General features: G+C 68.5%; 48 protein-coding genes (1 of these 48 only partly in view). 16 read left to right on the plus strand and 32 right to left on the minus strand.

Annotation, left to right across the window (positions count from 1 at the left end; all coding sequences use genetic code 11):
• From SLNSH_RS15260 to SLNSH_RS15305, 10 genes are all read right to left on the minus strand, one after another.
• On the minus strand, nucleotides 1-571 hold the 5' portion of the coding sequence (locus tag SLNSH_RS15260; protein ID WP_106337864.1) for an NAD(P)/FAD-dependent oxidoreductase. Its footprint begins 551 nt before the window's first position; the window shows 571 of its 1122 coding nt (coding positions 1-571); it begins with the start codon at nucleotides 569-571; its stop codon lies beyond the left edge, outside the window.
• On the minus strand, nucleotides 568-1545 hold the full coding sequence (locus SLNSH_RS15265) for an ABC transporter ATP-binding protein (protein WP_106337865.1): 978 nt from the start codon (nucleotides 1543-1545) through the stop codon (nucleotides 568-570). The genes SLNSH_RS15260 and SLNSH_RS15265 overlap by 4 nt, the downstream gene beginning before the upstream one ends.
• Complete coding sequence (locus tag SLNSH_RS15270) at nucleotides 1542-2537, minus strand: ABC transporter ATP-binding protein (protein ID WP_106337866.1); 996 nt, start codon at nucleotides 2535-2537, stop codon at nucleotides 1542-1544. The genes SLNSH_RS15265 and SLNSH_RS15270 overlap by 4 nt, the downstream gene beginning before the upstream one ends.
• On the minus strand, nucleotides 2534-3415 hold the full coding sequence (locus SLNSH_RS15275) for an ABC transporter permease (RefSeq protein WP_106337867.1): 882 nt from the start codon (nucleotides 3413-3415) through the stop codon (nucleotides 2534-2536). Before SLNSH_RS15275 ends, SLNSH_RS15270 begins: the two co-directional genes overlap by 4 nt.
• A complete protein-coding gene (locus tag SLNSH_RS15280; RefSeq protein ID WP_106337868.1) occupies nucleotides 3412-4353 on the minus strand; it encodes an ABC transporter permease in 942 nt (313 codons plus the stop codon). The genes SLNSH_RS15275 and SLNSH_RS15280 overlap by 4 nt, the downstream gene beginning before the upstream one ends.
• A gap of 4 nt (nucleotides 4354-4357) precedes the next feature.
• The gene (locus tag SLNSH_RS15285) at nucleotides 4358-5896 is read right to left on the minus strand and encodes an ABC transporter substrate-binding protein (protein WP_106337869.1); all 1539 of its coding nucleotides are present in this window, start codon (nucleotides 5894-5896) and stop codon (nucleotides 4358-4360) included.
• Nucleotides 5897-5995: 99 nt separating this feature from the next.
• Nucleotides 5996-7153: an NAD(P)/FAD-dependent oxidoreductase gene (locus SLNSH_RS15290; RefSeq protein ID WP_106337870.1), complete on the minus strand. Its 1158-nt coding sequence runs from the start codon at nucleotides 7151-7153 to the stop codon at nucleotides 5996-5998.
• A complete protein-coding gene (locus tag SLNSH_RS15295; RefSeq protein ID WP_245422365.1) occupies nucleotides 7150-8514 on the minus strand; it encodes an FAD/NAD(P)-dependent oxidoreductase in 1365 nt (454 codons plus the stop codon). The genes SLNSH_RS15290 and SLNSH_RS15295 overlap by 4 nt, the downstream gene beginning before the upstream one ends.
• Nucleotides 8507-8815 carry a (2Fe-2S)-binding protein gene (locus SLNSH_RS15300; RefSeq protein WP_106337872.1) on the minus strand — a complete coding sequence of 103 codons (309 nt, stop codon included), beginning with the start codon at nucleotides 8813-8815 and terminating at the stop codon, nucleotides 8507-8509. Before SLNSH_RS15300 ends, SLNSH_RS15295 begins: the two co-directional genes overlap by 8 nt.
• Nucleotides 8815-9501: an SDR family NAD(P)-dependent oxidoreductase gene (locus tag SLNSH_RS15305; RefSeq protein WP_245422366.1), complete on the minus strand. Its 687-nt coding sequence runs from the start codon at nucleotides 9499-9501 to the stop codon at nucleotides 8815-8817. Before SLNSH_RS15305 ends, SLNSH_RS15300 begins: the two co-directional genes overlap by 1 nt.
• Nucleotides 9502-9610: 109 nt before the next feature.
• Here SLNSH_RS15305 and SLNSH_RS15310 point away from each other — a divergent pair, with 109 nt between their 5' ends.
• Nucleotides 9611-10354 carry an IclR family transcriptional regulator gene (locus SLNSH_RS15310; protein ID WP_106337874.1) on the plus strand — a complete coding sequence of 248 codons (744 nt, stop codon included), beginning with the start codon at nucleotides 9611-9613 and terminating at the stop codon, nucleotides 10352-10354.
• On the opposite strand, the gene SLNSH_RS15315 is transcribed toward SLNSH_RS15310, so the two are convergent.
• Nucleotides 10351-11325, minus strand: a complete 975-nt coding sequence (locus tag SLNSH_RS15315; protein ID WP_106337875.1) for a GlxA family transcriptional regulator — start codon at nucleotides 11323-11325, stop codon at nucleotides 10351-10353. The genes SLNSH_RS15310 and SLNSH_RS15315 overlap by 4 nt on opposite strands.
• A gap of 93 nt (nucleotides 11326-11418) precedes the next feature.
• Here SLNSH_RS15315 and SLNSH_RS15320 point away from each other — a divergent pair, with 93 nt between their 5' ends.
• From SLNSH_RS15320 to SLNSH_RS15335, 4 genes are read left to right on the plus strand one after another with little or no spacing between them, the layout of a single operon-like run.
• A complete protein-coding gene (locus tag SLNSH_RS15320; RefSeq protein ID WP_106337876.1) occupies nucleotides 11419-12669 on the plus strand; it encodes a sarcosine oxidase subunit beta family protein in 1251 nt (416 codons plus the stop codon).
• A gap of 42 nt (nucleotides 12670-12711) precedes the next feature.
• Nucleotides 12712-12984 carry a sarcosine oxidase subunit delta gene (locus tag SLNSH_RS15325; RefSeq protein ID WP_106337877.1) on the plus strand — a complete coding sequence of 91 codons (273 nt, stop codon included), beginning with the start codon at nucleotides 12712-12714 and terminating at the stop codon, nucleotides 12982-12984.
• Nucleotides 12981-15938, plus strand: a complete 2958-nt coding sequence (locus SLNSH_RS15330) for a sarcosine oxidase subunit alpha family protein (RefSeq protein ID WP_106337878.1) — start codon at nucleotides 12981-12983, stop codon at nucleotides 15936-15938. Before SLNSH_RS15325 ends, SLNSH_RS15330 begins: the two co-directional genes overlap by 4 nt.
• A complete protein-coding gene (locus tag SLNSH_RS15335; protein ID WP_106337879.1) occupies nucleotides 15931-16458 on the plus strand; it encodes a sarcosine oxidase subunit gamma in 528 nt (175 codons plus the stop codon). Before SLNSH_RS15330 ends, SLNSH_RS15335 begins: the two co-directional genes overlap by 8 nt.
• Nucleotides 16459-16509: 51 nt before the next feature.
• On the opposite strand, the gene rpiB is transcribed toward SLNSH_RS15335, so the two are convergent.
• From rpiB to SLNSH_RS15430, 19 genes are all read right to left on the minus strand, one after another.
• Nucleotides 16510-16953, minus strand: a complete 444-nt coding sequence (gene rpiB / locus SLNSH_RS15340; protein WP_106337880.1) for a ribose 5-phosphate isomerase B — start codon at nucleotides 16951-16953, stop codon at nucleotides 16510-16512.
• A 72-nt stretch (nucleotides 16954-17025) separates the two neighbouring features.
• Nucleotides 17026-17811, minus strand: a complete 786-nt coding sequence (locus SLNSH_RS15345) for a transporter substrate-binding domain-containing protein (protein WP_106337881.1) — start codon at nucleotides 17809-17811, stop codon at nucleotides 17026-17028.
• Between the two features lie 38 nt (nucleotides 17812-17849).
• The gene (locus SLNSH_RS15350; RefSeq protein WP_106337882.1) at nucleotides 17850-18605 is read right to left on the minus strand and encodes an amino acid ABC transporter ATP-binding protein; all 756 of its coding nucleotides are present in this window, start codon (nucleotides 18603-18605) and stop codon (nucleotides 17850-17852) included.
• A complete protein-coding gene (locus SLNSH_RS15355; RefSeq protein ID WP_106337883.1) occupies nucleotides 18605-19279 on the minus strand; it encodes an amino acid ABC transporter permease in 675 nt (224 codons plus the stop codon). Before SLNSH_RS15355 ends, SLNSH_RS15350 begins: the two co-directional genes overlap by 1 nt.
• 10 nt (nucleotides 19280-19289) lie before the next feature.
• A complete protein-coding gene (locus SLNSH_RS15360) occupies nucleotides 19290-19973 on the minus strand; it encodes an amino acid ABC transporter permease (RefSeq protein WP_106337884.1) in 684 nt (227 codons plus the stop codon).
• 5 nt (nucleotides 19974-19978) lie between these two features.
• On the minus strand, nucleotides 19979-20875 hold the full coding sequence (locus SLNSH_RS15365) for an NAD(P)-dependent oxidoreductase (RefSeq protein ID WP_106337885.1): 897 nt from the start codon (nucleotides 20873-20875) through the stop codon (nucleotides 19979-19981).
• The gene (locus SLNSH_RS15370) at nucleotides 20872-21660 is read right to left on the minus strand and encodes a FadR/GntR family transcriptional regulator (RefSeq protein ID WP_106337886.1); all 789 of its coding nucleotides are present in this window, start codon (nucleotides 21658-21660) and stop codon (nucleotides 20872-20874) included. Before SLNSH_RS15370 ends, SLNSH_RS15365 begins: the two co-directional genes overlap by 4 nt.
• A gap of 102 nt (nucleotides 21661-21762) precedes the next feature.
• Complete coding sequence (locus SLNSH_RS15375) at nucleotides 21763-22548, minus strand: ABC transporter ATP-binding protein (protein WP_342587862.1); 786 nt, start codon at nucleotides 22546-22548, stop codon at nucleotides 21763-21765.
• A complete protein-coding gene (locus SLNSH_RS15380; RefSeq protein ID WP_106337888.1) occupies nucleotides 22545-23303 on the minus strand; it encodes an ABC transporter ATP-binding protein in 759 nt (252 codons plus the stop codon). Before SLNSH_RS15380 ends, SLNSH_RS15375 begins: the two co-directional genes overlap by 4 nt.
• Entirely contained in the window at nucleotides 23300-24184 is an 885-nt protein-coding gene (locus SLNSH_RS15385; protein WP_106337889.1) for a branched-chain amino acid ABC transporter permease, read from the minus strand. The genes SLNSH_RS15380 and SLNSH_RS15385 overlap by 4 nt, the downstream gene beginning before the upstream one ends.
• Nucleotides 24184-25047, minus strand: coding sequence for a branched-chain amino acid ABC transporter permease (locus tag SLNSH_RS15390; protein ID WP_106337890.1), 864 nt, complete (start codon nucleotides 25045-25047; stop codon nucleotides 24184-24186). The genes SLNSH_RS15385 and SLNSH_RS15390 overlap by 1 nt, the downstream gene beginning before the upstream one ends.
• A 77-nt stretch (nucleotides 25048-25124) precedes the next feature.
• On the minus strand, nucleotides 25125-26345 hold the full coding sequence (locus tag SLNSH_RS15395; RefSeq protein WP_106337891.1) for an ABC transporter substrate-binding protein: 1221 nt from the start codon (nucleotides 26343-26345) through the stop codon (nucleotides 25125-25127).
• A gap of 25 nt (nucleotides 26346-26370) precedes the next feature.
• On the minus strand, nucleotides 26371-27612 hold the full coding sequence (locus SLNSH_RS15400; protein WP_106337921.1) for a metal-dependent hydrolase family protein: 1242 nt from the start codon (nucleotides 27610-27612) through the stop codon (nucleotides 26371-26373).
• A 5-nt stretch (nucleotides 27613-27617) separates the two neighbouring features.
• Complete coding sequence (locus tag SLNSH_RS15405) at nucleotides 27618-28277, minus strand: TetR/AcrR family transcriptional regulator (protein WP_245422367.1); 660 nt, start codon at nucleotides 28275-28277, stop codon at nucleotides 27618-27620.
• 102 nt (nucleotides 28278-28379) lie between these two features.
• Nucleotides 28380-29054 carry an RraA family protein gene (locus SLNSH_RS15410; protein ID WP_106337893.1) on the minus strand — a complete coding sequence of 225 codons (675 nt, stop codon included), beginning with the start codon at nucleotides 29052-29054 and terminating at the stop codon, nucleotides 28380-28382.
• An 18-nt stretch (nucleotides 29055-29072) separates the two neighbouring features.
• Nucleotides 29073-30203: an amino acid ABC transporter permease gene (locus SLNSH_RS15415; RefSeq protein ID WP_106337894.1), complete on the minus strand. Its 1131-nt coding sequence runs from the start codon at nucleotides 30201-30203 to the stop codon at nucleotides 29073-29075.
• The gene (locus SLNSH_RS15420; RefSeq protein ID WP_106337895.1) at nucleotides 30203-31318 is read right to left on the minus strand and encodes an amino acid ABC transporter permease; all 1116 of its coding nucleotides are present in this window, start codon (nucleotides 31316-31318) and stop codon (nucleotides 30203-30205) included. The genes SLNSH_RS15415 and SLNSH_RS15420 overlap by 1 nt, the downstream gene beginning before the upstream one ends.
• 6 nt (nucleotides 31319-31324) lie before the next feature.
• Nucleotides 31325-32347 (minus strand): amino acid ABC transporter substrate-binding protein, encoded by a 1023-nt coding sequence (locus SLNSH_RS15425; RefSeq protein WP_210202519.1) that lies wholly within the window; start codon nucleotides 32345-32347, stop codon nucleotides 31325-31327.
• A 69-nt stretch (nucleotides 32348-32416) separates the two neighbouring features.
• Entirely contained in the window at nucleotides 32417-33364 is a 948-nt protein-coding gene (locus SLNSH_RS15430) for an aminotransferase class IV (RefSeq protein ID WP_106337897.1), read from the minus strand.
• A 415-nt stretch (nucleotides 33365-33779) separates the two neighbouring features.
• Between SLNSH_RS15430 and SLNSH_RS15435 the strand changes: the two genes are divergently transcribed.
• The 6 genes from SLNSH_RS15435 to uxuA all read left to right on the plus strand — a co-directional run bounded on the left by SLNSH_RS15435 (nucleotide 33780) and on the right by uxuA (nucleotide 41274).
• Nucleotides 33780-34796 (plus strand): TRAP transporter substrate-binding protein, encoded by a 1017-nt coding sequence (locus tag SLNSH_RS15435; RefSeq protein ID WP_106337898.1) that lies wholly within the window; start codon nucleotides 33780-33782, stop codon nucleotides 34794-34796.
• A gap of 68 nt (nucleotides 34797-34864) precedes the next feature.
• A complete protein-coding gene (locus tag SLNSH_RS15440) occupies nucleotides 34865-36754 on the plus strand; it encodes a TRAP transporter large permease (RefSeq protein WP_106337899.1) in 1890 nt (629 codons plus the stop codon).
• A 10-nt stretch (nucleotides 36755-36764) separates the two neighbouring features.
• The gene (locus SLNSH_RS15445; protein WP_106337900.1) at nucleotides 36765-37460 is read left to right on the plus strand and encodes a GntR family transcriptional regulator; all 696 of its coding nucleotides are present in this window, start codon (nucleotides 36765-36767) and stop codon (nucleotides 37458-37460) included.
• Between the two features lie 62 nt (nucleotides 37461-37522).
• Nucleotides 37523-38545, plus strand: a complete 1023-nt coding sequence (locus SLNSH_RS15450) for a Zn-dependent oxidoreductase (protein ID WP_106337901.1) — start codon at nucleotides 37523-37525, stop codon at nucleotides 38543-38545.
• A gap of 12 nt (nucleotides 38546-38557) precedes the next feature.
• A complete protein-coding gene (locus SLNSH_RS15455; protein WP_106337902.1) occupies nucleotides 38558-40048 on the plus strand; it encodes a mannitol dehydrogenase family protein in 1491 nt (496 codons plus the stop codon).
• 29 nt (nucleotides 40049-40077) lie between these two features.
• Nucleotides 40078-41274, plus strand: coding sequence for a mannonate dehydratase (gene uxuA / locus SLNSH_RS15460; RefSeq protein WP_106337903.1), 1197 nt, complete (start codon nucleotides 40078-40080; stop codon nucleotides 41272-41274).
• A gap of 138 nt (nucleotides 41275-41412) precedes the next feature.
• On the opposite strand, the gene SLNSH_RS15465 is transcribed toward uxuA, so the two are convergent.
• Together SLNSH_RS15465 and SLNSH_RS15470 are read right to left on the minus strand one after the other, a co-directional pair.
• Nucleotides 41413-43293, minus strand: a complete 1881-nt coding sequence (locus tag SLNSH_RS15465) for a TRAP transporter large permease (protein WP_106337904.1) — start codon at nucleotides 43291-43293, stop codon at nucleotides 41413-41415.
• Nucleotides 43290-44330 carry a TRAP transporter substrate-binding protein gene (locus tag SLNSH_RS15470; RefSeq protein ID WP_106337905.1) on the minus strand — a complete coding sequence of 347 codons (1041 nt, stop codon included), beginning with the start codon at nucleotides 44328-44330 and terminating at the stop codon, nucleotides 43290-43292. Before SLNSH_RS15470 ends, SLNSH_RS15465 begins: the two co-directional genes overlap by 4 nt.
• A 228-nt stretch (nucleotides 44331-44558) precedes the next feature.
• On the opposite strand from SLNSH_RS15470, the gene SLNSH_RS15475 reads away from it, so the two are divergent.
• From SLNSH_RS15475 to SLNSH_RS15495, 5 genes are all read left to right on the plus strand, one after another.
• Complete coding sequence (locus SLNSH_RS15475) at nucleotides 44559-45458, plus strand: LysR substrate-binding domain-containing protein (RefSeq protein ID WP_106337906.1); 900 nt, start codon at nucleotides 44559-44561, stop codon at nucleotides 45456-45458.
• A gap of 212 nt (nucleotides 45459-45670) precedes the next feature.
• Nucleotides 45671-47020: an NAD(P)H-dependent oxidoreductase gene (locus tag SLNSH_RS15480; RefSeq protein ID WP_106337907.1), complete on the plus strand. Its 1350-nt coding sequence runs from the start codon at nucleotides 45671-45673 to the stop codon at nucleotides 47018-47020.
• 231 nt (nucleotides 47021-47251) lie between these two features.
• Nucleotides 47252-48001: an SDR family NAD(P)-dependent oxidoreductase gene (locus SLNSH_RS15485; RefSeq protein ID WP_106337908.1), complete on the plus strand. Its 750-nt coding sequence runs from the start codon at nucleotides 47252-47254 to the stop codon at nucleotides 47999-48001.
• Between the two features lie 23 nt (nucleotides 48002-48024).
• Nucleotides 48025-48876 (plus strand): transketolase, encoded by an 852-nt coding sequence (locus tag SLNSH_RS15490; RefSeq protein WP_106337909.1) that lies wholly within the window; start codon nucleotides 48025-48027, stop codon nucleotides 48874-48876.
• Entirely contained in the window at nucleotides 48873-49880 is a 1008-nt protein-coding gene (locus tag SLNSH_RS15495) for a transketolase family protein (protein WP_245422368.1), read from the plus strand. The genes SLNSH_RS15490 and SLNSH_RS15495 overlap by 4 nt, the downstream gene beginning before the upstream one ends.
• Nucleotides 49881-50731 lie beyond the last annotated feature (851 nt).

The following is a 50731-nucleotide window of genomic DNA, read 5'->3' on the forward strand; positions in this document are numbered from 1 at the left end:
GTTGCGTTTTCATCAAAAACCCGTCCCCGTCCCGCTCGATCGCGGTCACGCGGGTGAAGTCCCGCATGTCCGCCCCGAGCCGGCGCGCTGCCGCGGCAAAGGCGGGCGCGACCAGCCGCGGGTTGGCGTGGCCGTCATCGACGCAGAGCGAGGCTCCGACCACCTCCTCCCCGAGCCAGGGATGCAGCTCCCGAACGCGGTTGCGACCAATCAGCTCCAACTCGAGCCCATGCTCTCGGGCGCGCTCGGCATAACCCTCGAGGAAGACCATGTCGGCGTCGGAATAGGCGAGCTTGAGGTGTCCGGAGACCGTGAACTCGGCGTCTGTGCCGATCAGTTCAGGCAACCGGCTCCACAGCTCGCGCGAGCGGCGCGACAGCGGCATCTCGGCCAGGTCCCGCCCCTGGCTGCGCACGCCCCCGAAATTGACGCCGCTCGCCCCGACCCCGAACGCGCCCTTCTCGAACACGACCACCGGGACGCCCCGCGCGGCCAGGTGAAACGCCGCGCAACACCCCGCGATTCCGCCGCCGATCACCGCGACTTCCGTTGCGGTCGCGCCGACGCTCATTCCGGATACAGGTGGCAGGCGACCACCCGGCCGTCCCCGGCCTTGCGCAAGGACGGATAGACGCTGCGGCAGACGTCCATGGCGTGCGGGCAGCGCGGGTGGAAGTGGCAGCCTTTGGGCGGGTTCACCGGCGACGGCGGCTCGCCTTCCTGGAAGGCCATGTGCACGGCCGTATCCGGGTCGGGGTTCGGCGAAGAGACCTTGAGCAACTGCGTGTAGGGATGCAGCGGCGTGTCGAAGATGTCCGGCACAGGGCCCTGCTCGACGACGCGGCCGAGATAAAGAACCACCACCTTGCGGCAGAAGTGCCGGACCACGCCGAGGTCATGCGAGATGAACACGAAGGCGAGGTTCCGCTCCGCCTTCAAGCGCTCCAGCAGCACCAGGATCTGCGCCTGGACGCTGACGTCAAGGGCCGAGACCGGCTCGTCCGCAAACACGAGGTCCGGACCAAGCGCGAGCGCCCGGGCGATGCCGATGCGCTGGCGCTGGCCGCCCGAGAACTCGTGCGGAAAGCGATCCGCCGCGACCTTCGGCAGGCCCACCTCGTCCAGTAGGCGCTCCACCACCGTGCGCACGTCGCGCCGGTTGGCGAGGCCATGCACGCGCAGCGCCTCGCCGAGCGCTTCCCCGACCCGCTGACGCGGGTCCAGCGCGGAGGCCGGGTCCTGGAAGACGATCTGCATGCGCCGGCGCAGGCGGCGCAGGTCGGCCTTGGAAGCGCCCAGCACCTCCGTGTCGCCGAAGCGCACCGAGCCGCCGTCCGCCTCTATCAGGCGCAAGGCCAGCCGCGCCACCGTGGACTTGCCGCAGCCGGACTCGCCGACCACGCCCAGCGCCTCGCCCTGCCCGACCTCGAAGGACACCCCGTCCACGGCGCGCACCGCGACGGTCTTCGGGACGGGCCAGCCCTTGCGGGAGAGGAAGGTCTTCGACAGGTCGCGGACCTGGAGCAGCGTCTTGTTCTCGCTCATGCCCCGGCCCTCACCCAGCAGCGCACGCCGTGTTCCGGATCGCCGCCAAGCGGCGTCAGGGGCGGCCTCTCGGCGCATTTGGCGATGCGCAGCGGGCAGCGCGACTGGTAGCGGCAGCCGGCCGGCATGTCCGGCAGCGTCGGCACCTGCCCGGGGATCGGCGCGAGCTTGGAGGCGCGGTCCACCCGTGGCATCGCCGCCAGCAGCGCCTCGCTGTAGGGGTGGGTGGGCGCCTGAAAGAACGCCCGCATGGGCGCGCTCTCCACGACGTCGCCGCCGTACATCACCATGACCCGGTCCGCCACCGAGGCGACCACGCCGAGATTGTGGGTGATCAACAGGACGGCCAGGCCCTCCTGCTTCTGCAGGTCGGCCAGTAGCGCCAGCACCTGGGCCTGGATGGTGACGTCGAGGGCCGTCGTCGGCTCATCCGCGATCAGCACCCGTGGCGAACAGGCCAGCGCCATGGCGATCATGACGCGCTGGCGCATGCCGCCGGAGAACTGATGCGGGTAGGCGTCAAGCCGATCCGCCGCGGACGGGATCCGCACCAGCTCCATGAGCTGGACCGCGCGTTTGCGCGCCGCGTCCTTGCTCATGCCGCGGTGCTGCATCAGGCCTTCCGCGATCTGGAAGCCGATGGGCAGCACCGGGTTCAGCGACGTCATCGGTTCCTGGAAGATCATGCCGATGCGGTCGCCGCGCATGGCCTCCCGCTTGGCCTCGGTGGCGGCCGTCATGTCGACGCCGTCCACCACGATGCGGCCCTTGGAGACGCGGCCCACCGCCCCGGGCAGCAGGCCCATGATCGACAGGGCCGTCAGGCTCTTGCCGCAGCCGGACTCGCCGACCAGCGCCAGCGTCTCGCGCTGCCGCACCGTGAAGGACACGTCCCGCACCGCGTCGAACCAGTGGCCCGCGATGCGGATGGAGGTGGTCAGGCCCTCGACCTGCAGGGCTTCGGAGGCGGCGGTGATTGGGGCGGCGCTCATTGCGGCGCCCTCGGGTCCGTGGCGTCGCGCAGGCCGTCACCGATGAGGTTGAGGGCGATCATCACGAGCAGGATCGCCAGACTGGGAAACACGGAAAGCCACCATCCGTCGAGCAGGTTGTCGAAGCCTTCGCGGACGATGCCGCCCCAGGTCGCCGTGGGCGGCGGAACGCCGAGGCCGATGAAGGACAGCGTGGCTTCGGTGCGGATGGCGGTCGCCAGCCACAGCGAGGCCATCACCACCACCTCGTCCATGATGTTGGGCAGCACGTGGAGGAACATGATGCGCAGGTCGCCGTAGCCCAGCGCCCGGCAGGCGTCGACGAAGTCGCGCTCCTTCATGGCGAGCGTGGAGCCGCGCGCCACGCGCACGAAGGCCGGCACGGCCGTGATCGCGATGGCGAGGATGAGGTTCTGCAGGTTGGGTCCCAGCACCGCGACGAGCATCAGGCCCATGATGAGCTGCGGGAAGCTGAGCAGCACATCGGTGGCCGCCGTGATCGCCTTGTCGACCTTGCCGCCGTAGTAGCCGGAGATGACGCCCACCACCGTGCCGAAGACGACGCCCGCCATGGTGGCGACGAACCCAACGAACAGCGAGATCCGCGCGCCCCAGATGACGCGGGACAGCACGTCGCGTCCGAAGGCGTCCGTGCCGAACCAGTGGTCCGCCGTCGGCCCGACCAGGTTGAGCAGGACATCCTGCGCGTCCGGGTCGTAGGGCGCGACCTGCGGGGCGAAGGCCGCCACAAGGATCATGCCGATGACGAGCAGCAGGCCAACGACGAGCCCGCCGGAACGGGTCGCCCGCCGCCAGGCGGAGGGAGCGGCCAGGGAAACCTTGGCGGGCGCGGGGGCGGGTGCGGCGGCGTCGCTCATTGCGTCTTCACCCGCGGGTCGACGAGGCCATAAGTGAGGTCGGTCAGGATGTTGGCCACCACGATGGCGAAGGCGGACACCACCATGAGCCCCTGCAGCAGCGCGTAGTCGCGCTGGTTCAGGGCCGTCACGATGAGCTTGCCCAGCCCTGGCCGGTTGAACACGATTTCCGTCACCACAGCGTTGCCGATCAGCACGCCGAGATAGAGGCCGATCACGGTGACGATGGGGATGAGCACGTTGCGCAGCGCGTGGCGCCACACGATGAGCCGCTGCGGCAGGCCCTTGGCCCGGGCCGTGCGGATGTAGTCTTCGCCCAGCGCCTTCAGCATGCCCGAGCGCGTCACGCGCGTCACATAGGCGACCATGATCAGCCCGAGGTTGAACGCCGGCAGCACCAGCGCCCTCAGGCGCTCCACTGGGTCGGTGGCGTTCGCCGTGGAGATCACCGGGAACCAGCGCAGCTGCACCGCAAAGGCGATCAGCAGCAGGATGCCGGACACGAAAGCCGGGAAAGAGAGGCCCGCCAGGGAGAACAGTCGAGCGAACCAGTCGGCGAAGCCGTCGCGCTTCCGCGCGGCTAGGACGCCGAGCGGCACCCCCATGGCGACGCCGATGATGAGCGCCGCCACCGTGAGTTCGATGGTGAAGGGCAACACGGCCCAGACGTCGTCGACGATGGGCCGGTTGGTCACGAGGGAGCGGCCCAGGTCCCCATGGAGGATCTGGACCATGAAGTCCCAGTACTGGGACCAGAGCGGCTGGTCGAGGCCCAGCCGTTGCCGGAGCGCCTCGCGCGCCGCCGGGGTCGCTTGGTCGCCAAGGATCACGATGGTGGGATCGCCAGGGACGATCCGCACCAGGACGAAGACCAGGGTCAGCACCGCCCAGAGCGTGGGAATAGCCAGGGCGAGCCGCTTGGCGACGAAGCGCAGCATGGAGTTACTTCTTGGTGGTGTTCTCGGTGATCACCGGGCCCAGGTGGATCGCGTCCTTCAGGTCATAGCCGAAGTCCACGTTGGTCTTGTGGGCCCAGACCTGCAGCTGCTCGAACAGCGGAACCGCGCAGACCTCCTCCACGATCTTCTTCTGCGCCGTCGCCCACAGCTCCTTCTGCTTGGCGAGGTCGGGCTCGCTGCGGGCCGCGGCGATCTCCTTGTCGGCCACGGCGCAGTGCGAGAAGTTCGTCACCGCCGTGGGCGTGCCCACGGTCGACTTCGAGTCGAAGAACTGCGTCAGGTAGACGTCCGCCACCGGGAAGCGCGCGGCCGAGTAGTAGGTGACGCCGCTGAGGTCCTTGCGGATGTTCGCGTGGTAGGTCTGGTGGTCCACCACCTCCAGCTGCAGGTCGATGCCGACCTGCTTCAGCTGGCTCTGCACGATCTGCATGGAGTTCAGCATGGTCGGCAGGCTGGTCTGGACGGACTTCAGCTGTAGGCCCTTCTCGAAGCCGGCCTCCTTCAGGAGCGCCTTGGCCTTCGCGACGTCGTGCGGGTAGAGCGGCGCGTTGCTGGTGCCCAGATAGCCGTTCGGCACCACCGAGACCGGCGGCTCCGCGACGTTCTCGCCCTTGAACTGCACCATCTGCGGCCGGTTGATCGCGTAGGCGATCGCCTGCCGGACGCGCTTGTCGTCCAGCGGCTTCATGGCCATGTTCAGGTGGATGAGCGACAGCTCCGCCGGGCGCAGAACGTCGACCACGACGTCCTTCTCCTTCTTGAAGCGCTCGGCCCACTTCTGGTCCTGCCGGCCATACACGACGTCGAGCTCGCCGGACGTGAAGGCCAGGTCGCGCGCGGAATCAGCCGGGATGAAGCGGTAGACGATCTTCTCGAGCTTGGGCGCGCCGCGGAAATAGCTCTTGTTGGCGACCAGGGTCAGGCTCTCATTGGGCTTGTACTCCTGGAAGGCGAACGGCCCGGTGCCAACCGGCTTGAGGCGGAAGTCGGCCCCGAGCGCCTCCACCGCCTTCTTCGAGACTATGTTGCCGCCATGGTAGTTGGTCACGAGCCCCAGCAGCGACGGGATCGCCTGCTTCAGCTTGATGCGGACTGTGTACGGATCGACGGCCTCGATGCTGTCGATCGCCGCGTAGTCGGCCGCGAAGGACGAGCTCTTCGAGTCCGCGGCGCGCTTGAGGGAGAAGACGACGTCGTCGGCTGTCATCTCGCCGTAGTCGCCGTGGAACTTCACGCCCTTGCGCAGGTGGAAGGTCCAGGTGAGCTTGTCGGGCGAAGATTCCCAGCTCTCGGCCAGGTCCGGCTCAAGCGTCTCGAGGCTGGCGGAGCCGGGCTTGAAGCGCACGAGGCCGTTGAAGATCCACGACACGACCGGCTTGTCCTGCGTCGAGGTGGCGCGATGGGGATCGAGCTGGCCGACATCGGCCGCCGCCATGCCGACATTGAGCGTCTGCGCGTAGGCGCCAGGCGCGGTGGTGGCGAGCAGCAGCGCGGCCGCTGCGGCCAACAGGTGCATCTTCATTGACACTTCCCCTCTGGTTGTCGCGTCGCCGGGTCGAGCCGGCGCCGCGTGTTGGACAGGATCGTACGCGCGTTGATGGCGCGCCGACTAGCCTGCAATTCAATGCTCGGTGTGCGTAAGCTCCGCAGTTTGGGCGGCGAAGCCTTCGGCTGCGAAGCGTTCTATGGCGAACGGCTCGATCGGCGTGGGCGTCCGCCCCTGCGTGACCAGCTCGGCGATGATCTCGCCCATCACCGGCCCGAGCTGGAAGCCGTGCCCCGAAAACCCGAAGGCGTGCACCAGCTGCGGGGTGGTGGACGAGTGGCCAATCACCGGGATCCGGTCCGGCGTTTGACCGTCGATTCCCGTCCAGGAGCGGATCACCTGCGCGCTGGTGAGGGCCGGAACGAGATCGAGCGTGCGCTGCATCCCCCCTAGCGACTGGTCCGTGAGCGGCCGGGACCGGGCGATCTCCGCGTCGCCCCAGCCGCGTCCTCCGCCGAAGATCACGTTGCCGCGCCCGGTCTGGCGCAGGTAGACGTCGCCGCCGCACACGCCGATGGAGCGGCTGACGAAGTAGGGCAGCGGCTCCGTCACCAGCATGTTGGGCATCAGCGGCTCGACCGGCGCGTGCTCGCCGAACCACGACGCCAGCGTCCCGCCGAACACGCCGGCGCTGTTCACCAGCCAGGCGCTCTCCACCGTGAGGTCACCGGCCTCCACAGCGAACCCGCGCTCGGTGCGCCGGGCAGCCGTGACCCGCCGGTGCTCGCGCACCTCGGCGCCGAGTCGACGCGCCAGCCGGGCGAAGGCGGGGCCGACGACACGCGGGTTGGCCTGCCCGTCTTCCGGTGACAGCGAGGCGCCCACGACCTTGTCGCCGAGCCACGGGATCTCGCTGCGCACGCGATTGGCGCCGAGCATCTGCAGCTCCAGCCCGTACTCCCGGGCGTCGCGGGCATACTGCTCCAGCTCCGCCATGTCCGCCTCGGAGCGGGCGAGCTTGATGTGGCCGGAGACGTCGAACTCGAGGTCCTGCTCCAGGGTCGCGGCCAGCGTGTCCCAGATGCGCCGGGAGCGGCGCGCGAGTGGAAGCTCATGGAGATTGCGGCCCTGCTGGCGCACGCCCCCGAAATTGACGCCGCTCGCCCCTGCGCCGCATGCTCCCCGGTCGAGAACGGCCACTGTCATGCCGGCCTTGCGCAAGGCCACCGCGGCCGCGCAGCCCGCGATGCCGCCGCCGACGACGCAGGCGTCGACCGCCAGCTTCTCGCTCATGCTGCGCCTCCCGCCACCGGGATAGGCTTCACGGGCGGCTGCCCGCGCAGCCGGCCTGCTTCTGAGACCGGGCAGCCCCGCTCCAGCGCGACGAGTTCGGCGGCAGCATGGCCGCAAACCCGGCCCTGGCACCGGCCCATGCCGATGCGCGTGAAGGCCTTCACGCGGTTGACCTCCGTCGCTCCCTTCTCGCGCACCGCGTCGCGCAGCGCGCCGGCGGTCACGCCCTCGCAGCGGCACAGGATCTCGTCGTCCGCGATGCTCGCCACCAGGTGATCGGGATACGGATAAGCCGCTTCCAGAGCGTCGCGGAACCGCGCCTGCCGGGCGAGCGCCGCGTCAAGGCGTGCGACCTCGCTGGCGTCCACAGCGCGTCCGATGTCCTCCAGCACCGCGAGGGCGGCGCGCCGGCCCTGAAGTTCCGCGACGTCGGCGCCGCCGATGCCCGCCCCATCCCCGGCCAGGTACACCTCGGGACGGCTCGAACGGCCGGCCGTTGTCCGTTCCGGCGCCCACTGGCGCGTGACAGGATCGAAAGCGAAGCGGCACCCGGCGAGGTCGGCCAGCTGGCTCTCGCTGCGCAGTCCGAAGGAGGCCCCGACCGCATCGCAGGCGACGCGGTGTTCGCGGCCATCCGCCCCGGTCCAGACCAGCGCTTCCACCCGGCCGTCGCCTTCCACGCGAAGCTTGCGCACGCCGCTGGCCCGCGTGCCGCCGCGCAGCGCGTTGCGGGCCGTGTAGTAGAGACCCTTGGCGAAGGTGGCGGGCTGCGCCAGGAGCCCTGCGGCTTGCCGTGCCCTCGCGGAAAACGGCGTCACGTCCAGAACGGCGACGACCTCGGCGCCCGCCTTGGCGTATTGGTGCGCGATCAGCGGCAGCAGAGGCCCTGCCCCGACGAAAGCGACGCGCCGGCCGATGGAGACGCCCTGCGCCTTCAGGGCGATCTGCGCGCCGCCGAGAGTGAAGACGCCCGGCAAGGTCCAGCCCGGAAAGGGTATGACCCTGTCCATCGCCCCTGTCGCGAGGACCAGCCGATCAAAGGCCTGCTCGCCATAGCCGCCGTCGGTCAGGGTGTCGAGCCGTTGCTCGTAAACGTTCCAGACGAGGGTTCGCGGCCGATAAACCACCCGCTCTCCCAAATCTGAGAGGACGGCGTGGACCGACTTCGCCTTCCCAGCCTCGAATCCATACAGGTCCTCGCCGGGCCGCTCTGCGCCCGGCGGCGGTTGTCGATAGATCTGCCCGCCCGCGCGCTGCGCCTCGTCGAACACGATGGGCCGCAGCCCAGCTTGGGCCAGCGCTTCCGCGGCGCGCACGCCGGCGGGGCCTGCCCCCACGATCGCGACGACCGGGTCAGACACGCGCGCCTCCATCGATCACCACCGCCATCCCGTTCTCGACCGGCGTGGTGCAAGCGCGCACGCGCCGCCCATCGGCCAGGTTCACCCAGCAGTCCTGGCACGCGGCCATGAAGCAGAACCCGGCCCTGTGCGCGTCGGCGAACTCGAAGGGTCGCAGCGCCGGGCGGTTCAGCAGGATGGCGGTCATCAGCAGGTCGCCGGGCTGGGCGACCGCCGGGACTCCATCGATGGTGAAGGGGATCGTCGGACCCGAGCGGTCGACCAAGCGGTGAAACAGCGGCGCGTTGGGGGCGGCGGTCATCAGATCATGTGCTCGTAGCGGCAGTTCACGAGGAGTTCGGCGATGGAGGCGGAATTCGGAAGCTGAACGACCAGGGCCACGATCCGGGCTAGGTCCTCCGGACGGGTCATCGCCTCGTGCGGCACGTCGGTCACGTGAGAGACCAGGTCCGTGTCCACGAATCCCGGACATAGCGCCGTCGCACGAATCCCATGCTCCCATCCGAGCCGGCGGACGGCATGCGTCAGGGCGACCACCGCGTGCTTGGACATCTGGTAGCCGACGTTGAGGCCCATCACGCGCTTGCCGGAGAGCGAGGCGACGTTGACCACGCGTCCCTGGCCGGCAGCCTTGAGATGCGGCAGCGCCGCCTGGATTACCCGAAACGGGCCTTTCACGTTCACGTCGAACAGGAGGTCCATCGCCTCGTCTGTCCCGTCCTCCAGGCCGACGAAAGGCGCAATCCCAGCATTGTTGACCAGTACGTCCAGGCGACCGAAGCGCGCCACCGTGGTCTCTACCCAGGCCCGCGCCGACTTGCCATCGGTGGCGTCATAAGGGTGCGCAAACGCGTCCGGAGCCAGATCGGGCGGAATCGCCTGCGGCCGGCGCACGCCGAGCGACAGGGCGAAACCCGCCCGGCCCAATTCGCGGGCCACGGCGAGGCCTATGCCTCGGTTCGCACCTGACACCATTGCTACGCGCATGGTCGCCCTCTCCTGTCATGGCGAAGCTCACCAGTCCTAAGCGCCCGCGTCAATCCTATTCCGATAATCGCACTTCTCGTGGCTGGAAATTCCAATTATCGTAACCGGCATGGCTACGAAGTCGTCCTCCACCAATGCGGAACGCGCAGCCGACATCCTTGTCGTGCTGGGAGTAGCGCCGGATGAGGGGTTGTCGCTCAGCGAAATCGCCGCCCGGGTCGGGGGCGCCAAGCCGGCCGCCCACCGCACGCTGGTCGCCCTCGGGTCCCGTGGCCTCGTCCAGCCAGGGACCCGCAAAGGCTTCTACCGCTTGGGACCGGCTCTTTATGCGCTGGCCCGATCCGGCAACACGGCCGCCGCAGTCGCGCGATGGAAGCCCGCGCTGGTTGGCGTTGCGGCGCGTACCGGGCATTCGACATACCTGCTCGCCCGGGCCGGTCTGGACGCGGTGTGCCTGGACGTCGAGACTGGTCCCGGCCCTATCCAGACATTGACGAGCGGCGTCGGGGGCCGCGTCCCCCTGGGCCTTGGGCCTGGAAGCCTCGCGATCCTCTCGGTCTTGCCGCCATCCCTGCAGGACACGCTCCTTGCCGCCAACGCCGAGCGTTTCCGCCAGGACGGCCGCATCTCCGCGGACGGGGTCCGCATGGCGCTGGCGCGCATGGCCAAAACAGGGATCGCCATCGATGAAGGCGCGCTGATCCCCGGGGTTGCGGGATTGGCGACAGGGATCGTGGATCCGCTGCTTGGTCCGGTGGCGATTTCCCAGGCTCTTCCCGCCGCATCCCTCACGGCCGAGACGCAAGAAAGCTTCCGCCTGGCCGTAGCGGATCTATCGCCAGCTTCGCCCTAGGTAGCGCACTTCCGCTCCCGCGCCGCGCTGGGGGGACGGCCGAACCGGCGGCCGAAAGCGCGCGAAAAATGGGATGCGCTGGAGAAACCCGTGGCGAAGGCGATGTCCGATACGGAAAGCGGACTCTGCTGGAGCAGCCGCAGCCCATGCTCCAGTCGAATGGCGCGATACACGTCGGCGAAGCTGGACTGGAGATGCGTCGCGAACAGCCGATCGAGGTGCCGTGGCGTCACGCCGGCGAGCCGCGCCATGGCCGAGCGGTCCAGCGGTCGTTCGATCGCTGTTTCCATCTTCTCCAACACGGCGAGCAGCCCCGGGTGATGCGTGCCGAAGCGCTCGGGCGCGCTGCCCCGCTGCGGGGCTGCGGGCTCGGCGACGGAGGCGTGCAGGAACCAGTCGCTGACGCGCCGGGCGAAGGCCGGACCCATGCGCTCGGCGATCAGCGCGTGCATCATGTCGAGCGGGGCGACGCCTCCTCCGCAGGTGATGCGGTCGCCGTCGATGACGTAGCGCGCCTGACGCGGCTGGAGCCCCGGAAAGGCCTCCATGAGCGCCGGAGCGTGCTCCCAGTGGATCGTGAAGTCGCGCCCGTCCAAAAGGCCCGCCTGCGCCAGCAGGAACGAGCCGCCGGAGATGCCGCCGATTCGCACGCCCTGCCGCGTCAGGCGCCGCAGGATCGGAAACGCGGGGCGCGCATGCTCCCAGTCGGCGGGGCCGCCGCCCGCAACCACGAACACCGTATGGCAGGCGCCGCCCCTCCGGGCGAGGTCCCCGCAGGGCACGGCGAAGCCTGACGAGCAGGCGACCGGCTCCCCGCCAACGGACAGCGGCTCGACCGTGTAAAGCCCTGTGCGGGCCAACAGATTCGCGGCCCGCAGCGGCTCCGTCGCCGACGCATAGGACATCAGGGCGAAATTGGGCGCCAGAAGAAAGCCATAGGTCTGGGCGTCCGACGCCGCTGTCTCCATCATGGCTCATCGATATCTGAAAATGTCCCTTTGGGACAACCGGCCCTTGGCCGCGCCCCTTAGTCTGCGCCTAGGTCGGCACGGCAGCAGGCGCCCATGCGATATTCCGCCCTTTCCCTCCTCCTCAACGGCCTCACGGGCAACCGGAACTGGGCTCCCGCCTGGCGGGAGCCGGAGCCGAAAAGCCATTACGACGTCGTGATCGTCGGGGGCGGCGGGCACGGGCTGGCGACCGCCTACTACCTCGCCAAGGTCTTCGGAGTGCGGAACGTGGCCGTGCTGGAGAAGGGTTATCTCGGCTCCGGCAACATCGGCCGCAACACCACGATCATCCGCTCGAATTACCTGCTCCCGGGCAACAACCCGTTCTACGAGCTCTCCATGAAGCTCTGGGAAGGGCTGGAGCAGGACTTCAACTTCAACGCCATGGTGTCCCAGCGCGGCGTGCTGAACCTGTATCACAGCGACGCCCAGCAGGACGCCTATACGCGCCGCGGCAACGCCATGCGCCTCCACGGCGTCGACGCCGAGTTGCTGGACCGCGAGGCCGTTCGCGCCAAGCTGCCCTTCCTCGATTTCGACAACGCCCGATTCCCCATTCAGGGAGGGCTGCTCCAACGCCGAGGCGGCACCGTGCGCCATGACGCCGTGGCCTGGGGCTACGCCCGCGGCGCGGACAGCCACGGCGTGGACGTCATCCAGCATTGCGAGGTCACCGGCATCCGCCGGGAGGGTGGCCGGGCGGTGGGCGTCGAGACCACCCGCGGCTTCATCGGCTGCAACAAGCTCGCCCTCGCCGCCGCGGGTCACTCGTCGCAGGTGGCCGCCATGGCCGGCTTGAAGCTCCCGCTCGAAAGCCACGTGCTGCAGGCCTTCGTGTCGGAGGGGCTGAAGCCCTTCATCGACTGCGTCGTGACCTTCGGGGCCGGGCATTTCTACGTGTCGCAGTCCGACAAGGGCGGGCTCGTCTTCGGCGGCGACATCGACGGATACAACTCCTACGCCCAGCGCGGAAACCTGGCGACGGTCGAGCACGTCGCGGAGGCCGGCAAGGCCATGATCCCGGCCCTGTCGCGGGTGCGCGTGCTGCGCTCCTGGGGCGGCGTGATGGACATGAGCATGGACGGCTCGCCCATCATCGACCGCGTCCACCTGGACAATCTCTACCTGAACTCCGGCTGGTGCTACGGCGGCTTCAAGGCGACGCCCGCCTCCGGCTACTGCTTCGCCCACCTGATCGCCCGGGACGAGCCTCACGAGACGGCGCGCGAGATGCGCCTCGACCGCTTCGCCCGCGGGTATCTCATCGACGAGAAGGGCCAGGGCGCCCAGCCGAACCTTCACTGAGCCGCGCGGCTCGCATCCTCCACTTCCCGAGAGACCGGACCCATGGCCAGCCGCGTCCCCTGCCCTCACTGCGGGCTCCGCCCCAAGGAGGAGTTCACCATCAAGGGCGCCGCCCTGCCCCGGCCCGCGCCGGACGCGGGCGAAGCGGCCTGGATCGAGTACGTCTATCTGCGCGAGAACCCGCGCGGCGCTTATGACGAGTTCTGGCACCACACCTCCGGCTGCCGACGCTGGCTCGTCGTGAGCCGCAACACGCTGACGCACGACGTCTACGGCGCCCGCGACGTCGCCCTCGGCGGGGAGACGCAGCCGTGAGCTCCTATCGTCTCCCCTCCGGCGGACTGGTCGACCGCGCCGCATCGCTGGCCTTCACTTTCGACGGCAAGCCCATGCAGGGCTTCGCCGGCGACACGCTCGCATCTGCCCTGCTCGCCAACGGCCAGCGGCTGGTGGGCCGCAGCTTCAAGTACCACCGCCCCCGTGGCGTCCTGACCGCCGGCGCGGCGGAGCCGAACGCGCTGGTCACGATCGGAACGGGTGGGCGCACCGAGCCCAACACTCGCGCCACGATGCAGGAGCTCTACGCCGGGCTGGAGGCGACGAGCCAGAACCGCTGGCCCTCATTGGCCTTCGACGTGGGCGCGGTGAACGGCCTGCTCTCGCCCTTCCTGGGCGCGGGCTTCTACTACAAGACCTTCATGTGGCCCGCCGGGCTCTGGGAAAAGCTCTACGAGCCGTTCATCCGCAAGGCGGCCGGTCTGGGCAGGGCCACCTACGAGGCAGACCCCGACTCCTACGAGAAGTGCTGGGCCCATTGCGACCTGCTCGTTGTCGGCGCCGGCGTCACCGGCCTCGCCGCCGCGCTGACGGCCGCCCGCTCCGGGGCGCGAGTCATTGTGGCGGACGAGCACGCGCGCGCTGGCGGCGACCTCTTGTCCACCACCGCCACGCTCGATGGCCTGGCCGGACCGGCCTATGCGGACGCGATGTTGCGGGAGTTGGCGAGCCATCCCGAGGTGCAGGTCCTGCCTCGGGCCACCGTCTTCGGCTGGTACGACGGGGGCGTCTTCGGCGCGGTCGAGCGCGTGCAGAAGCACGTCGCTGCGCCGGACCCCAGGCGCCCCGTCGAGCGCCTGTGGCGCATTGCGGCCCGGCGCGCAGTCCTCGCCACCGGGGCGGAGGAGCGCCCGCTGGTGTTCGGCGGCAACGACATCCCAGGCGTGATGACAGCGGGGGCCATGCGGACCTACCTGAACCGCCACGCCGTCGCGCCCGGCCGCCGCGCGGCCGTATTCACCACAAACGACAGCGGCTACGCCCTCGCTGGAGACCTTGAGCGCGCAGGCGTCGAAGTGGCGGCGGTGATCGACTCCCGCCCGGACGCGCTGGCTTTCCCGGGGCTCAGGGCGAGGGTCATCCGCGAGGCGGTGGTCAGCGACGCCCACGGCGGGCGCGAAATCCAGGCCGTCGATGTTTGGGCGGACGGGAAGCGCGAGCGCATCGCCGTGGACAGCCTGGCCATGGCGGGCGGCTTCAACCCGGTGATCGCCCTCGCCTGCCAGCGCGGCGCCAAGCCCCGCTGGTCGGACGCGCACGGCGCCTTCCTGGCGCCCGACGTGGACGGCCTCTCCCTCGCTGGCGCCGCTGCAGGCGTGACCGGCCTGGCCGCCTGCTTCGAGTCCGGCGTGCGGCAGGCCTCAGCGGCCCTGAGCGACCTCGGGTTCCGGCCCACCCCGCTGGCGACGCCGGTTGTCGAAGGCGACGTCGTGCCTGCTCCTGCCCCGCCGCTCTGGATGATCCCCGGCGTGAAGGGAAAAGCCTTCGTCGATTACCAGAACGACGTGCACCGCGCCGACCTCGATCTCGCCGTACGCGAAGGCTACGGCCACGTGGAGCTCGCCAAACGCTACACCACCAACGGCATGGCGACCGACCAGGGCAAGCTCTCCAACGTCAACGCTATTGGCCTGCTGGCCAAGGCGCGCGGCGTCTCGCCGGGCGAGGTCGGCACGACGACGTTCCGGCCCTTCTACACCCCAGTCTCCTTCGGCGCGCTGACCGGGGCCCATCACGGCAAGCACTTCCAGCCGGTCCGCAAGTCGCCCCTGCACGACTGGGCCGCACGGCGCGGGGCGGTGTTCGTGGAGACGGGCCTTTGGTACCGCTCGTCCTGGTTTCCCCGTGACGGTGAGACCACCTGGCGCCAGAGCGTGGACCGGGAGGTCCTCAACGTCCGCGCCAATGTTGGGCTCTGCGATGTCTCTATGCTGGGCAAGATCGAGGTCTGCGGACCCGATGCCGCCGAATTCCTCAACCGTGTCTACTGCAACGGCTTCGCCAAGCTCCCCGTCGGCAAGGCGCGCTACGGCCTGATGTTGCGCGAGGACGGCTTCATCTACGACGACGGAACCACGAGCCGCCTCGCCGAGGACCGCTATTTCATGACCACCACGACGGCTTACGCGGCCGGCGTCATGACCCATCTCGAGTTCTGCGCCCAGGCGCTCTGGCCCGAGCTCGACGTCAGGCTGGCGTCAGTCACGGACCAGTGGGCCCAGATGGCCGTGGCTGGGCCAAAGGTCCGCGAGGTGTTGCAGCGGGTCGTGGACGAGGACCTCTCGAACGCCGCCTTCCCCTATCTGGCCGCCCGCGACGTGTCCCTGTTCGGCGGTCGGCTGCGCGGGCGACTGTTCCGCATCTCCTTCTCCGGCGAACTCGCCTATGAGCTCGCCGTGCCAGCCGACTACGGAGAGAGCGTCGCCGACGCGCTGATGCAGGCGGGCGAGCCCTTCGGGATCCAGCCCTACGGCGTCGAGGCCCTTGGCGTGCTGCGCATCGAGAAGGGGCATGTCACCCACAACGAGATCAACGGAACCGTTGTCCCGGCCGACCTCGGCTTCGCCCGCATGGTGGCGGACAAGCCCGATTTCGTGGGCAAGCGCATGCTGTCACGCGAGGCGCTCGTGGCCCCCGGCCGGCCGCAACTCGTGGGTCTCGTTCCGCTCGACCCGGCCGCGAGCTTCCGCACCGGGTCGCACGTCCTGAGCAAAGGCGCGGCGGCCACCCTGGAGAACGACCAGGGCTACGTCACCTCCACCGCCTTCTCCCCGCACGTGGGGTCAACGATCGGCCTCGCCCTCGTGAAGAACGGCGCGTCGCGGCATGGCGAGGAGGTCCTCGTCTGGAATGGACTGCGCAACGAAATGACCACGGCCCGCCTCACCAGCCCCGTGTTCGTCGACCCCGCGAACGAGAAGCTCCATGCGTGATTCAGCGCTCATGCGCCGCCCCGCGGTGGCCTCCGAACCCGTCCGCTGCGGCGACCTCCTGCTCGAGGCGCCCGGCGGCTCCATCCTGCAGCTGCTCGGGAAGGCGGGCGCGACGCCGCCGTCCGACATGAGCCTGCCCGAGGTGGCCGGCGCCTCGCCTGGCCTGCGCAATGCCGGGCCTGGGCAGTGGTTCGTGGTCACGGACCGGGAGCTCACCGGCCCCGAGATCGACGCCCTGGCGGCCCGCCTCGCGCCCTCGCTCCACGTCGTCGACCAAAGCAGCGGCCGTTTCCGCATTCGGGTCAGCGGCGCGCCGTCCCGCCGCATGCTGGCGAAAGGCGTGGCGCTCGACCTTCACCCGGAGCGTTTCCCGGTCGGGACGGCGACGTCGACGCTGGTTGGCCAGATCGGGACCAACCTCGCCCGGACCGGACAAGACTCCTTCGAACTGCTTGTCTTGCGCGGCTTCGCCCAGAGCCTGTGGGACGACCTGCTGCTGATGAGCCGCGAATTCGGCTGAGCGCGGGAGCCGGACGGGAAGACGCCGGCGCCCGCGTTCACGCAGGTCGTCCTACTCCGCGTCGAGGGCGTGCAGCTTCTCAACCCGGCGGCGGCAGTCCTCGTCGGTCGAGAACTCGGCCTTCAGATAGGCGGAGACCAGGTCCCGGGCGAGCCAGGGCCCGACGATCTGCGCCCCGATGCACATCACGTTGACGTCGTCGTGCTCCACCGACTGGTGGGCCGAGTGCACGTCGTGGCACACGGCGGCGCGGATGCCCTTGATCTTGTTGGCCGCGATGGACGCGCCCACGCCCGTGCCGCAGACCATGATGCCGCGGTCAGCCTGCCCGGCCTTCAGCTTGCCGGTGAGCTGGCGCGCGATATCGGGGAAATCCACCGGCTTGTCGTCGAACGAGCCGACGTCCTCCACCTCGTGGCCTAGCGTCCGCACCTCTTCGATGACGGTCTTCTTGAGAATCCAGCCGGCGTGATCCGACCCGATGACGACTCGCATGTTGGGGGTCCTGTCGAAAATTCTTGTTGGAATGAGGAGGGGCCCGGCCTGCGGCGCGGGCCCCGTCCCGGGTCAGCTGCGCATCTCGGCCGGCAGTTCGGTCCCGTGGAACTTCTTGTAGATCTCGTTCAGCTTGCCGTTTTTCAGGTTCGCCGTGATCCACTCGTTGAGCTTCTCCTTCAGCTTCGGCTCGCCCTGGCGCACGCCGATGGCGAGGTCGAAGTTGCGGATAGGCACCTTCGGCTCGAACACCCGGTTCGGATTCTTCACGCCGATCTGGTTGACGATGGTGGCCGAGGTGGCGATGCAGTCCGCCTGGCCGGACACGGCCGCCGTCACCATAGTGGCGTCGTCGTCATAGCGCGACAGCTTGAGGGCGCGGTCCTTCATGGCGCTGAGCTCGGTGTCCTGGGTCGTCCCGCGCGACACCGCGATGGTCTTGTCCTTCAGGTCGTCCCAGCCCTTCACCTGCGCGGACTTCAGGCAGCCCACCACCGACTGGAGCGAGGCGTAGGCCTTGGTGAAGTCGATCACCTTGGCGCGCTCGGGCGTCACCGACAGCGTCGAGATCACCACGTCGGCCTTGTTGGTCTGCAGGTTGGGGATGCGGGTCGCGCCCGTGGTCTGCACCCACTCGATCTCCAGGCCCCAGTCCTTGGCGAGCAGCTGGGCCGTCTCCACGTCCGAGCCCGTGGGCTTCATGCTGGAGTCCATCATCCCGGACGGCGGGATCGCCATGTCCGTCGAGATGCGGATCTTCTTGGCCTTCATGATGTCGTCGTACTGGTCGGCGTGGGCGGCGGCGCCCCCGAGCATGACGAGCGCCGCGGCGGCGGCGAGAAGCGAGGCTTTGCGCATGATGGTTTCTCCCTGTCGTTGAGCGTTGGTTCTTGCGGTCACAGGCCTGTCCCGATGAATTGGGCCAGTTCTGGGGTTGTCGGGGCCGTGAGGATCGTCGCGGTCCCGCTTTCGTGCACCTTGCCCCGGTGCATGAAGACGACGCGGTCGGCGATGCTGCGGGCGAAGCCCATCTCGTGGGTCACCATGACCATCGTCATGCCGTCCTGCGCGAGCGCCTCGATCACCTTCAGCACCTCGCCGGTGAGCTCGGGATCGAGCGCGGAGGTCACCTCGTCGAACAGCATGACCTTCGGGCGCATGGCGAGCGAACGGGCGATGGCCGCGCGCTGCTGCTGGCCGCCCGAAAGCTGCTCCGGGTAGTGGTGCAGCTTGTCCTCCAGCCCGACCTGCGCCAGCACGGCGCGCGCCTCTTTGCGGGCCTGCGCCTTGGGAATGCGCTTCACCGAGGAGGGAGCGAGGACAATGTTCTCCTCGATGGTGAGGTGCGGGAACAGGTTGTAGCTCTGGAAGACGATGCCGACGTCCTGGCGCAGCGCCCGCAGGTCGAGGCCCGGGTCGTGCACCTTGTGCCCGCACACCTCGATCTGGCCCGCGTCGATGGTCTCGAACCGGTCGATGCAGCGCAAGGCGGTGCTCTTGCCCGAACCGCTGCGGCCGATGATGGTCAGCACCTCGCCGCGCGCGACGTCGAAGGTGACGCCGTCGAGCACCTTCAGCGGGCCGAAGCTCTTGTGGACCTCGCGGAGCGAGACGACGGCGGATCCCGCCCCGGAAGCGGCGTTCTGTTGCATCAGGCTGTCTCGACGGAAAGGCGCGCCCGCCCTCGACCGCGCTGGGCTTCGAGGACGCGGCTGAGCCGGGAAATCGGATAGCAGAGGGCGAAGTAGACGACCGCCACGATCACGTAGATCAGGAAGGGCTCGAACAGCGCGTTGTTGATGATCTGCCCGGCCCGGGCGAGCTCGACGAAGCCGACCACCGAAGCCAGCGACGTGTTCTTGATGATCTGAACCATGAAGCCGACTGTCGGCGGCGTGGCGATGCGGATCGCTTGCGGAAGAATGACCTTCGCCATCCGCTGGGTGCGCGACAGCGCCAGCCCCTCGGCCGCCTCCCACTGCTGCCGTGGCACCGACTCGATGCACCCGCGCCAGATCTCGCCGAGGTAGGCCGCGACGTAGATGGTGAGCGACACGGAAGCCGCGGCCAGCGGCGACACCGTGATCCCGAGAGGGGGCAGGCCGAAGAAGGTCAGGAACATGATGACCAGCAGCGGCGTGCCCTGCACGAGCTGGACGTAGCCCGCAGCCAGGATCCGCACGGCGCGGACCGGCGAGATGCGCGCCAGCGCCACAACGAAGCCTGCGAGCCCGCCGCCGATCAGGGCGATGAGCGACAGGCCGACCGTCCACAGCGCGCCATGCGCCAGGAAGCTGAGGTGGTTCGCGTTCAGAGAGCCGCCCATGCCAGCCTCCTCACAACGGCGTGCCGAGGCGCCGGCGGCGCGGGAACAAGGCGAGGCCCAGGGCCCAGAAGCCCGCCCGCATCACCAGCGACAGGACGACATAGGCGATCGCCACCAGGATGTAGGTCTCGAAGGCCCGGTAGGTGTCCGACTGGATGTAGTTGGCGACCGCCGTGAGTTCCTCGGCGGAGATCTGGGACGTCACCGACGAGGCCAGCATCAGCAGCACGAACTGGCTGGTGAGAGCCGGGTAGACCTTCTCGATCGCAGGCAGCATCACCACGTGCCAGTAGATCTGCCACCGTGACAGCGCCAGGCCCTCGGCCGCCTCGAGCTGGCCCTTCGGCACGGCGTCGAAGCCCGCCCGGATGATCTCGGTCGTGTAGGCGCCGACATTGATGGTCAGCGCGGCGGCCGCGACCGTGAAGGCGGGGAACTTCACGCCCAGGCTGGCGAGCCCGAAATAGACCAGGAAGATCTGCACCAGCAGCGGCGTGTTGCGGATCGTCTCGACGTAAAGCGCGGCGACCCGCGTCGCCACCGGGTTGTCGCTCCGCCGCGCGATGGCGCCCAGCACGCCAATGACGGTGCCGAACACCGTGGCGATGACCGCAAGCTCCAGCGTCAGGATCGCGCCCGACAGGAAGGCCGGCCACCGCTCCAGGATCGCGCCGAAGTCGAGGTTGATCCTCATCCGGCTCAGGCCCGGTTGGTCATGCGGTCATAGACGCGGAACAGGGCCTGGTTGCCGTTGCTCCCCTCCCCGTGCGCCTTGGCCTCCATGTACTGGCTCGTCACCAGGGCCGTGCCCGGCAGCGGCACCGTGAGCGCCTGCGCCTGCTCCAGCACGAGCCGCAGGTCCTTCAGCATCAGGTCGATGCGGAAGCCGGCCGAGGCGTCGCCCCCGATCATGGCCGGGCCCAGCCGGTCAAGCATCCAGGAGGCGGCGGAGCCGCCCAGCAGCACCTTGCGCAGCTGCTCGAGGTCGACCCCGGCGGCGCGGCCCAGCGCCAGCGCCTCGCAGACGGCCTGGAGATTGATTCCGCAGATGAGCTGGTTACAGAGCTTCACGGTCTGCCCGGCGCCCGTTCCGCCGACGTGGGTGATGGTGGTCCCCATGGCCCGGAAGTAAGGCTCGGCGGCCAGGAAAGCCTCGCGGTCGCCGCCGGCCATGATCGACAGGGCCGCGTTCTTGGCGCCCACCGGGCCGCCGGACACTGGGGCGTCCACGAAGGCCACCCCCTGCTCCTTCAGGCCGGCATGAAGGCGGCGGACGGCCACCGGCGAGATGGTGCTCATGTCCACGATCAGCCTGCCGGCGGGCGGCGCCGAGGCTAGCCCGTCCGGCCCTTCGATCACGGCTTCGACGTGGGGCGTGTCGGGCAGCATCGTGATCGCGATGTCCGCGCCCCGGGCGGCCTCCGCCGGGCTCGCGGCGGGCTGGAGCCCCTCCGCCCCAAGCTCGGACACGGCCTCGGCGTTCACGTCATGCCCGACAACGGCGTAACCGGCCTTGAGCAGATTGCGCGCCATCTCGCGGCCCATGGTGCCGAGCCCGATGAAGGCGACGCGCTTTTGGGAGGAAGACGAGCTCATGGGCGGTTCCGTTGCGTGTTTTCGGAGGGGATGGCGGTGGCGATCTCGGCGTCCGTCTGGCCAAGCGCCGCCCGGCGGCGATAATCGTCGCCGATGGCGAAATGCTCGCGCAGCACGTGCTCCGCCCGGTCCGGGTCGTGGGCCGCGATGGCGTCGAAGATGCGCCGGTGGTCCTCGATGAGGTAGGTCTTCATCGACGGGAAGATGCGCAACAGCTCCCGCCGCCGCTTGTGGGACAGGCGCAGGATGCCGGACAGGGCGTTGTGGAGGACGACCAGCGTCTCCGACCCGCCCGCGTCCACCAGGGCCCGGTGGAACTCGTAGTCGGCGAGCCCGCCGGCGTCCGGGTCGTCGATGGTCTCGACGATGCGCGCCAGCGCCGCCTGGAGCCGCTCGAGGTGGAGCACGGTGGCTCGCTCCGCGGCCAAGCGGATGGCTTGGCACTCGATGGCGATGCGGGCCTGCATCACGTCTTCGAGGAACTCGGCCCTCTGGGCGAAGGCGAAAGTCAGGAAGTCGCTGAGCACGGACGGGTCCGGGCGGCGCACCACCGCGCCCACGCGCTCGCGGATCTCCAGCACCCCCAGCACCGTGAGGGCCCGCAGCGCCTCGCGCAGCATCGGCCGGCTCACGTCGAGCTGGGCGGCCAGTTCGCGTTCGGAGATCAGGCGGTCGCCGGGCTTCAGCGAGCCTTCGAGCAGCCGGTCCCGGAAGAAGGCGAACACCTTCTCGAAGCCCTTGCCGCTTGCCTCCCCGAGCCGCGTGATTTCAAGATCAGCGGTCATGTCCTTACCTTGGTCTGACCAATAGAGGCGCGGAGGCTTGGCCGTCAAGGGCTCGCATGGAAACGGGCTCCCGCGGACGGCTGATTGGCCTAGCTCCTCATGTCACGAGTGACGTTTCTCCGTGCGCCCGAGGTAAAGCTCGGCGGCCCGTTCGTCAGCCAGCAGCATGGCGGCCTCGCCCTCGATGGCGACCTTGCCACCATCCAGGATGTACCCGCGCTGCGAGACGGCGAGGCACTGACGCGCCCGCTGCTCGACGACGAGGACCGACACATTCAGCGAGGGGAGTCGCGCGATCAGCTCGAAAGCTTCGGCCACCTTCGCGGGCGAGAGCGCCGCCGTCGGCTCGTCCAGGATGATCAGCCGCGGGCTCGTCATCAGGGCCCGGGCGAAGGCCAGTTGCTGGCGCTCGCCGCCGGAAAGGCTTCCCGCCCGCGCGCGCCGCCGCTCCGCCAGCAGTGGAAAAGCCTCGAACAGCTCCGCGATCCGGCGGCGCTGGTCCTTCACCCCCACGACGACCTGCAGGTTCTCGACCACGCTCAGGGCGGCGAAGACATTGGCGACCTGCGGCACATAGCCGACCCCGCGGCCGACCCGGTCCTCCGTGGAGAGGCCGACGAGGTCGGCGCCCTCGAACAGGATGCGGCCGCTCACCCGGGGCAGCAGGCCCAGGACGGCCTTGGCCAGCGTCGACTTGCCGGCGCCGTTCGTGCCGGCCACCGTGACGATCTCGCCCTTGCGCAGGAATAGCGAGACCCCGTTCAGGATGTCGACCTCGCCATAACCGCCGCGGACGTCCTCGACCCCAAGCAGCAGCGGCGCGCCGGCCATAGAGCCCCGTTCGGTCATATCCGCAGCCACGGGCTGGGCCACTGATTGGGCGCTCACGACAGGCCTCCCAGATAGGCTTCGCGAACCTGCGGTTCGTCGAGCACGGCGGCGGGCTCGCCCTCGGCCAACACCCGGCCGCGATCCATCACGGCCATGCGGCTGACGAGGCGGGTCAGCGCCTCGAGGTCGTGCTCGATCACCAGGAAACCGATGCCGCGGCCGTTGAGTTCGGCGATGCGCTCCATGATCTCACCGATCAGCACCGGGTTTACGCCCGCGAAGGGCTCGTCCAGCAGGATGAGGCGCGGCTCCACCATGAGCGCGCGCCCGAGTTCCAGCAGCTTCTTCTGGCCTCCCGAGAGCTTGCCGGAGGGCTGGTCGGCCACCCTGGTCAGCTTCAGCAGCGCGATGGTCTCCTCCACCCGCGCCGCGATGGCGGCCTCCTCGCGCCGCACCGTCCCGGGGCGAAAGAACAGCCCGAACAGCCCCTCCCCCGTCTGCGCCGGCGCCGCGGCCATCAGGTTCTCGCGTACGGTGAGATGGCTGAATTCGCGCGGCACCTGGAATGTCCGCACCATGCCCGCGCGCGCCCGCGCGGGCGCGGACAAGCCATCGATCCGCCGCCCGCCCAGCGTGATCTCGCCCTGGTCCGCGGACAGGAAGCCCGAGATGACGGAGAAAAGGGTCGACTTCCCCGCGCCGTTCGGGCCGATGAGGCCGAAAAGCGAGTCGAGCGGCACGCTCAGGCGCACCCCGTCCAGCGCCTGGAAGCCGCCGAAGGCCTTTGTGACGTTCCGAATTTCCAGGGTCATCGCTTGGTGTAGTCCCCCATCAGGCCCTGCGGCCGGAACATCACGAACAGGATCAGGAGCAGCCCGACGACGCCGATGCGCACGGAGGCCATGTCGACCTCGGAGATCCACGGCACGATGTCACGCAGGAAGCGTGAGCCCTCCAGGAAGACCATCAGGATGGCCGCCCCGACCACGGCGCCGGACACGCGGCCCACGCCGCCCATGATCACCGCCATCCACACGTAGAAGGTGACGAGCGGGATGAACTGGTCGGGCACGATATAGGTGATGTAGTGGGCGTAGAAGGCGCCAGCCACGCCCGCGATCGCCGCGCCCACGATCAGGACCTGGATCTTGAAGCTCGCCGGGTCCTTCCCGAGCGCCTTCACGGCCTCCTCGTTGTCGCGGATGGCCTCGATGAGCCGCCCGAACGGCGATTTCGCGATGCGCAGGATCATCCACACCGCCACGATCGTCACGGCCAGGATCACGGCCAGCGTGGCGGCCTGCGCCGCGAAGCCCTGGAGCCCCTCGAACAGGCGGGGGATGCCGGGCACGCCCTGCACCCCGTTGGTGAGCCACTTCTCGCTGGTGATGACGATGCGCACCACCTCCGAGAAACCGAGCGTCACGATGGCGAAATAGTCGTCCCGCAGGCGCAGCGAAACCAGGCCGATCGGCCAGGCGGAGAGGCCTGCCAGCACCGCTGCCGCCGGGAAGGTCAGGATCAGCGGCACGCCCTTGAGGGCCAGCAGGGCGCTCGTGTACGCCCCGATCGCAAAGAAACCGACATGCCCGAAGTTGATGAGCCCGGTCAGCCCGTACTGCAGCGTCAGCCCGAGGCTGAGCAGGACGTAGATGAGCGCGATGATCGCGATGGCGGCGAGATAGGCGTCCATCAGCGTGCCCCCTCCACGCGCCCGAACAGGCCGCGCGGCCGCACCAGCAGCACGGCCAGCATGATCACGAAGGCGAGCGCGATCTTGTAGGTGAAGCCCACGAAGGGCGTCGACGCCTCCTGCGCCACGCCCAGCAGCAGGCCCGCCAGCACCGCCCCGCCGGGCGATCCGATGCCGCCCAGGATGGCGGCCGTGAAGGCCGGCAGCAGCATCTCCCAGCCGCTCTCGGGCGACACGATGGTCTTCACGCCGAGCATCATGCCGCCCACGCCGGCGACGCCGCCCGCGAGCAGCCAGAGGGCCACCATCACGCGGCCTGGGCGCACGCCCGACACGCGCGCGAGGTCGCGGTTGTCGGCCACGGCGCGCATCTGGCGCCCGATCGGAGTGAAGTAGAGCAGCCCGAACACGGCCGCGAGCGCGATGGCGGCCACGGCCGCCAGCTGCAGGTCCAGCGGCGTGATGCGCACGCCGCCCAGCACGTAGGGCCGGGACAGGGGCGCCATGAAGACCTGCTGCGCGTGCCCGAAGGTGACGCCGAGCACCGCCCGGATAAAGAAGGCGACGCCGATGGAGGCGACCAGCAGGGACACCACGGAGCGGTTCGCCAGCTGCCGGAACACGGCCAGATAGGCCAGCAGGGACACGACCGCGGTCGCCAGGAATGCGGCCACGCCCCCGAGCGCCATGGATCCCGTGGCCTTGAAGGCGGCCAGCGCTGAGTAGCCGCCAAGCGTCATGGCGTCGCCGGTGGCCGCATTGGGGAACCGGGCGATGCCGAAGACCAGCGTGATGGAGAGGGCGGCGAGCCCGATCACGAGCCCCTGCACGAGGCCGTTGACGAGCAGTTGGGCGTAAAACATGGAGGTCTCGATGCCTTCCGGTCCGAGGCCGGAGCGCGACAGGGCGGCCTGGCGCGAAGCCAGGCCGCCGACGTGTATCAGATCTTCACAACGTAGCGACGGTTGAGCTTGCCGCCTTCGATGAAGAAGACGCCGAAGTCCGGGGTCACGTCGCCGTACTGGTCGAAGTCCAGCACCGAGGAAGCGCCCTCGAAGTTGATCTTGCCCTTCTTGAGGGCATCCTTGCCTTCGGCGAAGGAGAAGACCTGCTGGCCGGGCGGGTTAGCGATTTCGCGGATCTTGGCGTTGATGGCCTGGGTGTCAGCCGAGTTCGCGGCCTCCATGGCGAGCGCCAGGACATGGACCATGTCCCAGGTCATGGCCGCATAGACGTTGGCCTGGCCGGGCTGGCCGGTCGCCTTCTTGTAGGCTTCGTCATAGGCCTTGTAGGAGGGGGCGTTCTCGTTGGACACGGAATCCACCGAGATCACGCCCTCGACGACGTCCGGGCCCACCGCCTTCACCAGGTCCGGGCTCGCGGCCCAGCCCGGCATGATCCACTTCACCGCTTGGCCCGTCTGGTACCACTCGCGCATGAAGATGGTGGTGTCGGCCAGGTACGACCCCGTCACGATCACGTCGGGATTGGCGGCGAGCACCTTCTGCAGCTCGGACCGGTAGGTCGGCTGGTTCGGCTCGTAGACGACGCTCTCGACCACCTTGCCGCCCTTGGCTTCCCAGGCCTTGCGGAAGCCTTCGGTGTTGCCGATGCCCGAGGCGTTGTTGAACGCCATCGTCGCCGGACGCTTGAAGCCCTCCTTGACGCAGATCTCCGCGAAGGCGCGGCCGAAGCGGTCGTTGGTCGCCTGGTAGCGGTAGGACAGGCCCTTGGCGTTCGCCGGCGGCGTGGAGAGCGCCGGCGCGCCTGACGTGTTCATCAGGATGATGTTGGCGTCGTTGGTGAGCGGAATGACCGCGAGCGACACGCCCGAGGACCAGGTCCCCATGAGGATCTGGACCTTGTTCACGTCGATCAGCTTCTTGGCCGCGAGAACGGCCGCCTGCGGGTTGGTCTGCGTGTCCTCGTAGACCACCTCGAGCTTGCGCCCGGCGGCGCCGCCAGCCGCGTTGACGATGTCGGCTGCCGCGCCGATCATTTTCTGCATGCCGGAGCCGAACGGGCTGCCGGAGCCGGTGACGGGGCACAGCGCCCCGATGCGGTAGACGCCTTGCGTCTGCGCCCGCAGGATCCCCGGCGCGGCCACGAGGCCGGCGGCGGCGCCAAGCCCTCCCACGAATTGACGGCGTGTCGTTGTCATTGCCTTCTCCCTCCAGAAGCGGTGCTTATTGGGCCAGGGCGTCCTTCACGAAGACGCCGGCCTTCATGATCGCCGACAGGTGCTGGCCCTGGCGCGTCAGCAGCGACAGGTCGGCCAGGGGGTCGCCATCGACCACGATCAGGTCTGCGTGCGCGCCGGTCTCCACCAGGCCGATCTGGCCGCTCATGCCGATCAGTTCGGCCGCGTCCACGGTGGCCGACCGGATGACCTCGATGGCGGGGAGCACCCGGCCGCGGATCACGAACTCCTCCGACTGGTGCCGATGCATCTCGCCGAGCAGGTCGGTGCCGTACGCCATGGTGACCCCGGCGTCGCGCATGATCTGCAGGGACTCCAGACCGCGCAGGCGCACGTCGTCGATCTTGGCGACCGAGGTGGCAGGCAGGCCCAGCGACTCGCCCTCGTTCTTCAGGGCCTCGTAGGTGACCAGCGTCGGGCACGCGATGGCGCCGCGCTCCTTCATGAGGGCGGCCGTCGCGGGCTCGATCAGGTTGGCGTGCTCCACCGAGCGGACGCCCAGCTTCACGGCGCGCGCGATGGCCTCATCCGTATAGAGGTGGGCGGACACATAGGTCTGGGCGTTGCGCGCCTCCTCGACGATCGCGGCGATCTCGTCATTGGAGAAGCCCAGGAACGCGATCGGGTCGGTGGGCGACGCGACGCCGCCATTCGCCATGATCTTGATGAACTGCGCGCCCTGGCGGATCTCGTCGCGGGCGGCGTGGCGGCAGGCCTCGACGCCGTCGCAGATCCGGCCCAGCGAGCCCAGGCGCCGGGTCTGGTAATCGGGATCGCGATTGTCGTAGCGGCCGCGGAAGTCGGCGTGCCCGCCGGTCTGCGCCAATGCCTTGCCGCAGATCACGAGCCGCGGGCCGTCGACGAGTCCCTGCTCGAGCGCGTCTACGAGCGCGTGCGTCGCGCCGCCCACGTCGCGCACGGTTGTGAAGCCGCGCGCCAGCATGCCTTTCATGATCCGGGCGGCGTGGAACGCCGCGAGCGTGTCCGGCAGCAGCGCGTTCAGGCCCAGGTTCACGAGACCGGCGACCACGTGCACGTGGCAATCGATCAGGCCGGGCATCAGGGTGCGGCCCTTCAGGTCGACCGTCCGCGCCGAGGCGCTGCGGATCGGCCGATCCGAGATCTCCTGGATGCGGCCGTCCTCGACGCGCACGTGCCGGTCGTGCTCGCCCTGCGGGCTGCGGCCGTCCAGGATGCGGGCGTTCTCGAAGATGATGCTCTGGGACACGCTGTTCACCTTTCCTTGGAGCCGCCGGCTCGGACGGGCTGGCGCTCCTCCTGCGCATGATCCCGTCGGGAGTAGTCGGCGAGGATCGATTTCCAGAAATCCAGGAGTCCCCGGTAGTAGCTCGGGTCGTCCCGCAGCACCTGCTGCATTCCCATGCCGCGCATGAGGCAGAGCGACGCGTTCAGGGCGGTCTGCACTTCGCGGTCGTCCAGGTGCGTCCCCTTGAAGAAGTCGCCCCAGATCCGGTCCAGGGCCGCGTGAAACTCACGCACGACCGGGATCAGGCCCTCGCGCAAGACCCCGTTGTGCCGCGCCTCGGTGATGTGCTCCAGGGTGATCAGCAGCAGGCGGCCCGAGAACAGATCCCAAAGCCGCTCCACGAAGTCCGATAGGCTGAGCGATCCATCCCTGACCGAGGCGGCGAGGCCGCGGATGTCGCTGGTGGCCGACTTCAGCAGGTGCTCGATGGCGCGCACCACCAGAGCGTCCTTGCTGGGGAAATGGTGGTTCAGGGCGCCGCGGGTCACGCCGGCCCGCTCGGCGATCTCGGCGGTGGTGGTGCGGGGGTAGCCGCGTTCGTTCAGGCAATCGAGCGTCGCCTCGACGAGCCGGGCCCGCGTCTCGGCGGACCGCTCCTCCTGGGTGCGACGCTGGGGCTTCGCCATCGGCATGGCGCAACGCTAGAGAGCCACAAACAAACATGCAAGCATGTTTGTTGGCGAAGCCGCCGCCCAAGGAGCCAGACGCGTCAGGTGAAGCGCAATCCCTCAGAGCACGCCGTGACGGGCGAAAACGGCGCTGAGCAGCTCCCCGCGCAGCAACTCGTCCCGTGTCTTGTCCTCGGCCTCGATCTTCTCAAGCGCCAGGCGGACGGCCTCCGCGGCGATCTCGCGGGGGACCACCACCACGCCGTCCACATCGCCGAAAACGAAGTCGCCGGTCCTGACCGGCACGCCCGCGACTTCGACGGGCTCGTCCATGGCCATCATCTCGGCGCGACCCTTCGTATCCAGCGGGCCGATCCCGCCGTGGAACACCGGAAACCCGACCTGCCTGATGCGGCGCACGTCGCGCACGAGCCCGTCCGTGAGACAGCCTGCGGCGCCGCGCGCCATGGAGGCCGTGGTCAGCAGTTCGCCCCAGGGCGCGATCCGATCCGTCGGCCCGTCGCAGGCCAGCACAGGAATCTCGCCGGGCTTGAGGTCGTCGATGAGCGCCATCTCGATCGCATAAGGGTTGGCGCCCTCGACCGTGTGGAAACGCTTCATGTAGAGGCCGGTGCGGGCGAAGCCGCACAGGATCGAGTCCTCGTCCAGGGGCCGCACGAACGGCTTGAGCGCCTGCCCAGGACGGCCGAGCGAGTCGAGCACGTCGGACAGCACGGCGGCGTTCAACCTGCTCGTCAGGGCGGCGGGGTCGAGGGTCGCGTCAAGGTTCGGCATGTCCGGCTCCGTCAGTGATCAGTGGGCGTGGCCGCGGTTGAGGCGCCGCTCGAGCCGGCGGCTGTAGGATGACATCAGGTAGCAGCAGACGAAGAAGACGAAGGCCGCGAAGGCGTAGCCCTCGCGGGCCATCCCGAGCCACGCGGGGTCCTTGAGCGCCTGGTTGACCACGCCGAGCAGGTCGCTCAAGCCGATGATGGTGATCAGGGTCACGTCCTTGAACAGGTCCACCACCGTGTTGACGATGCCGGGAAGCACGATGCGCAAGGCCTGGGGCAGCACGACGAGCGCCTGCATCTGCCACCACCGGAGGCCGAGCGTCGCAGCCGCCTCCTCCTGGCCCTCGGGGACGCCCTGCAGGCCGCCGCGCACCACCTCCGCCATGTAGGCCGCGTTGAACAGCACCATGGCGATCATGGCGCGCAGCAGGCGATCCGCGGTCACGCCGTTTGGCATCAGAAGGGGGACGATCACGGCGGACATGAACAGCACTGTCAGCAGCGGCACGCCGCGCCACAGCTCGATATAGGCGATCGACAGGCCGCGGATCACCGAGAGCTGGGAGCGTCGCCCCAGCGCCAGCAGGATGCCGAGCGGGATGGCGCCGGCGACGGTCACGAAGGACACGACGACGTCGATCATCAGCCCGCCCCACAGGCTCGTGTCGACGTAAGGCAGGCCGAAGACGCCGCCGAGCAGCAACACGCCCACGATGGCCGGGCACGCCGTGAACAGCAGCGCGAACCAGATCCCGCGGTGGCGCACGTGCCCCTCGCGCAGCACCGGGATGCAGAAGCCGATCAGCGCGACGAGGGCAGCCAGGACGCGCCAGCGTTCGTCCGGCGGATAGCGCCCCACGAAGAACAGCGGCAGGCGCACTTGGATGAAGGTCCAGCACGCGCCCTCCCCGCCGCAGGCGGCGCGCGTGGCGCCCGTCACGGTGGCGTTCAGCACCGCCCATCGGAACATCGCGGGCAGCGCCCAGGCAAGGAAGAGCCCGACCAGCACCGTCAACACCGTGTTGAAGGGCGAGCTGAACAGGTTCCTGCGGGTCCAGGCGACCGCCGCGCCGAGGCCTGCGCGCGACCCGGGGAAGTCCCATCCGGGCGCTGCGGGCGTGATCTTGGAAGCTTCGCTTTCGGTGGACATCAGCGTGTCACCAGTGCGACGCGGCGATTGTACCAGTTCATGAAGGCCGACGTGGACAGGCTGATGGTGAGGAAGATCGCCATGAGGATCAGGATGGTCTCGAGCTCGCGCCCGGTCTGGTTCAGCACCGTCCCGGCGAAGATGGAGAACAGCTCCGGATAGGCGATGGCCGCCCCGAGCGAACTGCTCTTGATGAGGTTGAGGTACTGGCTCGTCAGCGGCGGCACCATGATGCGCAGCGCCTGGGGCAGCACCACCTTGGCGAGGATCTGCCCAGGCCTGAGCCCGAGGCTGAGCGCCGCTTCGCGCTGCCCCTTGGGCACGGCCAGGATGGCGGCCCGGACGATCTCGGCGATGAAGGCCGAGGAGTACATGCTGAGCCCGGCCCAGAGGGCCACCAGCTCAGGCGGGATCTGCAAGCCGCCGGCGATGTTGAAGCCGCGCAACGCCGGCCTTTCGACCTGCGCCACGCTCGCGATCACCGCGGCAAGCGCCAGGGCAGGAAGGACGAGCGCCTTGGCGCCGAGCGGCCGGCCCCGCCAGCGCAGCCGCCAGACCAGGGGCGTCACGAGAACCGCCGCCGCGGCGCCCCAGGCCACGGGCGCCGCCCATGGGGCGAAGTGAAGCGTCGGCAGGTAGAGGCCGCGGATGTTGAGCAGCGCGCCGCCCGGCAGCGCGATGCTCTGGCGCAGCGGCGGCATAGCCTGCAGGACGCCGATGTACCAGAACGCCACCTGCACCAGCTGGGGCGTGTTGCGGACGACCTCGATGTAGGCGAGCGCGACGTTACGGACGAGCCAGTTGTCCGAGAGCCGCATCACGCCGACGAGCAGGCCGATCAGCGTGGCGGCGACCACGCCGAGCGCCGACACCAGCAGCGTGTTGAGCGTGCAGACGAGCAGCGCCCGGCTGTAGGTGTCGCCAACCTTCCAGTCGACGATGCGGAACGGGATGTCGAAGTTCGCCCGGTCGCTCAGGAAGCCGAAGCTGAACGTCATGTGGCGGGCGTCGAGATTGTCCGCCACATTGCCCCCGAGCCGCCAGGCCACCGCCGCGAGCGCCGCAAGCAGCGCCCACTGCGCGATGCGGGCCCGCGATGATGGCCGCCGGACCACGGGGCGTCAGTGCCAGGTCGGCAGCGTCTGGAGGCCGCCCTTGTCGTAGAGGTTGTTCATGCCGCGCGGCAGGCCCAGGCCTTTTGCGCCGAAGCTCGCCTCATAGACCTCGCCATAGTTGCCGATGTCCTTGACGATGCGCTTCGCCCACTCGTTGTCGACGCCCAGCAGCTTGCCGAAGTCGCCTTCGAGCCCGAAGAAACGGCGCACGTCCGGGTTGCTGGGGTTCTGCGCCATCTGGTCGGCGTTGGCCTTGGTGATGCCCAGCACCTCGGCCTCCAGCATGGAGTAGTGGACCCACCGCACGAGCCGGGTCCAGGCCTCGTCGCCCCCTCGCGTGAGCGGCCCGATCGGCTGCAGTCCGCCGATGGTCTCGGGGATGAAGATCCAGTCGGCCGGCGTCTTCATGGTCGAGCGCGCCGCCGCGACCGAACCGCCGTCATCCGTGTAGCCGTCGCAACGACCCGAGTCCGCGGCCGCGAAGGCCTCCTCCGGCTTCTCGAACAGCAGCGTCTTGATCTCGATGCCGTTGGCCCGGTTGTAGTCCGCGATGTTGGTCTCCAGCGTGGTGCCGGTCAGCACGCAGATGGTGGCGCCGTTGAGCTCCTTGAGATGCCCCACGCCCAGGTTCTTGCGAACCATGAAGGTCTGGCCCGTGAAGAAGTTCACCGCCGGCAGCTCAAGCCCGAGCGCCGTGTTGCGCAGAAAGCTGTGCTCCGAGTCGCGGATCAGCACGTCGATCTCGCCCGACTTGAGCACGGAGAAGCGCTCCTTGGAGGTGAGGCCGATGTACTTCACCTTCTTGGGCGACCCGACCACCGCGTCGGCGATCGCCCGGCAGAGCGACACGTCCAGCCCCTGCCACTCGCCGGAGCTGTCCTGGTAGGCGTAGCCGGGGATGCCCGTGTCGATGCCGCAGATCAGCTGGCCGCGCTTCTTCACCGCGTCCAGGGTGGGACTGGAGACCTGCGCCCAGGCCGACCCCGCCCCCATCCAGAGCCCAGCGGCCGCCACAAGGGCCGCGCTCAACGCTTTCCTCAACGTGCTCATTGCCTGACCCCTTCCCTGCTCGTTGCGGCCAAGCCTTTTCTTGCTCCCTCAGGGGAGTTCCACGGCGGCTTGGTCGTAGTCGACCGGCTCGGCGAGCCATCCCTCCTTGCGCTTGCGCCAGTAGGTTTCGCGCAAGCGCTCGGCCATGGGGCCGGGCCGGTCATTTCCTAGGATGCGCCCGTCCAGCCGCGTCACCGGGACGATCCCGCCGGCGGTGCCGGTCACGAAGATCTCGTCCGCCTCGCGCAGCTCCGCGACAGGCACCTTCCGCACTTCGCAGGGAATGCCGAGTTCCCGGCACAGGTCGATGGCCGAAAGGCGGCTGATCCCCTCCAGCACGTTCCTGTCCGGCGTGGCGACCACGCCGTTGGTGACGCAGAACACGTTGTAGCCCGGGCCCTCGGTGACGTTGCCCTCAAGGTCGAGGAGGATCGGGTTGTCCGCCCCCTTCTCCTCCGCCTCGAACAGGGCCGCGGTCATGTCCGCCCAGTGGAAGTTCTTGGCCCGCGCGTCGACGCAAACGTCCGGAATGCGCGGCGTCGAGGCGACGATCATGTGCGCGCCGCGCTCGATAACGTCCGGCTTCATCACCCAGACATAGGGAATCGCGAAGGCGGCGATGTAGCTGCGGGCGTTTACCGGATGGTAGCGCTGGTCCGGCCGGGGCCGCCCACGCATGCAGTCCATCGCCACATAAGCCTCCCGCAGTCCGGTCAGGGCCACGAGGCGGTGCAGCATGCGGCGGATGTCGGCGTCGCTCTCGCGCGGGGCGAATCGCATCAGGTCCATGGACGCCCGGAAGCGCCGCAGATGGTCATCGAGCCGGAAGAAGGCGCCGTCCCAGACGCTCACGACGTCATAGGTGACGTCCGATCGCCTGTAGCCCCAATCGGTGATCGGGATCCTGGCGTCCGCGATCGGCATGAAGGCGCCGTCGAGGTAGGCTGCTCCTGCAGACCAGTCCACGGCCTGCGGATGGGGAACCTGCACCGTCATCGCAGAGCCTCCCGGCCCAGCCCGGGGGCGGCTGGTTGCAGGCCTATTTCCCTGCAATCGCGCAGCTTGAGTCAAGCTGATTTGAAGAGCGTAGCGGCGCCCTCCCGGGCATCACGCAGCTTCATCTCGCGGCGCCCCGCGGATCTTGCGGTTTGCGCAGCGCCGACCGGCGTAATTCCATCGCGCGCTCAACTTGCGCCAGCCCGAGAGTTACCATCGCTGCATCAAGCCGGTCAGCGCCCGCTTCCCACTTGGCGCTTCGCAGTGGCCGGAGCGGGCGAGCGGCGAGCGCTCACACTCATCGGTAGCGGCGCGCCTCTCGGGACAATCCGGGAGCGTGTCGCCGATCCAGCTTGCTGAACCCCCTCGCCTCTGATAGCTGGTCGACTAGTCGTCGAAGACTGGGAGAGAAACGATGGCCAGAGGGTTGACCCGCCGCGAGTTCGGCGCGGGCGTGCTTGGGCTCGCAGCATTCACAGGGGCCGGAATGCGCGTGAGCTTCGCTCAAAGCGCCAAATACAAGCTGCGGTACGGGACGGCGTTCCCCGCCGACCATCCGGGCGTGGCGCGGATCCAGGAAGCCGCCAAGGCGATCGCGACAGAGACGAACGGGACCGTGGACCTGCAGGTCTATCCGAACAGCCAACTCGGCAGCGAGCCGGACATGTTCTCCCAGACCCGCTCCGGCGCGCTCGATTTCATGTCCACCTCGGGCGTGAACCAGACGGTCGTGCCGGTCGGCGGCATCAACGCCGTGGCCTTCGCCTTCGAGGACTACAGCAAGGTCTGGGCGGCGATGGACGGCGAGCTCGGCAATCATGTGCGCGAGCAGTTCGGCAAGGCCGGCCTCTACGTCTTCCCGAAGATGCTGGACAACGGCTACCGGAACATCACGTCGAGCGCGAAGCCGGTGAACGGGCCCGAGGACCTGAAGGGCTTCAAGATCCGCGTGCCCGGCAACCAGCTCTGGGTCACCATGTTCAAGGCGCTCGGCGCCGCGCCGACCCCTATCAACTTCGGCGAACTCTACGCCGCCCTGCAGACGCATGTCGTTGACGGCCAGGAGAACCCGCTGGCCCTCATCAGCAGCGCCAAGCTCTACGAAGTGCAGAAATACATCGCGCTCAGCGGGCACATGTGGGACGGCCACCACATCTTCACCAACGGCAAGAAGTGGGCGGCCATGCCGGAGGAGATCAAGGCCGTGATCTCCAAGCGCCTGACCGAGGCGGCGGTCCGCGAGCGGGCCGATATCGTGGCCCTGAACGACAAGCTGGTCGAGACCCTGACAGCCGCCGGCGCGGTGTTCAACAAGCCCGAAAAGAAGCCGTTCCGCGACGTGCTCAGCAGCGCTGGCTACTACACGGAGTGGAAGAGCAAGTTCGGCGAGGAGCCCTGGGCTCTTCTCGAGAAATACGCAGGCAAGCTCTGAAGTTCGCGCGCCGCGGGGCAGCGGTCCCGCGGCGCCGCGCTCGACCTTCCAACTGAACGGACCAGATCATGAAGGCCACGGCTCACGCCGCCGCCGTCGCAGGTGGCCCCGCCATTCAACCGGTCTCCGCCCTTGCGCGGGCGGCGCGGGCGGTTGACCGCGCAGTGACGCACGCCGTCGAGTTCATGGCGGCCTGCGCCCTTGTGGCCGAGGTCGTGATCCTTGGCTGGAGCACGACGGCCCGCTACGTCTTCGGCGATCCGCTGGCCTGGTCCGACGAACTCGCCACGATGGTGTTCCTCTGGCTCGCGATGCTCGGGTCCGTCATTGCGCTCCGCCGTGGCGAGCACATGCGGCTCACAGCCTTCGTGAGGGGGCTCTCCCCCGAAGCCCGGGGCTGGCTCGACGCCATCGGCATGACCCTGGTGTCCTTTGTCCTAATCGCCCTCATTCCGGCCAGCATCGACCGGTTCCACGAGGTGAACGACGGGCTTTCCCCTGTTCTGCAGATCAACGAAGGATACCGCAGCGCAGCCACCATCGCGGGTTGCGTGCTGATGCTGGTCACCGCGCTCACTTCGCTCCTGCGCGTCGCCAACCTGCGCCAGGTAGCGGGCGCGGTCGTCCTCGTGGCGGTCGCGTTGGCCGTGCTGTTGCGCTTCGCCGAGGTCATTGAGGACCTGGGCAACGCCAACCTTCTGATCTTCTTCGTTGGCTTCGTCGCCTTCTCCATCGTCATCGGCATGCCGATCGCCTTCGCGTTCCTGGTGGGGACGGTCGGCTTCATCGCTTTCGCGACCTCGATCCCGACCTCCATCGTGCCGAGCCGGATGGAGGAAGGAATGTCGCACCTCATCCTGCTCGCCGTTCCCCTGTTCATCCTGCTCGGAGCCTTCATCGAGCTCGCCGGCCTGGCCCGGACTATGATCGCCTTCCTGGTCTCGCTGATCGGGCATTTCCGGGGCGGGCTGCAATACGTGCTGCTCGGCGCCATGTACCTCGTCTCGGGCATCTCCGGCGCCAAGGCCGCCGACATGGCGGCGATCGCCCCCACCCTGTTCCCCGAGATGGTGAAGCGCGGCAACCGCGAGGGCGACCTTACCTCCCTGTTGTCCGCGTCCGCGGTGATGTCGGAGACTATCCCGCCGAGCATCGTCCTGATCACGGTCGGGTCTGTGACCGGCGTCTCCATCGCGGCGCTGTTCACCGGTGGCCTGATGCCCGCCGTGGTCGGCATGATCGCGCTGTCTGCGGTCGTGTTCAGGCAGACGCGGTCCGAGGACGTCTCGCAGGCGCCGCGCTTCAGCTGGAAGGAGCGCGGCCGGCTGTTCCTCATCGCCATCCCCGGCCTGGGTCTGCCCATCGTGATCCGCTCGGCCGTGGTCGAGGGCGTCGCCACCGCGACCGAGGTCTCGACCATTGGCATCATCTACACGGTCGTGATCGGCGTGCTGGTCTACCGGCAGTTCGATTGGCGGCGCGTGTACCCGATCCTGGTGGAGACGGCCTCCCTGTCGGGCGCGATCCTGCTCGTGGTCGGCGCGGCCACCGCGATGGCCTGGGCTCTCACGCAGTCCGGCTTCTCCCGCCAGCTTGTCGAACTCATGTCCATCGTGCCGGGCGGCAAGATCGGGTTCCTGCTCATCTCGGCGCTCGCCTTCATCATTCTCGGCAGCGTGCTGGAAGGGGTGCCGGCGATCGTGCTGTTCGGGCCCCTGCTGTTCCCGATCGCCATCGCGATGGGAGTCCATCCCGTCCACTACGCCATCGTGGCGGTGTTCGCGATGGGCTTCGGGCTGTTCACGCCACCCTTTGGGGTGGGCTTCTACCTGGCCTGCGCCATCGGCCGCGTCTCGCCGGACGTCGCCATCAAGTCGGTCTGGCCGCATCTGGCGGCGCTGCTGGTCGCACTCTTGCTCATCACCCTGATCCCGTGGATCTCGATCGGGTTTTTGTGAGGGCTGAGCCATGGCTTACAGAACCGCTTCCACACTGGTCGCCGGCGATCCGGAGCTCCAATCCGTCAGGGGAATCTACGCCCAGCTGCGCGGGGAGATCGTCACGCTTCAGCTGGCGCCAGGCGCCAAGCTTTCCGAAAACGAGCTTGCTGCCCGTTTCGGCACCAGCCGGGCGCCCGTGCGCGAGGCGCTGATCCGCCTGGCCGAGGAAGGGCTGATCACGGTTAGGCCGCAGCGCGGCAGTTTCGTCAGCCGCATCTCGCTGAAAGCCATGGAGCGAGCCCGTTTCACGCGGGAGGCGCTGGAGGTTGCGATCGTTCGCCGTGCAGCGGAAATCGGGATCACCCCGGCATGGCTGAAGCAGTTCGAGAAGGCTCTCGCCGGCCAGCGCGAGGCCGAGGCGGATCCGGCGAGTTTCACGGACTACGACGACCAGTTCCACCGGACTTTCGCGGAGGCGGCCGGCCTCGAGGGAGTGTGGAGCACCATCGAGCGCGAGAAGGCGCAGTTCGATCGCATCCGCTTCCTCAGCCTGCCCCGGGTCACGCCCGTGGACGTCCTGATCGACCAGCACCGGGCGATCCTCGACGCGGTGGTTCACAAGGATCCGGTCGCGGCCGAAGCCATGATGCGACAGCACCTGTCAGAGGTGCTAACGGCCGCGGATCGCATCAAGGCCGAACATCCGGACCTGGTCCAGCCATAAGGCGCCGTCCCCATCATTGGCTCTCTGCGCGTCCCCAAACATTCTCCTCAGGAACCGCCCTCATGGTCGCAATCGCAGTGAAGACGCCCGGCGTGCTCGATCTCTTCGACCCGCCGGCAGGCGCCACGCCCGGGCCCGGCGAGGTGCGCCTCTCCGTCAAGCGAGCCGGCATCTGTGGGTCGGACATCCACATCTTCCACGGCTCGAACCCGTTTGCGAAGTACCCGAGGATCATCGGCCACGAGTTCGCCGGCCGCGTGACGGAGGTCGGGCCCGGAGTAACCGGGATCTCGGTCGGCGACCAGGTCGTGGCCGATCCCGTCGTGTCGTGCGGCGTCTGCTATCCCTGTCGTATCGGACGCTCAAACGTCTGTGGCAACCTCCAGGTGATCGGGGTCCACCGCGACGGCGGCTTCCGGGACGAGGTGGTCCTTCCCTCCGAGAATTGCGTGAAGGCGCCCAGCGAACTGCCCGCGGGCGTGGCCGCCCTGGCCGAGCCCTTCGCCGTGGCCGCCAACGTTTTGGCGCGCACCGGCGTCTCCGCGGAAGACGTCGTGATGATCTACGGCGCCGGCACGGTGGGCCTGACTGTCCTGCAGGTCGCCAAGCTGCATGGCGCGCGCGTCATCATCTCGGACATCGACGACAGCCGGCTGCAGCGCGCGCGCTCGTTCGGGGCGGACGCGACCCTCAACTCGAAGCGCGAGAGCGTGCCCGAGGCGGTCGCGTCTGAAAACGACGGCCTGGGTCCGACCGTGGTGATCGACGGCGCAGGTCTTCCCGCTTTGCTCGAGGAGGCCTGCCGGATCGCGAGTCCGGCCGGGCGTATTGGCCTGCTGGGCTTCTCGCCCGCCCCCTGCAACGTGAGCCAGCAGGAGATCGTGAAAAAGGAGCTGACGCTCGTCGGCTCGCGGCTTAACCGGCGCTTCATCCCGCAGGTCGTGCGCTGGCTCGCCGAGGGACGGTTGCGGCCTGAGGCCATGATCACCCAGGTGTTCCCGGCCAGCCAGGCCCGCGCCGCATTCGAGCTGATCGAAAGCGATCCCAGCAGCACCATCAAGGTCCAGCTCGCGTTCGGCGAGTAGCGGAAGCCAGCCATGCCCAACACTCGATTTCCGCGGCTATCGCCCGCAACCCTGGTGCAGGCGCGCCCGGGCGTGATCCTGCCCGGCTACGACCGCCAGAAGCTGCGCGTCGGCATCGTGCACCTCGGCCTCGGCGCCTTCGTGCGCGCCCACCAGCTGATCTACACGGACGAGGCGCTGGCGCAGGATTTCGGCCCATGGGGTTACGCCGGCGTCAGCCTGCAGCGGCCAGACCAGCGTGACCGCCTTGCTCCCCAGGACGGTCTCTACACGGCCCTGCAGCAGGATGGATCGGGCCTCAGGGCCCGCATCGTCGGCGCCCTCAAGGCCACCCTCGTGGCTCCCGAGAATCCGCAGGCCGTGGTCGGCGTCATGGCTGAACGCGATACGCGCATTGTCAGCCTCACAGTCACGGAGAAAGGTTACTGCCACGATCCGGCGACCGGGCGGCTGGACGAAACCCATCCGGACATCCGCCACGACCTCGAGAACCCCGGCGCCCCACGCACGGCTATCGGCCTGATGGTGGCGGCCATGGAGCGGCGCCGCGCCGCCGGACTGGGCCCCTTCACGGCGCTGTGCTGCGACAACCTCCCGCACAACGGCCGGCTGGTATCCGCCCTCGTGCGTGACTTCGCCGCCCTGCGCGACGACGGGCTCGCGGCATGGATCGAGGCGCACGGCGCCTTTCCGTCCACCATGGTGGACCGCATCGTGCCCGCGACCACGGACGCCGACATCGATGCCGCCGCCGAGGCGACGGGGCTTCACGACGCCGGTCCGGTCACGCATGAGCCCTTCCGGCAATGGGTGATCGAGGACGTGTTCGTCGACGGCGCCCGGCCCCGCTGGGAGCTGGCCGGCGCGCAGATCGTATCGGACGTCGCGCCCTACGAGCACATGAAGCTCAGATTGCTGAACGGCTCGCACTCGGCGCTGGCCTACCTGGGCTATCTGGCCGGCCGTGAAACGATCGTGGACGCGGTGTCCGACCCGGCCCTGCGCGCCTTCGTGGCCGCGCTCTGGCGGGAAGAGATCATCCCGGTCGTCCCTGCCCCTGCAGGCGTCGATCTGCGGGGCTACGCGGACGACCTGCTGGCCCGCTTCTCCAACCCGGCGATCCGCCACCGTACCTGGCAGATAGCGATGGACGGCTCGCAGAAGCTGCCCCAGCGCATCCTGTCCACGATTCGAGACCGCCTCGCCCAGGGGCTGCCGATCCCACGCCTGGCCCTAACCGTCGCGGCCTGGATTCGCTTCGTCGGCGGCGTGGACGAGGCCGGCCGCCCGATCGACGTCCGCGACCCCCTGGCCGCTCGCCTGCGAGACGCGCTCGACGCCGCCGGCGCCGATCCCGCGGCCCGCGTGCAGGCCGTCCTGCGTCAGAAGGCGGTCTTCGGGACGGACCTGCCGCAGTCGCAGCCTTTCATGCGAGCTGTCACGGACGCCTACGCCCGTCTGCTGGCGCACGGCGCCCGGTCGGCCGCCCAGGCGGCGGCCTGAACCGCGCCACCATTTCGAGGAGTTGCCCGATGGAACAGACCTGGCGCTGGTTCGGCCCCGACGACGTTGTCCCCTTGCACGCCATCCGCCAAGCCGGCGCGAGCGGGGTTGTCACAGCCCTCCACCACATCCCCTACGGGGTGGTCTGGACCGTGGAGGAGATCGAGGCCCGCAAGGCCCAGATCGCGGCGGATCCCTCGCTCGGCCTGCGCTGGAGCGTGGTCGAGAGCCTGCCGATTCACGAGCGCATCAAGATCGGAGAGGGCGACCTCACCGAGCTGTTCGACAACTACCGGCAGTCCGTGCGGAACCTCGCGGCCTGCGGGGTGAAGGTGATCTGCTACAACTTCATGCCGGTGCTCGACTGGACCCGCACCGAACTCCACCATCCCCTGCCGGGTGGCGGGACGGCGCTGCGCTTCAACGCGCACGAGTACGCCGCCTTCGACTGCTTCATGCTGGAGCGCCCGGGCGCGCAGGACGAGGTCGCACCGGACGTTCTGGCGCGGGCCAGGGCCTGGTTCGACAGGGCGTCGGAAAGTGACAAGGCCAAGCTGCTGGCGACCATCATGGCTGGCCTCCCCGGCGCTTTCGACCGCTACGACATCCCGGGCCTCCGCCGGCATCTCGCCCGCTACGAGGGCGTCGACCGGAACGCCCTGCGCGAGAACCTCGCGCGCTTCCTGCGTGAAGTGATCCCCACGGCCGAGGAGGTTGGCGTCCGGATGGCGATCCACCCGGACGACCCGCCGCGTTCGCTGATGGGTCTCCCCCGCATCGTGTCCAGCGCCGAGGACCTCGATTACATCACCAAGGCGGTGGACTCAGAGGCGAACGGGATCACGTTCTGCACCGGCTCGCTCGGCGCGGGCCCGCACAATGACCTGCCCGAAATGGCCCGGCGCTTTGCGCCTCGGATTCATTTCGCCCACCTCCGCAACGTGGCGAAGGAGCCCGATGGCTCTTTCATGGAGGCCGACCACCTCGGCGGCGACACGAACATGGTCGCGGTGGTCGAGGCCCTGCTGGACGAGCAGGCCCGCCGCAAGAGCAGCGGCGACGGGCGCTGGCGCATCCCGTTCCGTCCGGATCACGGCCACGAGCTCCTGGACGACAAGGGTAAGGGCAGCTTCCCCGGCTATTCCGCCATTGGGCGGCTCAAGGGCCTGGCCGAGATCCGCGGGGTAATGACCGCCGTGGCGCAGCTCAGGGGTCTGCCGCTCTAAGTTCAGCTGGCCCCGGCAAGCCCTCCCGCTTCCGGGACCCATGCGCCCGCCCGGTTCAGCACCAAGCACCGGGCGGGCGTTCTGCATTGGAACCCGCGACCGCCTAGGCCGGCGATCAGGCGCGGTTGAGCACGCCGGTCAGAGAAACGCCGTCGAGATCTGGGGAACGAAGGCGATCACCAGAAGGCCCACGAAGAGCCACGCCAGGTAGATCCAGATCCGCCGCATGCCGGCGTCCGGCGCCACGTTCCCGATGATGCAGGCTGCGTAGTAGCAAAGTCCGAAAGGGGGAGCGAAGAGGCCGATTCCCATGGCGAGGATGATCACCATGCTGAAATGGACCTCGTTGATCCCGAACTGCCGGGCGACCGGGAACAGCAATGGGCCGAACAGCACGATCGCCGGTATGCCTTCGAGCACGCTGCCCAACACGATGAAGGCCACCACCGACACCAGCAGGAAGCCGTAGGCGCCGCCGGGCACCTGCGCCATCAGGCCGGCCAGGTCGCGCGAGAAACCGGACTGCGCCAAGGCCCAGGCCATGGCGGAAGCCGATCCCACGATGAACAGGATCGCGCCGGACAGGCACGCCGTCTGGACCAGCATCGGAAGCACGCCGCGCCAGGTCAGTCCGCCGCGATAGATCACGAGGCCCGCGAGGACGCAGTACGCGATGCCCAGCGTGGACACCTCCGTGGCCGTCGCGAAGCCTTCCACCACCGCGCTGCGGATCAGGAAGGGCAGCACGAGGGCCGGGATCGCGACCCAGAGCGCCTTGGCCATGGTCGCGAAGGAGGCGCGCTCAGCGGTCCCGAGATCGCCGTCCCGGCCGGCGCGGTAGCGCGCCACGATCCCAAGCACCAGCGCCAGCACCAGCCCGGGCAGAATGCCCGCCGTGAACAGGGAGGCGATCGATATGCCCGTCACCGACGCGATGGCGATCAGGACGATCGATGGCGGAATGGTCTCGCTCATGGCGCCCGAAGCCGCCAGCAGCGACACGAGCTCACCGTCCTGCATCCCGCGCTTCCGCATTTCCGGGAACAGCACAGGGGCGACCGCCGCCATGTCAGCCGTCTTTGATCCGGAGATGCCGGAGACCAGCAGCATGGCGCCGAGGAGCACGTACGACATCCCGCCCCGGACATGTCCCAGCACTGAGGCCAGGAACGCCACCATCACCCGCGCCATCCCGGTCGCTTCGACGAGTTGACCGAGCAGGACGAAAAGGGGAACGGCGAGGAGGATGAGCGAACTCATCCCCTCGTCCATGCGCCCCACCACGACCAGCAGCGGCGTCCGCGTCGTGAACGACAGGTAAGCGACCGTGGCGAGGCAGAACGAGAAAGCGATGGGAACGCCGGCCATCACCGCGAGGCTGAGCAGCCCTATGAAGAAGATCAGCAGGTTGTAGTTGCCCAACTGCCTGAGAACCGGCGCCGCGAGATAGAGCGCGACGCCAAGAACGGCGAAGACGACGAGCGCCGACGCGAGATCGCGCAACGAACCTCGCAGCAGGCTCAACAAGGCGCTGGCCAGGGCGACCGCGCACCCGACCGGAATTGCTGCGGCCCGGATCGATCCGGACCACCCCAGCGCGGGCGTCTCCACGAACGACTGGTCGTCCATGTAGTCCCACGCAGGACGCAGCACGACGGCGAGCAGCAGGGCCGCGCCGCCCACCGCCAGGGTAGAGGCCCAGGCCTGGGCCCGCGGGCTGAGCTGGGAAACGAAGAAGGTCAGCCGCATGTGGCCGGACCTCTGCACAGCGACGGCGCTGCCGAGCATCGCCAGCCACAGGAAGAGCGTGGAGGCGAGTTCGTCCGTCCAGACGATGGGCGAATGAAAAACGCCTCGGGCCACGATGCCGACGAGCAGGATGATCACTTCGGCCACCACGGCGGCGGCGGCCGGAATTTCGACCACGAGGCGGAGCCACTGCTGCGCCGAGGCGAGCCATCCGGCCCGCGTCACGCCCCCGACCTCGTGACCGTGCAGGTTCCCGGCGACCGCGCTCATGCCATCGCCCCGACCACGCTTTCGAGCGCCTTCCAGTTGTCCTCGCCGAACTTGCCGCGCCACTCCGAGTAAAAGCCCGAGGCGCTGAGCGCCTTGCGGAAGGCGTCCTTGTCGGCCTTCTCGAACGTGATGCCCTTTGCCGAGAGCTGGTCCTTGAGAGTCGCGTTCAGCTTGAGCGTATCCTCGCGCTGCTCCTGGGCCGCACGGTCGAACTCCTTCCGCACGAGCGCCTGCAGATCCTCCGGCAGGGCCGCCATGGAGCGCCGGTTGCCGAGGATATAGAAGGGATCCCAAATGTGGTTGGTCTCGGCGATATACTTCTGCACCTCGTAGATCTTGCCCGCCTCGATCGTGACCAGGCCATTTTCCTCGCCATCGACCAGATGCGTCTGCAGCGCGGTATAAAGCTCGTTGAAATTGATCGACGTGGGGCTTGCCCCCAGGGACTTGAACAGCGACGTGAAGATGGGCGAGACGGGAACGCGGATGCGATAGCCCTGCAGGTCACCCGGGTTCCGGATCGGCTTTGTGAACGAGGAGATCTGGCGGAAGGTGTTGTCCGCAGGCCGCGCCACCACGAGCGCGCCGGTCTTCTCGATCTGCTTCGCGATGCGCTGGCCGAGGTCGCCATCCATGGCGCGCCAGACCTGGTCATAGTCGGAGAACGCGAATCCCACATTGGCGATGCCCGCCAGGGGCGCCACGGTCGACAGCACAGACCCCGCGATGTTGAGGAAGTCGACGCCGCCGCTGCGGATCTGGGTGAGCAGGTCGGTGTCGGAGCCGAGTTGCGAGGCTGGGAAGAAGCCGATCTCGACGCGGCCGCCGCTCGCCTGCTTGATGCGCCCGATCGCCTCGTTCAGGCGCGTGTTGATGGGCTGCGTCAGCGATTGACCGGTCGCCAGCTTGTAGGAGAACTCCGCCGCGCGCGCCGGGCGGGTGCGGATCGCGACCAGCGGCGCCGCCGCGGCGCCGGCCAAAATCGCCCTCCTGGACAGCACGGGGCCAAGCTGGGGCTTCTTTGCATCGTCAGACATCGGGCTTCCTCCTTGGATTGGCGCTGCGGCCCGTCTCGAGCGGACCTGCGGCTGTGTCCCCCGGCACGCGCCCCATGGGCTGCGTGCGAAACGTTGCGACCTCTCTGATCGGAGGTCCTTCGGCGCTCGCCCTTGACGAGCGACGTTGGCCGAAGCGTAGAGGGCTAGCTGAGCCGCACAATTCAGTTATATTCGCCGGATCTTTAGCTGCCCTAAAAGATGGTTGCGATGCAGATCCCGTTCCGGTCGATCGTCGTCTTCCACGCCGTGGCGCGGGCGGGCAGCATCACCCGGGCCGCCGAGGAGCTTCGGGTCACCCCATCCGCCGTCAGCCAGCAGATCCAAGCCCTGGAACTGCACCTGGGAACAGCCCTCACCCTGAAGGTCGGCCGCAACATCACCCTGACGGAAGCCGGCGAGCGCTATTTCCAGATGATCGGCCGCGAGGTCGAACACATCGCCGACGTCACGCAGCATGTGCGCGGCGTTCGCACGGCGACGACGCTCACGGTGCGGGCCGCCCCCAGCGTCTCGACCAAGTGGCTGCTGCCCCGGCTCGGCAGCTTCATTGAAGCGCATCCGGACATCGAGCTCCGCTTGGACGCCACCAACGAACCCACGGATTTCAGCAAGGAGAACATCGACATCGACCTGCGCCATGGCGAGGGCGGTTGGCCAGGACTGTTCGTTGAAAGCCTTGGGGCCGAGCGCTTTCGGCCGGTCTGCTCCCCTGCCATCGCCAGCCCCGGCAGCCTGGGGCCGGAGGATCTGCTGGACCGACTCCTGATCCACTCGGTGAAATCGCAGATGCAGTGGCCCCGCTGGTTTGCGGAGGTGGGCCTGGACCCGGCGCGGCGCTGGCGACGCGTCCTGTTCGATCGCAGCCACATGGCGATCGACGCCGCCCGCAGCGGAATCGGGATCGCGTTGGAAAGCGAGTTGCTGGCGTGGCAGGAACTGGCCGAGGGGTCCCTGATATGCCCGGTCGCGAACCCGCCGGCGTTGGCGATGGCCACCCAATGGATTGTCTGCCCGCACGGGCACCTGCGCCATCGCAAGACGCGCGCCTTTCTCGAGTGGCTGCGGAAGGAGCGCGACAGCTGGGCCGCGTCGTCCCTGACCTTTTAGGCGATCTAAAGCATAGGCGCGCTCAATCTGAATTGCCCTCGAGCGGAGCCCTTTCTAACCTTCGCCCACGGCGTCGCGGGCTGGCCAACCGGCCCGCGGGTCGAGGAGGAAGCGCGGTCAAGCATCGGTCCAGGCAGCCAGAGACGGCGCACCCGCCGACGGGCGGGCGAAAACGGTCCGGCTTCCGCGCGCAGGCGCCCAAAGGAGAGGTCATGAATCTTCATCGCATGCTGCTGGAGCGGAAAGCGGCCGGCAAGCCCATCACGATCGGCCTCATCGGCGCCGGCAAATTCGGCACGATGTTCCTGTCGCAGGTCCGTTCCACGGACGGCATGCACCTGGTCGGGGTCGCGGACCTGAACACCGCGCGCGCCCGCTCGCAGCTGGCGACGGCCTGCTGGCCCGCCGAGCAGTACGCCGCCGCGTCCATCGACGACGCGCTTCGCTTCGGCAGTTCCGTGGTGACCGACGACGCCGAGTCCCTCATCCGGCACCCCGGGATCGAGGTGATCATCGAGGCGACGGGCGATCCCGGCGCCGGCATTCGGTTCGCGCTTGGCGCCATCGAGAACGGCAAGCACATCGTCATGGTCAATGTCGAGGCCGACGCAGTGGCGGGGCCGCTTCTGGCGCGCAAGGCCCGGCAGGCGGGGGTCGTCTACTCCCTGGCCTGGGGCGACCAGCCGGCCCTGATCGCCGATCACGTGGACTGGGCGAGGGCCGCGGGCTTCAAGGTCGTAGCCGCCGGCAAGGGCACGCGATACCACCCCACCTACCACCGCTCGACCCCCGACACGGTCTGGGACATCCTGGACAAGTACATGAAGATCCGGGATCGAAACTCGATCAACCCGAAGATGTTCAACTCCTTCGTCGACGGGACGAAGTCCGGGATCGAGATGACCGCCGTCTGCAACGCGACGGGCCTGCATGCGCAGTCCGAGGGCCTGTCCTTCCCACCCGCCACCCGCTTCGAGCACGCGGAAATCTGCAAACCCAAGTCCGACGGCGGCGTGCTGGAGAGGGCCGGGGTGACCGAGGTCACTTCCTCCGTCTACCGCGACGGCACGGACGTGCCGCACAGCCTCGTGATGGGCACCTATGTCGTGTTCGAGAGCGACAGCGCCTACTCGGAAGAATGCTTCCGGGAATACAGCATGCTGCCGGACAAGACCGGCAAATACGCGTGCCTCTACCGCCCCATCCACATGATCGGGCTTGAGCTCGGCATTTCGGTCGCGTCCGCCGCCCTGCGGAAGGAGCCTACCGGCGCGCCCATCACCTTCAACTCGGACGTGGTCGCCACCGCCAAGCGTAATCTGTCCCGCGGAGAGATCCTTGATGGCGAGGGCGGCTTCTGCGTCTGGGGCAAACAGACCCCTGCGAAAGCCTCGCTCGAGCATGGTTACCTGCCGCTCGGCCTCGCCCACAACGTGAAGCTGAAGCACGAAATCCAGGAGGGCCAGCGTATCCGCTGGGAGGACGTGGAATACGACCGCGACAGCCTCGCCGTGCGGATTCGCCGCGAAATGGAGGACCTTTTCAGGCCAAGCGCCGCCTGACAGGATGGTCATAACTCCCGTCGCAGGCGGGATTAGCGCGGTGAGAGCGGCGGCCGGAACGAGATCTGCCGCCGCTCTTGTCATGTTCGGATTGCTTCTGAAGCCGACAAGCGACCGCAGAAGCCGGGCGAACGCCACCAGCGACTGCGGGGCTTTTCTCGTCTGTCGGCGAATGCAGCGCAATGATACCGCTAGGCGAGATCCGGAACGGGATCAGGCAGGGAGGGGAAAATGCTGCTCAAGGACAAGACCGCCGTCATTTCCGGGGCCGCGAGCAAGAGGGGCATCGGGCGCGCGACGGCGCGGCTGTTCGCTGAGCATGGCGCCCGCGTGGCCATCCTCGACCTGGACGCCGAGGGGGCAGCTGGGGCGGCGGCGGAACTCGGGCCGGGCCATGTCGGCTTCGGCTGCGACGTCGCGGATCTCGCGAGTTGCCGTCAGGCCGCCGAGCAGGTCATCGCCGCCCTCGGGAGGGCCGACATCCTCATCAACAACGCCGGCGTCACCCAGCCCCTGAAGGTGATGGACGTGCGTCCCGAGGACTGGGAGGTCGTCGTCGACGTTAACCTCACGGGTGTTCTCTACCTCAGCCAGGCCTTCATTCCCCACATGCGGAGCCGCCGGCAAGGATCGATCGCCTGCATGTCCTCGGTCTCGGCTCAGCGCGGCGGCGGCATCTTCGGCGGGCCTCACTACTCGGCGGCGAAGGCCGGCGTCCTTGGCCTCGCCAAGGCCATGGCTCGTGAGCTTGGCCCCGACGGCATCCGCGTCAACAGCGTCACGCCCGGCCTGATCCAGACGGACATCACCGGCGACAAGCTGACGCCCGAGATGAAGGCCGACATCATCAAGGGGATCCCGCTGAACCGGCTGGGCGAAGCCCGGGACGTGGCCAACATCTACCTGTTCCTGGCCTCCGACCTCTCCGCCTACGTCACCGGCGCCGTCCTCGACGTGAACGGCGGCATGCTCATCCACTGATACCCCGACCACAGGAGCCGACCATGACCACGGCCGAGCCGCCGCGGGCGAACGCGCCCAGCATCGCCGAGCGCGCCTATCGCATTCGCCGCCACGCGGTGCGCATGGGCGAGGTGCAGGGCCAAGGCTATATCGCCCAGGCCCTCGACATCGCCGACGTCCTGGCCACCGCCTATTTTCACGCGATGAACTACCGTCCGGAGGATCCCGCCTGGGAGGGCCGCGACCGCTTCCTGCTGTCGAACGGCCACTACGCCATCGCGCTGTACGCCGCCCTGATCGAGGCCGGCGTCATCCCCGAGGCGGAGATCGAGACCTACGGCTTCGACGACAGCCGGCTGCCCATGTCCGGCATGGCCCAGTACACGCCCGGCATGGAGATGTCGGGCGGCTCGCTGGGCCTCGGCCTCTCGATCGCCGTGGGCATGGCGCTCGGCCTGAAGCGCAAGCAGTCCTCCGCACGCGTTTTCGTACTGTTCTCCGACGGCGAACTCGACGAGGGCTCCAAGTGGGAGGCCATGATGTCGGCCGCGCACTACAGGCTCGACAACATCGTCGCCATCGTGGACGTGAACAACCAGCAGGCGGACGGCGCGTCGTCGGAGGTGATGGCGTTCGAGCCGCTGTCCGACAAGGTCCGCGCCTTCGGCTGGCACGTGCAGCGCATCGACGGCAACGACGTGGACGCCGTGGTCGCCGCTTTCGACGCGGCCAGGGACGATGCGGAGCCGCGTCCCAAGATGATCATCGCCGACACCCTCATGGGCAAGGGCGTGCCCTTCCTCGAGGCGCGCGAGAAGAACCACTTCATCCGCGTTGAAGCCGATGAATGGCGGCTTGCGCTGCAGGCTCTGGATGCCGGGAGGCCCGCATGACGTCCAACTCGAACGTCCCCGCCGCCAAGCCGCGGCTCACCACCTCGGCCATGATCGCCTCGATCGCCGCGGAAGGGCAGAGGACCAGGCTCGCCCCCTTCGGGCACGCCCTCGTAGAAGTGGCGAAGAAGCGGCCGGACATCATCGGGATGACCGCCGACCTCGGGAAATACACCGACCTGCACATCTTCAAGGCGGCCTTCCCGGACCGCACCTACCAGATGGGCATGGCCGAGCAGCTTCTGTTTGGCGCAGCCTCCGGGCTCGCCGCAGAGGGGTTCACGCCCTTCGCGACGACATACGCGGTGTTCGCGTCCCGTCGCGCGTACGACTTCATCCACCAGACGATCGCGGAAGAGAACCGCAACGTGAAGATCGCCTGCGCGCTGCCCGGCCTGACCTCGGGCTACGGGCCGAGCCACCAGGCCACGGAAGACCTCGCGCTCTTCCGCGCCATGCCGAACATGACCGTCATCGACCCTTGCGACGCGCATGAGATCGAGCAGGTCGTCCCGGCGATGGCCGCCCACAACGGGCCGGTCTACATGCGCCTTCTCCGCGGCCAGGTGCCGCTCGTGCTCGACGAGTACGGCTACCAGTTCGAGTTGGGAAAGGCCAAGACGGTCCGGGACGGGCGGGACGTGCTCATCATCTCCACCGGGCTGATGACGATGCGGGCGCTGGAAGCGGCCAAGCTGCTGGCCAACGACCGTGTCGACGCCGCCGTGCTCCACGTGCCCACCATCAAGCCGCTCGACACGGAAACGATACTCCGCGAGGCGGGAAAAGGTGGCCGCCTGGTCGTCGTGGCCGAGAACCACACGGTGGTCGGCGGCCTGGGCGAGGCGGTCGCGTCGGTCCTGCTCCAGGCCGGCGTGCATCCAAAGTACCGGCACATCGGCTTGCCCGATGAGTTCCTGCACGCCGGCGCGCTGCCGACCCTGCATGATCGCTACGGCATCTCGGCGACGGCTGTCAGCAGCCGCATCAAGGCCTGGCTGTAAGGCGCAGAGCCACAATGTCGCTGGTGAGCCTCACCCTTTCGTGAGGGCTCGTGGATTGCAGCCTCGGGACGGGCGTGCTTCATTGCCGCCGCCGTGCACAGGAAACCCATGCAGCCTTCGGCAGGCATCCTCCCCATCGAAGGTCGTCGGCTTCTCAGCGCCGCCCTAGCGATGCTCTGCGCGGTCTTCCTGGCGTTGGCCTCACTGCATGGCTCTGGAGCGGCGAGTGCGCCCGAGGCCAGCCTCACGGTGTTGCGGCCCGTCTCCAACGGGGCCCAGACGAATCCGAATTGCCTCAGGAAGATGCTTGCGGGCCAACCCACGACCTGCGCACCGGGCTTCGCCTTCGCTCCCGCTGACAGGGTGGGTCGCCTGACCTCGCCCGAGCGGGAAGCGGTCCGGATCGGGCCGCCCCGGGACCTCACGCTCTCCCTCCAGTGCGGCGCAAGCCCGCCGCGCCGTCCGCCTCGGCAGGTCGCCTGACCGCGCGCGTTCGCGCGCCGCTGATTCAGGTTTCTGTCGAGGAGTTCAGAATGTTTCGAGCCATCCGGCGCGCAGGCCCAAGCCTGCGGCGCCCCGCTCTGCTTGCCGCCGCCTGTGTGGGACTCGCAGCTTGCAACACCACGCCCCCCGTTGGCCCCATNCGCCTGTGTGGGACTCGCAGCTTGCAACACCACGCCCCCCGTTGGCCCCATCGTCACCGCCTTGCGATCCGACGATAGCGGGTCCACCCGATCCATTCAGGCGGACGGAGCGAGGGAGAACACGGGTCTCGACCCCAAATACGTCCGCCAGCGCGTGCGCTATGCGACGAGCCAGCCGCCCGGGACGATCGTCGTCGATCCCGACGC

Source organism: Alsobacter soli, assembly GCF_003004785.1.
Lineage (GTDB): Bacteria > Pseudomonadota > Alphaproteobacteria > Rhizobiales > Beijerinckiaceae > Alsobacter > Alsobacter soli.

Excerpts from the sequence above, each read along its gene's own strand:
- SLNSH_RS15315 (WP_106337875.1), bottom strand. The coding sequence starts at position 11,325 with ATGATGGAGACAGCGGCGTCGGACGCCCAGACCTATGGCTTTCTTCTG.
- uxuA (WP_106337903.1), top strand. The coding sequence starts at position 40,078 with ATGGAACAGACCTGGCGCTGGTTCGGCCCCGACGACGTTGTCCCCTTG.
- SLNSH_RS15280 (WP_106337868.1), bottom strand. The coding sequence starts at position 4,353 with ATGCTGCGCTTCGTCGCCAAGCGGCTCGCCCTGGCTATTCCCACGCTC.
- SLNSH_RS15350 (WP_106337882.1), bottom strand. The coding sequence starts at position 18,605 with ATGCAACAGAACGCCGCTTCCGGGGCGGGATCCGCCGTCGTCTCGCTC.
- SLNSH_RS15300 (WP_106337872.1), bottom strand. The coding sequence starts at position 8,815 with ATGACCGCCGCCCCCAACGCGCCGCTGTTTCACCGCTTGGTCGACCGC.
- SLNSH_RS15445 (WP_106337900.1), top strand. The coding sequence starts at position 36,765 with ATGGCTTACAGAACCGCTTCCACACTGGTCGCCGGCGATCCGGAGCTC.
- SLNSH_RS15365 (WP_106337885.1), bottom strand. The coding sequence starts at position 20,875 with ATGAGCTCGTCTTCCTCCCAAAAGCGCGTCGCCTTCATCGGGCTCGGC.
- SLNSH_RS15380 (WP_106337888.1), bottom strand. The coding sequence starts at position 23,303 with ATGACCCTGGAAATTCGGAACGTCACAAAGGCCTTCGGCGGCTTCCAG.
- SLNSH_RS15415 (WP_106337894.1), bottom strand. The coding sequence starts at position 30,203 with ATGTCCACCGAAAGCGAAGCTTCCAAGATCACGCCCGCAGCGCCCGGA.
- SLNSH_RS15370 (WP_106337886.1), bottom strand. The coding sequence starts at position 21,660 with ATGACCGCTGATCTTGAAATCACGCGGCTCGGGGAGGCAAGCGGCAAG.
- SLNSH_RS15325 (WP_106337877.1), top strand. The coding sequence starts at position 12,712 with ATGGCCAGCCGCGTCCCCTGCCCTCACTGCGGGCTCCGCCCCAAGGAG.
- SLNSH_RS15490 (WP_106337909.1), top strand. The coding sequence starts at position 48,025 with ATGACCACGGCCGAGCCGCCGCGGGCGAACGCGCCCAGCATCGCCGAG.
- SLNSH_RS15470 (WP_106337905.1), bottom strand. The coding sequence starts at position 44,330 with ATGTCTGACGATGCAAAGAAGCCCCAGCTTGGCCCCGTGCTGTCCAGG.
- SLNSH_RS15360 (WP_106337884.1), bottom strand. The coding sequence starts at position 19,973 with ATGAGGATCAACCTCGACTTCGGCGCGATCCTGGAGCGGTGGCCGGCC.
- SLNSH_RS15390 (WP_106337890.1), bottom strand. The coding sequence starts at position 25,047 with ATGTTTTACGCCCAACTGCTCGTCAACGGCCTCGTGCAGGGGCTCGTG.
- SLNSH_RS15430 (WP_106337897.1), bottom strand. The coding sequence starts at position 33,364 with ATGACGGTGCAGGTTCCCCATCCGCAGGCCGTGGACTGGTCTGCAGGA.
- SLNSH_RS15270 (WP_106337866.1), bottom strand. The coding sequence starts at position 2,537 with ATGAGCGCCGCCCCAATCACCGCCGCCTCCGAAGCCCTGCAGGTCGAG.
- SLNSH_RS15285 (WP_106337869.1), bottom strand. The coding sequence starts at position 5,896 with ATGAAGATGCACCTGTTGGCCGCAGCGGCCGCGCTGCTGCTCGCCACC.
- SLNSH_RS15410 (WP_106337893.1), bottom strand. The coding sequence starts at position 29,054 with ATGCCGAACCTTGACGCGACCCTCGACCCCGCCGCCCTGACGAGCAGG.
- SLNSH_RS15455 (WP_106337902.1), top strand. The coding sequence starts at position 38,558 with ATGCCCAACACTCGATTTCCGCGGCTATCGCCCGCAACCCTGGTGCAG.
- SLNSH_RS15355 (WP_106337883.1), bottom strand. The coding sequence starts at position 19,279 with ATGGGCGGCTCTCTGAACGCGAACCACCTCAGCTTCCTGGCGCATGGC.
- SLNSH_RS15305 (WP_245422366.1), bottom strand. The coding sequence starts at position 9,501 with ATGCGCGTAGCAATGGTGTCAGGTGCGAACCGAGGCATAGGCCTCGCC.
- SLNSH_RS15345 (WP_106337881.1), bottom strand. The coding sequence starts at position 17,811 with ATGCGCAAAGCCTCGCTTCTCGCCGCCGCCGCGGCGCTCGTCATGCTC.
- SLNSH_RS15480 (WP_106337907.1), top strand. The coding sequence starts at position 45,671 with ATGAATCTTCATCGCATGCTGCTGGAGCGGAAAGCGGCCGGCAAGCCC.
- SLNSH_RS15495 (WP_245422368.1), top strand. The coding sequence starts at position 48,873 with ATGACGTCCAACTCGAACGTCCCCGCCGCCAAGCCGCGGCTCACCACC.
- SLNSH_RS15435 (WP_106337898.1), top strand. The coding sequence starts at position 33,780 with ATGGCCAGAGGGTTGACCCGCCGCGAGTTCGGCGCGGGCGTGCTTGGG.
- SLNSH_RS15395 (WP_106337891.1), bottom strand. The coding sequence starts at position 26,345 with ATGACAACGACACGCCGTCAATTCGTGGGAGGGCTTGGCGCCGCCGCC.
- rpiB (WP_106337880.1), bottom strand. The coding sequence starts at position 16,953 with ATGCGAGTCGTCATCGGGTCGGATCACGCCGGCTGGATTCTCAAGAAG.
- SLNSH_RS15485 (WP_106337908.1), top strand. The coding sequence starts at position 47,252 with ATGCTGCTCAAGGACAAGACCGCCGTCATTTCCGGGGCCGCGAGCAAG.
- SLNSH_RS15450 (WP_106337901.1), top strand. The coding sequence starts at position 37,523 with ATGGTCGCAATCGCAGTGAAGACGCCCGGCGTGCTCGATCTCTTCGAC.
- SLNSH_RS15385 (WP_106337889.1), bottom strand. The coding sequence starts at position 24,184 with ATGGACGCCTATCTCGCCGCCATCGCGATCATCGCGCTCATCTACGTC.
- SLNSH_RS15440 (WP_106337899.1), top strand. The coding sequence starts at position 34,865 with ATGAAGGCCACGGCTCACGCCGCCGCCGTCGCAGGTGGCCCCGCCATT.
- SLNSH_RS15465 (WP_106337904.1), bottom strand. The coding sequence starts at position 43,293 with ATGAGCGCGGTCGCCGGGAACCTGCACGGTCACGAGGTCGGGGGCGTG.
- SLNSH_RS15320 (WP_106337876.1), top strand. The coding sequence starts at position 11,419 with ATGCGATATTCCGCCCTTTCCCTCCTCCTCAACGGCCTCACGGGCAAC.
- SLNSH_RS15290 (WP_106337870.1), bottom strand. The coding sequence starts at position 7,153 with ATGAGCGAGAAGCTGGCGGTCGACGCCTGCGTCGTCGGCGGCGGCATC.
- SLNSH_RS15265 (WP_106337865.1), bottom strand. The coding sequence starts at position 1,545 with ATGAGCGAGAACAAGACGCTGCTCCAGGTCCGCGACCTGTCGAAGACC.
- SLNSH_RS15405 (WP_245422367.1), bottom strand. The coding sequence starts at position 28,277 with ATGGCGAAGCCCCAGCGTCGCACCCAGGAGGAGCGGTCCGCCGAGACG.
- SLNSH_RS15275 (WP_106337867.1), bottom strand. The coding sequence starts at position 3,415 with ATGAGCGACGCCGCCGCACCCGCCCCCGCGCCCGCCAAGGTTTCCCTG.
- SLNSH_RS15310 (WP_106337874.1), top strand. The coding sequence starts at position 9,611 with ATGGCTACGAAGTCGTCCTCCACCAATGCGGAACGCGCAGCCGACATC.
- SLNSH_RS15475 (WP_106337906.1), top strand. The coding sequence starts at position 44,559 with ATGCAGATCCCGTTCCGGTCGATCGTCGTCTTCCACGCCGTGGCGCGG.
- SLNSH_RS15335 (WP_106337879.1), top strand. The coding sequence starts at position 15,931 with ATGCGTGATTCAGCGCTCATGCGCCGCCCCGCGGTGGCCTCCGAACCC.